We start from the raw sequence: 57671 nt of genomic DNA, 5'->3' as shown, positions 1-57671 counted from the left end.
TCCCACTACGCTGCGAAGAAGCGCCAGGCTCGGGAAACCCGAAATGCCCTGACGAATCATCACATCGTTCCAATCAATTCCTTTACTGCCGGAAGGGATTGGTGCGGTAGGAAGTATCACGATCACCCTGATACCCTGCTGCTGCAGACGCAGCTTGAGCCTCATGGCCGCCGATTCACCCGTGCAGGATCTGTCCTTGTCGGCCCAGACCAGTACCGTGTGAACCCCTGCTGGCGGAGTAAAGCCTTCAAGCAGTGTTGCATTGACCGTGCTCCAGGTAGCAATACCTGTTGCGCGGTACGCCGAGAGCGCTGTTTCCAGCCCTTCGGCAACACCAAGCACTCCATCAACCGGAGTACCCATCTGGATCGCCGCGCCTCTGATCGATTTCCCCTCGGGGACCGGCATCATCTTGCGCGGACTCTCCACATCGGCCTTGCTACCCGTACTGCTCAGGTAGGTTCGGTGAAGGGTCAGGATCTCACCCTTGTTGTCTACGATGGCGCAGATAAGCGCTGGAAACTTCCCTATCTCAGCGTTGATTTCCCGCTCTTCCCCGGTCTCCATATCCACTTCCGTCACGGTTTCCCGGTACGGGAGTGCGGGATGAAAGCGTACGCAGTCATTGTCCAGCCAGTCAGCGCCCCCTCGCGGCAGCACCTTGCGTCCCTGCAAATACAACCGAGCAGGTTCGGCCATGGCTGAGGTCAACGGCAACGACTCACGCCAGTGACGTTCGACGTTCAGGCTGTTGTAGTCTGACCTCGACGCAGACACGGGCTTACTCTTCACCAGTGAAAGCCTGGGTTTTTCCGGCTCGATAATGATGGCCGGTGCTACCGGTGGAGCTTTCATAGGTTCAGGTTCAGGTTCTGGCTGAGATTCATGCTCAATCACCTCGTACCCAAAGCGCTCAGCCGGATCAGCCTCGCAGCTGACTTCCTCTGCCTGTTTTGCCTTGAGTGCCTCGGCACGCGCCTTCAGATCAATGGGACCACGACGACCGGGTTTAACCAGTCGAGCCCACTCATCATTGCTCGCCTCTTTAACAGCCGCTTCACGAACCACCGCAGTTTCCTGCATGGCACGTGGAGCGCTGTGGTCCTCGACTGCCTTTTCCCGCGGACCGGACTGGACAGGACGAGGATGCCTCTCGGACGTCTCACGACGTTGATAACGCGGGGGTTCAGGATCAACCCTCAGGAACTCGGCAACCTCTACAAGCGCTTCCGGAAAACGCAGACCCCTGACAAAACACAGCAGGGTAATACCGCCTCCAAATGCACCGCAGGTGTTACAGATCGCACCGCCGCGGACGTTGAAGTCCTTGAACAGACGAAACCCATCACGGCCACCGTGGACCGGGCAAGGCACACCGCGACCGAGTCTGGAGATGGCGCGTTCCAGATCAGGCGCCAGGGCCCGCATGATGCCTATCCATCCATAAGCCGACGCCTGATCATTGACCTTTTCAAGGTCGTAGAACTTGCGTGACTCTCTTGCTGCATTACCGTTCATACGCTCACCTTTCAACGTTGGATTGTGTTGGCCCCAACCCGAAAGGGAGCCTTCCCCATAAGGGAGAAGCCCCCTTATGGGTGGGTAATTGACGTGGCTAACGAGCGGCCACGGATTGCACCTGCGCCTCGAACTCCATGAGGAGCCTTTCAGCACTGGCAAAGCAGATTTCGCCTGCGTTAAGCCTGCGAATCAGGTCGACCCTGTACATGCCGATCGCCCATTCCCTTGTCACGCTGAGGCGTTCGAGGGCACCACGAGAAATCCTGATGTAGCCGGCCATGATCAGGGATTCGAGCACCTGCTCTGGTGTGGCCCAGGTCATGTGCGCCTTCATCCCCTTGCTGTCGAAGTACTGCGCGCGATACATGCCAGGTGTTGATGGGTCAGGCATGATCACGGCGTAGCTGCGAAGCTTTGGATGTTCCAGCTCAAGGCCAAGCAGCTCACCGTTGGTCTCGGTCAGGATTGCTCGCCAGTGCCGGTTCATTTCGATGGCCTTGGGCATCAGATGCCGGATAAACCAGTCGTTGGAAGTGCCTTCTGCAAGGCCCTGTTGTAGCTGTACAAAGTGCGGATGGTCGCTTACGTGGTTCATGGCTCTTCTCCAAAAAGAAGGGGCACGAACCCCCAGGGGGCTGTGCCCCATGGGGTATAAGCGGTATCGCTACCGCACCAGTCGTTGAACACGAACCTTTAACGCTTCCGGATCACATCCGCTTTCCTGCGCGCAGACGGTGAAACAGAAGGGTGTCAGGTGATCGTCTTCAACCCACTCGATCCATTCGTCTCTGGTGGAATTACAGGTTTTCGTCGAAGCCAGTGCATGCAGGCCGTACTGAAGCATCCGCTGCCGGAGTAGGCTGATCTCTTCATCGGTCCAGACAATGCGACTCGGCTCCTCCGAGGAGGCGTCGAGTAGCTCTTCAAAAAACAGGAGATCCAGGCACAGCTGCAATTCATTGAAGCGTGCAAGGGCTCTTCTCATGGCGTGCTGCTCCAAATGAAGGGCAGCACGACCCCAGAGGGGCATGTCTGCCCCAAGGGGTTTAACAACATCACAGGAGGGCCAGACCGCAGCCCCCTGTGATACCGGATCACACGGCAACACCCGTCAATGCATCACTCATCAACTGGAATAGCGTGTGTTTAAGGTCATTTACGCTTTCGATCTGAATCGACGACGCAAACAGCCCGGCTACCTTTGCACCTTTGCCGACACCAATACCGATCATCTCGATACCGCTGCGCTGGCAGAGCTGCACGACGTGCTGGCAGGACCCGACGTTATTGGGCTCGCCATCCGTTACCACCAACACCATTTTCCGTCGCTCCCGGGTCTTGCTCAGCTCGAAAGCCGAGTACCAGATCGCTTCGGTCATGGGTGTCCCGCCATCCGGTGAGAAACTGAACCGGCCTGCATTACGGCTGACCTTTTGTCCATGCTTCACCACACTCCAGACGGGCTGACGGCTGTTTTTGCAGAAGAACGTAACCGCCGGGTTTACCCCGTTGATCTTCTCCAACCCCAGCGCCAGTGCCATGGCGGCATCACGAGCAACCTCATAGACGTGTTCACCGGAAGGCATGAGCTTGTCCATGGATGAACTCATGTCTACCAGTAGATGAACCGCCGTATCAGGATGCTTTCGTTCAGCGCTACGCCGAAAGATGCGCGTATCACCACTGACGAGCCGATGGAGCCGGTTCGTGTCCAGATGCCTGCCATGACGCCCCGTTACATACCCGTTGCGCTGGCTGGCCTGAACCAGGCCCATGAGTTGCGACTGAATCCGGCTGGAAGCTGCCGCCACCTGTCCAATCAACATCTGCCCGGACGCCTGATCATTCATCACCTCAAGCGCTGTGGGTACGTTGACAACAGGAGCAGTTTGATCAGCACCGGAGTTGAGGTCGGCCCGAAGGGCATCCATCTTGTCCTGCACATGATCGTCTGCCGATGCATTGAGGATTTGCTGGAGAACATTACTCCCTGCATTTCCACCACCTGTACCAGAAGTCCCGACAGCTCTGTTTCGGGCAGGCTTGGGTTCGTCCGGTTCCTTTGGCTTCTTCTGCTCCTTCTGGGCTTCCTCTTCAACCATCCTGAGGACTTCCCGTGAGAGCACCAACGCATCGGCCGTACTTTTCAGCTGCCCTGCTCGCCCCAACAACACCGCCAGACGAACCTGCACACCTTTCGGAATGACCTGTTCATAGACGGCTGTTGTGGCAACCAACGTGTCCTCGATAACGTGCTGCCCTACCACCTTGCATCGCAGGAAGTACAGGCAGTACGCCTCAAGTATCCTCGCAGGATGAATATCCTGTGTCGGGGTCTCGAAATGCCTCTGATCAACCATGTACGCGGCTACCGCATTAAGCGTTCTGGCTGTGCCCGGATAGAGCTTTATCATCTCGCGCTCAATCCGGCAGTCCTCAAAGATGTTGAGCATCGCTCCCAGAAAAGCTGAGCAAGTCCCGGCATCTCTAACGTCATCAAAGTTAGTCATCCTGACGTGCGCGGCTTCATGTGCAAGGTAGCCCCAGAGAGCATCCCCAAACCTGTCGCCTTGTACGTTAGGTACCACAATGGTCTGGCCATCAGTCATCGCCTGCTGGCCACCCACGATTACCTTCACACCAAACTTCTCGCCATACGCAGCCGCCACGATGGGTAGTGCCGCGAAAATGCTCTGGGAAGCCTTGCTGAAAGCACTTGCAGTCATGTCACACCTCATTTTTTGAAAAAAGGAGGACAGACCATCCCCAGTAGCGGGAATGGCCCGCCATGGGGGGGAAAGAAACAGCTACTAGAGGTAGTAGTTGTCCTCAAGCTCGGGCATTTCGAACGCCGGAGCATTCGAAGGCTGAGCCTGTGTTACCGGTTGTGCCACATCCTTGACCGATGACTCGGAAAGAGGTGATGCAACCGTAGGTGAAACAACCGCGGAATCTGCCGGAGCAGGTGCCGCAGGCTTCTTCACAGCCCTGTCAAAGAACGAATCCATATCATGGAGAAGCTCGTCCAGATCAAAGCTCTGTTGAACAGGCTTGCCTTGTCCAGGCACCAAAGGAGCCGATGCCGGGGATTCAACTGCCGTAGGTACTGCTTCCGGCAGGATCTCAAGGATCTCAAGCGCGTAATCCTCAGCGACAAGCAGGGACGGGGTCTCTGCATGCTGACGAGGATCAAAGAAGGCAAATACCACATCCTTGAGTGCCAGCTCGCATACCTGACCCTTGGCGTCATGCTGAACATAAAGCTCAGCATCGAACGGTTGGGACCAGAGGATTTCACGCGAGCCGAGACGTCCAGTCCTTACTCGTGCACGAGTTCCATTGACGATTGAGGGAAATGTTCCTTGAGCTACCGTGGGCAGCTGTAGAGGAATATCAACGTCAAAGGAGTCGTCAGGCTGAGCAGCAATATTGCCGTCTGCAAAGTCCTTCATCTTCGCCTGATCACACAGGATCGTGACGACCGAATGGATCTGAAAGAAGAATGGTGCACCGATGGGGCCTTGATCAGCGTGCTGATCGTAGCCATCAACGGTTTCCCTGAGCAGTCTTACAACAGGCTCGAAAGCCCGGTTCAGAAAGCTCAAACCATCCACCTTGTCAGCCAGGCATTCCAGGCGCTTGCGGGTACGGACACTGATCTCAGCCTTACCACGAAGGTACTTCTGATAAAACTCGTCCGCTTCCGTTTCGATTTCCCGAAACAGTTGACCTGCAAGGCCCTTGGTCTGGTCTGCCAGACGCTTCTCAGCGTTTGGCTCGCCGGACACCGGCTGGATATGAAACACCTGATAATCGAACTTCAGACGTTTCTCTACGCTATTGCGGTCCAAGACGCCGTTACGAATAGCCTCTTCGTAGCCGACATTGTTCGCAATCCAGTTCTGGATAGAACTATCGTAGTTGCCCAAAAAAGCCTGCTTTTCCTGCTCGAACGTGATTCGAGCCGTCTCAAGCTTGCCCAGTATTTCCGAAAGTTTGCTGCGAGGAACGGCCCATCCGGTCAGGAAAGGAAGTCCATAGCCCTCCAGCATCCGGCGTGTCGCACCGCGAAGCGAGCGAAACACCTTGAGCGATGCCGGATCGCAGATCGTCTTGTTACCCAGCTGAGCCACACGGTCAGGGGGTAGCTCGCCGCCTTCACCCAACTTGATATCCTTGTCTTCCAGGCGAACCTGTCCGCTCCAGATATCGTAGTCAGCGTTCACAACGACCAGCTCTTGCAGTAATGCCTTGTCAACTGTCATGGATATATCCTCGGAAAACCGCAGACATATCCAGCCCATACGGGACAGATATGCCCCGGTAGGGTGGTTGAAGGTGTCGCTAAAAGGTCTTGCTAAAGGGTGTCGCTAATCTTGCATCGTTAGGAGGTATGCAGCCTCTTTTCGCTCCACAGGGGAGAGAAATCTTCTTTCCGCAGCGCCCTTGTCAGGACGCTCTGGAAAGGCGAGCAAAGCTCGCCTACTGCACTAGTTCAGGTAAAAGGACTCCGGCTCAGCCGAGGCGTGTTCAAGAGGGGCCAATACCGACGCTTCCACAACATTCTTGGGCGCTAGCTCCTCACGAACCGTGACTCGAACGCGATCCGAGGTCTTTTTCCGGTACTTCTCGAAATCCACCATCTGTTGTACAGCGGGATTGGCATCGATCGCCTTCTTGTAGTCGATCTGGCCCTGAACCTTGAAGCGGGTGATCTGAACACCGGCATAGTCGGCCTTCATGAAGTCACTCATCATCTCGGTCAGCTGCTTCAAGTGCTTGTCCTGCTGGGCTTCAAGGTTTTTGATCTGCTCCTTCAAGCCAGCAATACGTGCTTCAAACAGCCTGTAATGCTCCGACTCGTAGATCCAGCGGGAGGCTTCCTCACCTAACGGCAGATAGAAGTCCTTTTCCGGATCCTTGGGCGGTTCATTACGCAGGCTTACGTCCTGCCAGAAGCCTTGAGCCTCGGTCATGAGCTGCGCGAGCAGGTCACGGTCAAGGGGGATCTCAAAGATCTGCAGCGGATCATTGCCGTGCCAGAAGACCAGCCAACCGCGGCGGGACCCTGTACACAGCATCTGGTGCTGCACCTGACAGTAGTAGAGCTGGTACGCCTCCGATTCGGTACCGAGCCGGCAGACCTCCTCCCACGTCTTGTCGGAAGGACACTTGAGCTCGACCGGCTCGCCAGCATTGTTAAGACCGTCCAGGGACGCCCGTAACAGCGCGTTCCTGTCCGACTCGACACATACCGGCAACAGCATGTCCCCGGTATGGTCCTCAAAGGCCTTTCGGGCATCGTCCTCGTGTTTGATGCCATAGCGCACCAGAGGATTACCGGAAAGGTCCACTTCTTCACAGTACCCAACCTTCTCGGCCCACAAACGCCAGCGGGTCTTGTAGGGGCTGCGTCCCAGAAGAATGCAGGCGTCGGTTGCGGTAATACCGCTCTTACGCCAGTTAAGCCATTCATCAGAGCCTTGCGACAGATTGATGATGTTGTAGCCCATCTGCTCTACCTCTTTTTAGTGATACGAAAAAAAGGGGGAGCACCCCATAGGGGAATACTCCCCCAATGGGTGGGTTTACTTATTCAAGGATCACGGGATATAGGCGCCTTCGGCGTCTTCCAGTGAGTCCTTGATGTCAGCGAAGAGCCCGGCAAATTCCGAGTCCTGCTCTGACGTTTCATGAGCCGTCTGATCTATCCCAGACTCAGCCTCGTGGGCATCGTCAAAGGATTCATCGGACTGCGTGGTCTGTACACCTGAGGTCACATCCTCGGCAGACACGGGGTCGGCCTCGGGTATGGCTTCGGTTGCACTGCATAGCTCAGCCTCACGCAGGCGGTTGATGGCGTATTCACGCTCAGCCCCTGAGAAACGCTTCCCTAGCCACTCATAAGCGCTCTGCCAGGCATTTACCGGCTTGGCGCGCTCGATCAGGCGATCGACCACAATCCCGATATCCAAGCACCGTCCCGTGGAAAGGGCAGGACCGGTAGAGGCCTTGGCTTCTTCATCAACGACGCGATACCCCTTGTTGCTGATATCGATTTCGCTGATGCGCTCGGCCTCGTCCTGATCAAAGATCCCGACAAACCCAAACGCCAGCCGCGCACACTGGATCATCGCCTTGTGGCGCAAGAAGCGCTTGGGGTGAGTCTGCCAGGGTCCGTCTACTGCATAGTTCTTGCCCTGCGGCTTGAACGGTTCGCGATAGACTTCATCCAGATACTCACGAACAATCGTGGGGCGTTCCTTACCTTTACGGTACATCACGCACTCGATCCACTCATGAGCATCCACCTTTGCACCTAGAGGACGAACCATCGCCTTGGAATAATTGAACTCCATACCCTGATAATCAGTGTGTGAGTTCACGATCCGAGACCATCCATCTACACCCACGACCGGAACAATGCCATTGCTCTTGTCAGGGAATGCGTAGATCTCTCTGGTGAAGGGGTTAAGCTGGTACTGCTCGGCCACAATCAATAGAGCCATCATCTGCTCTTCGGTTGGGGCTGAACCGTCACGCTGCTTGAAGGCCGTGGCTTTCAAGGTAGTCATCAACTTCGCTTCATTGACGCCATATCGTTCAGCTACTCGGGTAAGCAACTTCTTGCTTTTGGCTTCGGACAGGTTTTCAACGTTTTGAAGTGTTTGTGTTGCCATTTCAGTGCTCTCCATACAAAAAAGACAGAGGCACTGCCCCTGACAAGGGAGTACCCCTGCCGGGAATCGCCAGTAACGGCGATGGTTAAGTCACGCTATTAAACAAACGCTAACCAGAACAGATATCGAAATACCGTCATGGTGTAAGACCCAGTCTCATCGCATCTCTGACGAAGCCTGCATGTAATACATCAGAGAAAAGCTGGCTTAAGTATTCGCTGAGATAGCGTACGTCCGTCTCCAGCTTCCGTTCTGTATCCTTGGCTTCAAGGATCAGATTTACAGAAACACCCGCTTTCTCAAGATCACCTACAGCCTTGATCAGCATCAGCAGAGGACGGTAACTGGACACGGTGATGCCTATATCGCCGTTACCGGTCAAGGTATCTGTGTAGATACCGCCCCAACTCCAGTCACCTGTAGCCAGGTTATGGTCATAGCCGCGAGGTGCCAGCAAAATACATTCTTCAAACCACTCCCCTTCGTACAACGCATAGGGGACAGTAGGATGTGGAATGTCCAATAGCCTGTGCGACTCATTAAACGAATCAACCAGAGTACTGCTTATCTGAGGGAGGCAATCCGGGGATAGTGCATGCCGGAACCACCATTCGATATCGCGGAGCTCAAGTGATAATTCGTTTGCCGCTTTGCTACTGCCTTCAACATTACTCATAAGTACTCTTCCTCACATATCAAAGAAGGGAGTACCCACCCAAAGGGGTAAGTACCCCTGTTGGGAATCGCCTATGACGGCGATGGTTATAAGTAGAAGTCCTCTCCAGCCAGACTTTCGAGCTGAGCGGCCCATACCGATTTATCCAGACCCAGGGTCATGGCATCGGCAATGAATCCATCCAGCACAGCAGGATCAGGACAGTTCTGATCTATGAACTGAGTCAGGGCCATGTAGCTTGCCTCGATCACTTCAAAGTCAGCGGTAGCACTGAGCAAAACCTCCAGCAGATAGCCTGCCTGCTTTACATCCCGCACGGCTTTCAGCAGGAGTAGAAGCGGACGATAGACGCCATCCTCCAGATAGATTTCACCTGAACCATTCAAGCTCTCAGGGCAGAAGTTGTTATCTCTAGCCCCAGGGCTACCCAGCCTTGCCCGTGTAATGCAGGCCTTTTCAAGATCATCCCGGTACAGCAGATGAGACTCATGGGGCCTTGCGATACCCAGTAACTCCAGGGAGTCCATAAACGAGTCGCAGAAGAGCTGTGCGACAACGGGTACGTCATGTTGTGGGACGGACGTTCCAAGCATCCAGTTGACATTGCATGAGCGTTCGGAGGTTGCATTCACCACAGGGGTATCCTCCTTAGGCCCATTCGCTGCCAAAGACATCTGATGCTAATTGGATGATCGCCGTTGCTTCCTCGGGCTTGGCACGACGCAGGAGCGCCATTTCAAGACCGTACTTCAAAGCAGTGGGATGTCCCTTGAACATGCAGGTAAGCGTGGCCCAGCGCTTTAATGTCCGGGTGGACATCGTGACGCTGATACTGCCGCCCTGACCGTCTTCGCCCTTGAACAACTGGCGAACATGCTGGGCTACGTTGATCATGCCGTTGCGCAGGATGGCCGGAAGCTTTGGAAAGGCAGCCTCAAGAATGAGGGCATCCACGGCTTCGTCATAATCCACGACAGCAACACGATAACGGTCCATTGACGCGATGTTTTGCATGGAGATGCCCTGATACAGACCCGAGGCGTCACCTTGCCCAACAGAGTTACCCGTCGCCACCACCCTGAACATCGGATGAGGCTTGATGATCTCGCCGGCGTTCTGAGCGATCACCAGAGGGCGACCTTCCAGAATGTCGTTAAGACCTGATAACTCCGAAGGGTCCATCATGTCGATTTCATTGATCAGGAGCACATGCCCATGCTTCATGGCCAGAGCCAGAGGCCCGTGCATGAACTGCATGGTCGGTGCTGCGCCAGGTGTCGCGCTCACAAGAGCGTGATGCCCGATCAGATCAGACAGCTCCATACGACCGTGAGCTGTTACCTGCTGAACCGGCCAGTTAAGCCGACCGAGTACCTCGGTTATACCACTGGTCTTGCCGGAGCCCGTAGGCCCGGTGACGTAGTAGGCATCGCCATCAGGTTGGTGCAGAAATGCCCGAAACTCGGTTACGAATTCCTTGCGGAACACATAGGACGAGTTGATCTCGGGGATAAAAGGGTTGGAGGTATCTGCAAAGCCCATGATCGTCGCGGTGTCAGATACAGCGATGTTGAACGTGGACGCCAGCGGAAACTTAACCAGACCGTTGTTTGTTGCCTGCATGGTGAGACTCCAGAAAACGGGCACACCAGCTCCTTGGGGAGTCAGGTGACGCCCCGAGGGGTTGAAGGGAAACGCTAAAGGGTGGTGCTAAAAGGGATTTCTAATCTTGCATCGTTGGGAGGTATGCAGCCTCTTCTTTACTCACGGGGAGTAAAAAACCGGATCACGCAAAGGCACTGGAGGCCAGTACGCTTGGGGGATCAGGTTAGCCGATGCTGGAAAGCCGCTGGGGACTTGGAGGGGTATCGTCTGATCCGTCACCCCGGGGGGATGAACAGATCAGAGCGATACCGGAGGAGACATTACACAGAGATCAAAAGACCCCGGCGCAAGTAGGTAGGCTTCTCGTAGTGGTCCCAAACCATGCTCTCTTCAGAGAAGCAGGGGGTTGCGACCGCTTCCACAACATCAGCCGGAGCTGGCGCCGCAGGAGCCTTTACCTTACGAGTAAGCAGATGCTGGATCAAAGCCCAACTTCTTTTACCAATAACACATGCCAGTTTACGACTGAGCTTACCCAGCCGTCCCACTCCGAGGACGATACCTTGTTCAAGTGTCTGGGTCAGCCATACGCAGTACTTGATAAGCAAGTAAGCAATGGCAAGCCCAACACCACAAAGAACAATAATAACGGCCGCGAACAATGAGAGTTCAAGTAGTGCAAACATGGTGAGTTCCTTCAGTGAAGGGGGTACTCACCAGTGTCTGGGAGTGGTCCCCCAGATTGGGAATATTGCTAAGGCTTAAAGTGGTAGCAGCCACTATCAGTTCGCAGAGCGAGTGATGGGTTAAACATAGCGCACTTTTTTGCAGGCCATAGTCGTACTGCCTACCCGCGCGGGCACAAATGCAAAAAAAACGAAAATATTTTGGGCATTTTCAAGGTAGAGCGGCTTTTTAAACGTGGAGGTACTCCAGTTCGATACAGTCGAGAACAGACAACCGCTGAGTGTGGGTACGACAAAAAACAGGCATAAAAAAACCGCCCAGAGGGCGGTTTTGGGTACTGCGTATTAACCCAGGAAGTACAGCGCTACAATAGCCAGTACGGATGTAGTTCCAACCGAGCCAACCGCAGCAGCGATGTCTTGCCAGGTGATCCGGGAAGCCTTTTCGTAGCGGGCATTGCTCTCGGACTCTTCCTTTCTGAGCTCTCTTTCCAGCTCTTCCTGCATCTCGGAAATGCTCTTCATGAGTCGAGCCTCAATCAGTAGAAGGCAAAAAAAAGCCCCTAGAAGGGGCTTTTTGTTTGAAGCATCAAGAATGCCGTTCGCGAAGCGCCTTGCGGGCTTCTGACTCGGAACGTTTCTGGCACCACAGGGCGTACAGACCGGTCCCACCCATGGTGATAAACACAAATGTGTAAATTAATAATCCGGCAGCAGTCTGGCTCATCAGTTAGTCCTCTACTGTCATGGCGATGCCTATAAACCATAGGCCCGTACCTATCAAGGTAGCGCACATGGACAGGCCAGTCGAGGGGCTAACGAATACACTGATCAGACCAGCAGCTACTGCCGTCGTACCAACCTTGCGAAGATCTTCGGCAAGTGCCTTGTATTTAACCTTTTTCATGCGAGTGTCGCTCCATAATCTCAGAGCGCACTTTTCCCCGGACGGGGCAGTGACGCCCCGAGGGGTTATTAAAAGAACAGCTAAAGGATGTTGCTAATTTTGCATCGTTAGGAGGTATGCAGCCTCTTTTCGCTCCACAAGGGAGTGAAACCGATCAACCAAAGGCACGGAGCGACAACTCAGACCCAGGGTACTTGGCGGATCGGTTTCAAGAGGGAAAGGCAAACCCATACGCGTGAGAAAAAGCGCGGGCTGGTGAAGCGATAACGTTGAGCGCAAGGCTCACGTGGTACAGCTTTAAAGATGCTGAGGCTTAACGTGGTAGCTGCCACGTGAAAGCAAGAGTAGCGTATTTTTCAGCGTTGAACAGTCGTAGTGCCTACCCGCGCGGGCACCAAAACAAACAAAGTTAAAAAGCGCTAGCAGGTACAGTCGAGGGTGTGCAGGACAGTGAGCGTCAGCACGGCTGTGCCGGTGAGCGGCCCAATGACCATTGCAATCTCCTTCCAGCTTAATGCAGAAGCCCTTTCGCACTGCTCGAGGAATTCAGCATGGTGCTTTGCTTCTTGTTCACGCATCTGGGCCAGATACATTTCAGACTCTTCTACGGTTCTCATAGCTGAGGCTCCAGATTGGAATGGCTTGCATCAAAGCACTTCAAAATCCTATTGATGCAAGCGTGGCAAGGCGCGATCAAGCGGACTTGCATCCAGAGGTTTCAGGGGTACGGTAGCAGTGAAATCAATGGCCTACCGCTTCAAGAGGACTTCCCTATGCAAGATCCAGCAATTCCAATTCCAGGCAGCTGGCCCACCACTGTTGAGGCAGCTGTCAAACAGCTGCTGACCATGCTCAGTGAAGAATCCAAGGCCACCGTTCGCGAACTGCCAGAAGAAGAGCTGATCCATTGCCACTATGGGTTGGGCATGGCCATCCGCAACGAATTTGGCCTCTGGAAGGGAAACGAGAAGCTGCTCAAGGCTGCCTGCCCAGAGGGAGGGCACCCTGACGATGCATCGATGGTCATCATCCAGGCGCTATGGCTGGCCTTGCACGACAAGCGTCTATTGCACTGATCTGCCAGCAGGTAGACGCTCAATAGACATCTGTCAAGAAAAATGCCTGCAAAAAAAATGCTCCAATCCGGCTACTGCCTACCCGCGCGGGTAGGGAGTACGCCCGTGGGTGGTGTGAAGAATGTAGTACGGTCAACCCTGCATTCACCACTAACGGGGCTCCCCCATGAACGACATGACATTACCTCCACCAGACGATCCCAAAAAGCCCGGCAAAGCCATAAATCTAACCCGGTCTTCGGTTACTCCAAGCAGCTATTCACGGCCCGTAATGCGCAAGACCTTCCCGCTGGCGTCAGATCAGGCGCAAAAGGTCTGCGAACGCACCTTTAGCCGTACAGCCTATTCGATGTTCTCTATTGAAGTGATCCTGCAGATCATTGGAGAAGAGAAGTCGGTCGACAAGGCGCGCGAAAGTATTGGCAAGCTCATCAGGAACACCGAAGACCAGATCGATAAACAGATTGCCCAGATTACAGAGGTAAACAAGGAACACGATCTGGACGAGAACTCCGCTTACTCGAATCCAGCCACCTATAACGTCGACATAACCAGTCCTCTGGCTATGCAGTATGCCAAGGTGCTGCTCAAGTTTGACCACATGGTCAAGATGATCGACGACCTGTGGATGAATGGTTATCTGGAGTCCCGTCAGCGCTCCAAAGCCCTGCATGACTGGCGCAACAGTATCTCGCGCCTCTCCAGCCGCATAATCAGCATTGAGAAACAGGCTCGCATTGCAGCGCATCGCAGGGGCAAGCAGGAAGAGGTCGACCAGACAGCACCAACCCGAGTTGACGAAAATGATGTCGCTGCCTCGCTTAACGAAGCGATGAACCCTCAGGACAGCATCGAGGACGCCGATGCACTACCTCAAGTTGAGGATCAGCCCGAGCCGAGCGATAAACGAAAGCCCAAGGGCAAGTCTGATTCTGAGGACGATCTGACAGAGCCGGTGCCGGTTTAGGCGAGATCAATGAAGAGTGTCTATATTGAGCGGCTTAGGTCGCTCTTTTTTTGCGCCAGACTTGCTCACAGGACATCTACTGGTAGTTTCAAGGGAACGGGGGAGAACAGCCATGAACACATTAAAGATTGCATCTGTACTGCTGACCGCGGCCATCATGACCGGATGCGCCAGCACTTCTTCAGAACCCACCGGCAGTTATGCCAGGCAGGTAGCAACCGCAGGCGGACTACGGCTTGAGGATCAGAAGGTACCCAAGGCCCAGTACGACGCAGCGTTGAGTTCTGTAACCGACGCCGGCCTCAATACAAGCGTGCTTGCCTCTTCTCATGGCTTCAACATGAATGGCGGGGCAGCGTTGGGCGTGGGCCTTGCAGCCTGGTTGTTTAGCCCTCAAGCGCCAGAGCAGAAGGATGCGGTGATAGCGTTCGCGCCGATGAGTCTCGGGAGTAAAGATCAGGCCTCGGATAAGTTCGCGAAAATGGTAGGTGAGGCTTACAAGAAAGCCTTTGAAGAGATGAATAGTTTTGATGTTTCAGACGTTGTGAAAGAGGACTCGTTGGGTAGTAGGTATAAAGTTGCTGGTGTGGGACCAGGATGCACAGAATCTCAAACCAAGCCTAACGTGAGATGCTTATTCGGTGCTGAAGTTGAAAAGCCTATTATTCGGCGAGCTCCTGAGTCACTACTTGGGAGCAATTCTGACGTATATCTCTTCAGAGCTCAGGAGAAGGTTCTAAGAGACTATTCACGTAATGCAGAAGACTTTAATAAGCAAACCTTCCTGCGTAACGTAAGTAAGCATCTTCCCGACTGGGCATATGTATATGCCGCACCGGTGCGTAAGGTCTCACCACCCATGATCTTCCATAAAGGGGAAGTGCATTACTTCGTCGTGCCTGACGCTTAAATGAGGCTCAGTCCATGACAGCGAAGTCACCAGAAAAGGATGAGCTTCAGGAAGCGATCGAGGCGCTGGCCAGACTGCGAGTCAGAGGGCCGGCGCTGCTCAAGATCGAGCCGCAAACCGTATCCCTCGATCCTCATGATCCAGACTTGCAAAAGAACCTGATTGCACACCTCGGCACAAAGGCCAGACGGCTGATCAATTTTACCGTTGGCCAGTGCTATACCGAGCATGGCTTTCCGGTCTTTGTCGCCGCCAACCATCGAAAGTGCGTATTTGGCCGCAAGTCCCTCGCGCCTGATCAGATAATCTCGGTCGAAGTCATCGAGACGCTGACCGAAGAAGACAGGCAGCTGTTTCCTTGGGGCGAGCTTCAGAGCAGGACGCTGTTCATGGTGGCGGTCAAATTGGTCACCGCCTACCGCCCTGCCCTGTACCTGTACCTGAACCTCAACAAGCCGATCTCAAGGGATACAGGCATGTATCAGGATGCACTAGCCAGAGCCCAAGCTCTATGCGCTGCCATCCAGAGGTTCAAGGAATCAAAAGGGATTTAACGGGTACAAATAGAAAGGGGACCTTCACCAGGTCCCCTTTTTTATACCGCTACTTGTTCCGTTTAATTCTGCAGCCCTCCTGGTGCAGCCATCGCATCCGTTGCTCGCTTGGCCGCGCCCTTGAGGTCTACCTCATTGGTAGCCCGGACAGTACGGTCCACGCTGTTTTCACGCAGCTGGTCGGTGTTCAGGAGACTGCCCTGCCCTGTGAGCGTTTCCAGCGTGACGTTTTCGGTAGTCGGATAGAGGTTGTGCAGGTTCAGGAGATTGACCCACTCGGTAAGGTCAATCGTGTCCCAGTTGAGCTGGCCAATCTCGTCGATTGTAAGCCCACCACACTCCGGCTCCTCAGCGTCGCCCCAGTTCTTGCCGAGTTGAGGTCTGGCCTGCTCCTGAATGATGCGGGACAGCGGTGAGTTGAAGCAGCAATACGACTCGCGCTCTTCGATACAGAGTCCCGCTACCTTTGTCTTGCAGTACTTGCCGACCTTGTGGCAGTTGCCCAGCTCACGCTGCGCATTGAGTTCAAACTCCTCCTGCTCGCACTCCCAGATCATCTCAATAATAACCATCGCAATGACGTAGTAGGTATATACGGTCATTAGGAAGCCAAGAGCGCTCGATGCGCCCTCGACTACCGTTTCCCCTGTAGTTCTTTCCATTACTTTCTTTGTAGCTCCGCTGGCCGCGGCTCCTGCCGCCCCGGCACCTCCCTGCTCAGCAGCTGTGCCCATGGCATTGAAGAAAAGCTTATTTAATTGATCTGCTATCTCCTGTTTAACCGTATCAATGGCCTTGTCCTTGAGCCCAATAATCCCTTCATAAAAGGATGTGAACGGCTTGGTGATGGGCTGGAAGGTGTTGACCACGGGATTACGCAAGGTGGCATAGCTGCTCTGGATGGTGCCCAATGCACTTCCACTATCGATGCTCATGATTGCTGAATCGATCTTGGGTACCGCCAGGACCAGTGCCAGATAATCGCCTACCGAGACGTTGGTTGGCTGCTCGCAGCAGTCCACCGAGCCACCGATGGCTTTCTTGCATTCACCCGGTTCGGCCTTGAAGATCTCACACTCAACGTTGGTCGTGGCATCGGCCTCGGCGCACGCCAGATCCTCGCCCATGAATTGCGCCGCCTGAAGCAGCGATGCTGCCTTGTCGAAGTCCTGACTCACCTCCCGCGTGATGCCGATACACTCCGCTCCCATGCAGCTCACCGAACGCTGGCATGACTCAGGATGATCAATGCACCCCGGAAACGCCTCGGCCAGATCCACCTTGAGTTTGCAGGCGATATTGGATGTTGCCGCCCCACAGTCATAGGTCTCGGTAAAGCGAATGCACTCGCCGGTCTCGGTGGCCTCACTGCACACCGACTTCACCAGCCCGCACTGGGGATTGTCAGCCAGAGGCGTACAGGTGTCCTCGTAGCCGTCGATGGATTTACTGGCATCGATTGTGGCAGTCATGCTGCGGCACATGGGCGAGATACCTGAAAGCCCGGTGCTTGGGAAATCACTCTCGCACACCCTGACGCCGTTCTGGGTCATACATCCCGCGCCATCCAGCGCGGGCATCTCTGTGCAGCTGTAGGAGACATCGCTGTAGTACTTGGTCGCCTCCTTGGTACGCGCCAGACAATCAGCCGGGTCCCAGCCATTGTCCTTTACCGCCTTGGTCGAGTCATAGTTGAGCCGGATACGCCCGTAGCCCTCACCTGCACCTGTGACCGAGACACGGATCTTGAAGCGCACCGTGGCGCCCGCCTTGACGTTCTTGAACAGGCTGGTGACGTCAACCAGAGGGTTGGCGGTCCAGCTGGTGTTCAACTCACAGGCACCAGCCGTCTCGGGTGGAAAGTTATTGTTGGGTCCCTGCCAGATGAGCTTTTCCTGACCGGCAGGCCCTACCCAGACCTGCATGTAGTCATCCCACTTGGCATATTCGAACTGGGCGCTGATTACGGCCTCGGGATTGATCACCGTGACTTCGGTGAATTGCTCATAGATCTTGCAGTTGCCCGTCCAGTAGTCATTTCCTACCTCGCCAATCCACAGCTGCATGCAGCCCGGACCACAGGAGTTAAGGTTGGCGGGGCCTGCATGGTGCTCGATCACGCCCACGGTATAGTCATGGTCCGCCTCGCACTGACCGTTGGGCATGTTGGGCCGGGTGCACTGCTGGAACTTGTTGGTGCTGGCGGTCGGGTCAGTGCCGTCATCGCAGTCGGGAAACAGTCCATCCGCGCTATCGGTGGCCGTATACAACTGGTTGGTCTGCTTCATCATGGGATCGTTGGTGAGATCCATCTTGCCCACCGCCCGTGCGCCCTGAACCACCTCAAAGGCCTGCCCCTGCAAGGACACCTCACCGCTGTCCTGCTCGGACCTGAGCGTACTCAGGGCTTCGGTGCCCGCCGAGTTCATCGCATCGCCGTCGTTGTACAGCTGCTGAAGATCCGTAGGGTCCGCCGCATGGGGGAAGTACTTGTTGACCTCATCACCCGTACCGCCCGGAAACAGCTCATTGACGTTAAGGGAGGTGTTGGCGCCCGGCAGTGTGAGCGTGCCATCCTCGCTGTAGGTAGCCAGGTCAGAAGGATTAGGCGTGATCTCTTTGCCAAATTCCTGAGCGGCCTTTCCGACCGCTGCCATGTCAGCCGCCTGCGCATGCTTCTGGTCAATTGGCATCCACAGCATCAGGCCGATCATGGCCAGCGCCGTCGTTCGATAGAGGAGCCCTGTTCTGTTCATTGTCTACCACTCCCCTATTGAGTCATGCAGCAGTCTTTCCAGCGCCAGATCGTGTAGATCGGGTCCTGTCCCTCGGCTGGAATGGTTCTGGCCTGCCCCCAGATCAGCGTGGACTCGCCGATCTTGTGGCCCTTCTTGGTTTCGGGCAGTGGATGCAGGATGGAAAGCTTGTACTGGCTCTTGGGAAGCGTTGGCGTGATCTCACCGCCACACATGGCGCCATCGCCCATGGTCCCGTAAGCAAGACCGCGACGATGAAGCGCTGCCAGCACACGCGCGCTCAGCAGCGAGCTGCCCTTGATCACGCCCCGATTGCCCGGCACGCTGCCGACCAGCGGGTACAACGTGCCCCAGCTGCCCGCACACCAGAACATGCTTTCAATGGGGTTGCCGGTAGCAGACGCCACGGCATCAGCGCTACAGGCAGTAGCCGCAACCGGATTGGCCACCGCAGCCGCTTCAGGGTTGGCAAAGAAAGCCAGCTCGGCGTTGTTCCAGGTCGGGTCCAGCTCGGACATGTACATCACGTCCAGGTCCATGTAGCCGTCGTTCTGGCACCATCCCGAGGTAAAGAGATCCAGAATCACCAGCAGCGGAAAGGCGTAGTAGTGGTAGTGCATGAACATGCCGTCCTGCTTGCCGCCACTGCCATAGCCATGCGTGCCCTGAAAGGTGCGGTCAAAGGGAAAGCGCACGCCGTTAAGTACCGATGAGCAGCCCGGTACCCGCTGGAATTCCACCAGACGTGCCGGCTCCCACATACCCGAGCTGATACCCGGACGCGGCACGTTGTTGGTATCCCAGCACATGCAGGCCGACTTCTTGCTGGCGCCCTCCGGCACACCGCTGGTTTCGCCTGAGATAGAGACGCCCGCTACCCGCAGGGGAAAGAGGCAATCCCAGCAGATATCCGTAATCAGCTTGGGGCCAATCACATCACCGCTGTAGCAGCCCACCGCTGCAGTAGCCGTAGAAGGCAGTGCGCCCCAACCAATGGCCAGGGCAGTCCACATTAATAGCGCTCTCCAAAAGGACGTCTTCATAGCGCACTCCCGTCCTTGGCTGTCAGCTCCTTGACCACAAACACCTTGCCGTCACTGGTCACGATGCTGGGGGTATGCTCGATCTCGAAGCGCTCGATGATCTCCTTGGTCACCAGGTACACCGGCGCTTCAAAGCGGTTGGAGAGGTCTGTATAGCCTTTCCAGCCCTGCTCCTTGTCCATCTGGGTGGCCAGATAGGTCAGCTGCCTGATGTTTGGCTGTTTGGCCAGTTCAGGAAGAACACGGTCAAGGATCTTCATCTGGCCCGGTACCGATGGATCAAAGATCACCAGCGCCTGCGTAAAGGGCACCTGATCCAGTGGGTTGAGTACCGTACCGGCTTTCATCAGGACCTTGCCGTCTGCGCCAGTCAGATCCTGCAGCACGGTCACGCTGGGATCGATGGTGCGGGTACGCGAGTGTGAGGCAGGCGGAATGTAGTTGAACTGCTGCTTTTGCCAGAACCGTCCGACGGCAGCCTGCTTTTTGGCTTCCCAGTCCACCGAGGCCACGCGCTCCTGCATCATCTCGATCAGGTCCTGCTCGGCTATCTCCATGACCGGGCCCCGGCGGCCCTGATCTCCGGTCTGGCCATCGGCAACCTGCTTTTCCAGCCACTCGGGTGAACTCAAGCCTTCTACCCGCGCCAGCACCTTTCGATCTACAAATTCGTTATGGGCGGGATCGTCCATGGCAATGATGGTTGGGACTTCAACTACCTTGAAGTCGCGGTAAAGGGTGGGATCGATCACGAGGTTGGGCAGCGGGTCGTATTCAGCAATGAGATGCTGGTAGTGCTTCATCCCTTCGTCGAGCTTCATGCCTTCCGGTACGCCACGAAATACCAGCACCACGTCCTGACGCTCGGAGGCCATCTCGAAGACCTCCTTGAGCGCCGCCTTGCCCAGGGAGAGCGAGACAAACAAGAGCATGGAGTGATGGGCATAGGTCTCGTTCTTGCGCGCTTCCATTTTGGCCGCCCGTAGCGTGGGATCGGTTTCCTCCATTGAGCGCACCAGCTCGGTGGCCTCGCCCATGGCCCTATCCATGCTGGGATTGGCCATGGACTTCAAATCGATTGATGCCCCGGCATCCTGCTTGATGGCCTCTCCCTGCTCCACAATGGCCTGATCCTCAGCAGTCAGCGCCGTACTGCCCAGATGGGTACTGCCCACCACAGTGCTCTTCTCGGTGTCCTGCCGGGGCGTCAGGAAGGTGCGAAGGTCGCGGCCCTGCTCGATTTCCGGTGGCATGTTTGCAAGATCCGGAAGGTCAGCACCAGAGGCGGCCTGAGTCGCCCCCAGTACCAGTGAAAGAGCCAGCATGGCCCTAGAAAAGGGGATATGAGCGTCCAATGATCTGCTCCTTGGTCACGGTGCCCCAGTAGCGGGAGTCAAAGGAAAGCGGGGCATCCCCCATGAACCAGTAGGCGTTGGGACCCAGGGTGCCCTTGCCGATAAAGGACGAGCGCGAGCGCCCGAGCTTGTCGGCATGAACAAGGCCCACGGCCACGATCTCGCCGTTGACCTTTACCTGCTCCTTGAGGTTGATCTCGACTTGATCCGACGGCACGCCACGCAGGTACTTCACCAGTCGATGCTCGGGGGTGTAGATGCCCGGAATGACCTTGGGGTGAAAGGCGTAGAGCTTGCCCTTCTCCATGCTCTTGTCGCCGCGATCGATCAGGTAAAAGCTGTAGCCCTTGATGCTGATGACCTGTTGCGGGTCATAGGCAAAGGTAAAGCGGGAAAAGAACATGGCCCCGCTGCCCACGATCAGCGCCGTGGTCAGGGCCATCTTGACGGTGAAGCGGCCCCAGGACTCCTTCTTGTTGACGATACGATCAAACCTTCTCATGGAGGTCCCCTCCCGATATGTCAGTGGAGGACTGCCCAAGGACCGCACCATCCCGTACATCCTGTACAGGGCTGTTATCTGCCTCACTCCTGAGCCTGAAGGTAATCTTGCAGTTGGCCAGAATGATCTGGGCTAGCTGCTCACGCATGGCAGCGTCGTTTCGGTAACTCATGGCTGAGTCCTCGCAGGGGCTGACAGGGGATTAAGTGCAGGAACGCCAGCGGAGGAACCACTGGCGGATGGGCCAGACGCCGTTAGCTGCTCTACAGGCAGATACAGATCATCAGGAGCGGTTAGGACCGCTCGGGCATCCAGCACCGTGACGCCCTGCGCCTTGAGTTCAAGCACGCGCCGGTTGGTGTTGGCCATGATCTGTGCCACCTGTTCGGCAGATGCCCCTTCCCGGCTGTAGCGCTGCGCCAGCGCCACAAAGTCCACCACCACGAGCGAAGGCTGGCTGGTCTCCAGCGCCACGACCCGCTTGAAAAGAATGCCGCAGATAATGAACAGGCCGATCACGGCCACCAGCATGAGCATCTGCAAGGTCGTCATCGAGCTTTGCTCAAGGGGAACATGGCTTGAAGGTTTGGCCGACGAACCTGTACCTTCCGGCGCTGTAGAAGGTGATTTATCTGCTACAGGTTGCTCTCTGTGAGAAGGCTGCACAGGACTATCCGCAATCGGGTGTGCTATTGACTGGCTCATGGAGTGACCTCCTCTTCAGCGGTGGCGGTGGCTGGCGTGGACTCAGGATTCTCGGGTTGGGCTGGAGATTCAGTGGCCTCTGGAAGCGACAGGGGAACCAGTCGCGGTGAGGGGTCACTCTTGGAGCTGGCCGAGCGACTCTTGCGAAGCTTGCGCTCATGGGATTGGGCCTGCTCAATCACCTCATCGTCTGCCCGCGTGTCCAGCTCGCCCCGGTCCCGCAACACGGCATAAATGGCATCAGATACACCCAGTCCCATGGCCCGATAACGATCGATCTGGCCGACGTCATTGGGATCGGTGGAGTACAGGAGCTTCTGGAAGGGGCCTACGAATAGCCGACCGACCCCGATACCTGCCTTGCTGCGGATAAAGATCTCGGAATACACCCCCGTGACGGTGTGCACGGTCTTGAGCAGACTAAAGCCACCATCGGAAAGCGTCAGTCGACCTGAGCGCTTGATCGACTCGATTGTTTCGTTGGTCTGTCCCAGCAGGAACATGAACGCACTGTTCTCGGCGATAGCCCGCCCGACAGGGTTCTCGTACAGGTCATTGACGGACTGCGTAGCGATCAGCATCGAGCCCTGATACTTACGGAACTTGCGGTAGGCATGCTCCATAAATTTGGAAATATCACCCTCCTTGAGCAGGTCCCAGGCCTCGTCGATGAATACGATTTTCTTGACGTTACGATCACCGTGATACACCGACTGCTGGATCTGGTAGATCAGCTGGAGCAGAACGATCTGGCGCAGGTGTGTACGACCCTGCAATTCATCCAGTTCAAGCACCGTGAACTGGTTGGTAAAGCGCATGTTGTTCTTGCCGTGGAAGTACTTGCCGTAACTGCCGTCCTTGGTAAACACATACAGCTGGCTACCCACATCCTTTACCCGCTGATCATGATGAGCAAGGCAGGCCTCGGCAATGTCGTCCACCAGCATCGCATTGCCCTTCTGCCTCCAGATGCCTGCCATCAGCCGGCGCGTCTCAGCGATCTGAAATTCCTCAAGGTTGCCCTTGGGCGAAGCCATGGCCATGACCTGAGCGACCAGGGCATCCTCATCATCGAAATAGTCCACCACGATATCGAAGGGGTTCAGGCATATCGTCGAGGACTCGCCAAACTGGACGTAGGAGCCCTCCAGCGTCTCGCAGAGCTTTTCATAGGATTTACCCGCATCGATCACCCAGACCTGTGCGCCCTCGCTCATGTAGGCGGTCAGCAGTTCGTTGGCAAAAAACGACTTGCCTGAACCGGATTCCGCCGCAATGACTCCGTTCTTGTTGGTTTCCGAGTCGTGCAGGGACAGTGACATGAACTGGCCGTTGCGCGAGACCAGACCCACATGAGGGGTGCCGGTGCCCTTCCACTCCCCAAAGAGCGGCAGGAGAACAGTGGCGTGCTCGGAGGTCAGCGTCTTGTAGCGGTTCAGCTCAATAACCGCCTTGTGATCAGCACCAAAAGGCAGGGAATTGATCAGCATGGGCAGCTGGATGTACTTGTCCTGCTTCATGATGAATTTGCTTTCCGCCCATATGTCCTGCATGGCGGCGGCCGCAGACTCGACGCGCTTGAGCGTGGGTGCGAAGATCACGGCGCAGTAGTTCATCCTGAGTCCGCGATTACCCGCCGACATGGATCTTTCCAGCGTGTCGAAACTCTCCTTTTTCTCTCCCAGTACCGGCACGATCTTGAGCAGCGGCCCAAAGGCCTGGTTCACCGTCAGGGTGCGCTTGCGATCCAGACTCTTCTTCTGCTTTTGCGCGTTGGGGTAATACACGTTGCAGCAGATGGCGTAGTTTTCCTTGATCGACTGCCCCTGCCCGCTCAGATCCCCTACGTAGCCGATAGCATCGCCAAAAAAGAAATAGTTGGGCAGTCGCTTGGCCGACAGGACCTTGGCATAGGTGTCACCCAGGCGTAGATGGGTTTTCTTGACCTCGACATCGGTCTCGTAATCAAAGACCTGCTCGTTGATAGGCGAGGTCTCATCCCAGCTATCCTCACCCAACCGCCAGCCGGAACGCTCACCCCAGTTGAGCAGGGTGTTCAGGATGCGCTTGAGTTGGTCGGCGTTCATCTTGCGAGGCCCGAAGCCGATGGTATTTAGCGATGACTCAAGCTTCTCGCCTGCGGTAAACAGCTCTTCCAGCTCCTTTGTACTGGGCAGACGTTCCCTGATCGGGATCTTTAGCGTGATGACCAGCTTCTGGTCATGGATAACGCCGTTGTTAAAGACGCCCTTGTTGCCGCGTGCGATAAGCGGCTCACGGGTATGCTGGCGGAAAAACTCGACGCGGCTGTTGATGATTTCCGAATGCAGGGGATGGGTGAACTTGTCCCGGAGGCGCTTCATGCTGTTGAGCGGGGCCTGCACCTCCGGTGAGAGGAACATCATGAATGAGATGATGGTGTCGTTGGGAAAGGGCTGGTTGAGCATGTTGTTAATGGACGCCTGCTGGCGCTCATCTACACCCGGCAGCGGCCGGCACATAAAGCCAACCCCAATGGTGCCGTCGTTATTGAAGAAGTATTCCTTTTCCTCGTCATAGGCGATCACGGGTGAGAGCTGGGAGGCCCTGACCTCGCGCGGGATAATGCCCTCGGCATGCTCTTCTCTACAGCTGATGAACTCCATTACTGATCCCCCTTGCCACTAAGCCATGCTTCGAAGTTTTTCGGGCGCCCACGCGAAACCCGGCCGTCATCGCTGATGAGGTACGGAATACCGTCCACCCCGAGCAGGTTGGCGGTCACCAGGGACTTGGCGTATTTCTCTTCGGGGCACTTGTTGAGCGTTTCGAGCTCCTCGATCGTGCCGTTCAGGAGGGCATCGAGCTGCTGACGCTCATCCCTTGCACAGGCCAGGCGCTTGATCAGGCGATTGGACTCATCGCCCAGTGCGGGGACCGGCACAAACACAAAGGTGTATTCGCTGGTGTACTGGTTGGCTTCATTAGCCAGCGCATGGCAGTAAGAGCACTGAGGGTCGGTAAAGAACACCACCTCCTTTGCGCCATGGCCCATGCGTATGGAAAGCAGGTCATCAATCTTGACGCCCATCTTCGAGAGCAGAATGCGCGAGGAGGACTCCTGCGCCTGAGCAATGGTGTCGATGTGGCTTTGCAGCCAGGTGTCGTACACCTCACCCCTGAAAACGTACCGCCCATTGCCACTGATGAAGTAGAGCTTGCCCTCGGACTGGAGCACCTTCATGCCATCAACCGGAAGGCTGGCCTGCCCGGTAATGGTCTTTGCTGCCTGTTCGATGGTTTGGGGAGTGATAGGCTTGGCCGCCAGGGCCGATTCGGCTAAGCCGAGGCCTGCCACCAGCGCGAGCGCAAGCTTAAGATTTGGATAAGACATGCAGACCTCGGAATATTATCTGAGAGATCTACAAGGTTACGTCCAAGAGGGACCGAGCTATGGCCGTACTGCCTACCCGCGCGGGTAGGCAGTACGGGAAAAAGGGTTAAAAAGTCAAAAAAACTTGAGTGTAAAAGACTTGGATCATGCCCGCAGAAGCCAAATCAACGATCGGAGTCATAGGTTGCAGTCCCCTCGCCTACCTCGATCCACTGCTCCTCGGGCATACCGGGTTTGCAGATCGACAGGCTGACCGTCTGGCCATCAGTCGGCTCGCTCGGAAGGATTGCGGCATGTCGAAACGGCGTGTAATCCGGCGGACGCATATAGGAGTTGGCACTTCGGTGAAATTCCCAGATGCCATGCTTGCCAGCATTGCCAACCGATTTTTCAAGCGTGTAAGTCACACCACTTTGCAGACGGACAATAAGCATTGGCGCATTCCTGAAAAGAGAGAGTGTACCGAGTTAGGCCGCGTTCAGGGGGACTAATCAGCGTATTTGGTTATAGCAAAAGGCTTACACGACGACAGGAAAAGCAGCTCTTTCTCCAGCAGCGGCAGATCACTAATCTATGCGCATTGGATGGAGCGCAGAACGCGCTCAGTCAGGTCAAGGACGATGACCAGGCCAGGATGGCAGCTTGATATGGATATCGAGTACGGTCAGCAAAAACCCGCTTCGGCGGGTTTTTTGTTGGCTGTAAAAAAGTAGGGCCAGCTTTTATTCAATAGAGAAGCGGGGCAAGCCTTAGATATACAACCTAGACCGGTGGCAACTTCGCTGCTGTTGAACAAATTAATTCAAGACTCAAGCTCAAGTATCACCGCTTGATGCCGATGTTTTGTAATAGGAAAAGATTGCCATTGATGGATGGCCGCTTTGATCAGGCTCCCGGAGGGCGGCGATACTAAAACCGAATTGATCAGCGCATTCAAGACAAGCCTATTCGTCGTAATAACTTATCCAAAAATAGCTATCATATTGACATCATAGAATTTGCTCTTTATACAGCACCTCTTCTACCACAGCAAGGATGATGAACGTGACTAAACGCCCATTTCTCGTATCTTTAGCCACTTTGGCAGCTGCGCTTACTGCTGGCCAAACTACTGCTGCTATCCAGCCGACCGCAACGGTTGAGGTTTCTAAAACTGATGCTAATCCCTTGCAAACTCAGCAGGACGGCAGCGAGCAGATCACTGCTTCCTCAGGCGAAAATCTTTTTAGCTTTGTCTTAAAACATGGTGAGGATGGCCAAATGATGGCTTACCACACATCCCATTCGTCTCACTCGTCTCACTCTTCTCACAGCTCTCACTACTCGAGCCGCTAATGAATAACGTCGTACTTACCTTCGACCAGAGGCTGTACGACGCCGAGGTGATTCAAAAGGCAGCATACCGAGGTCAATACGCCTTCACCCTAGATATCAAAGTCCAGGGTGAAGAGCTTATTTGCACTCTACTTGCCAATATCACCACGCCGTCAGAAACCTTTACTAGCGCAGTCGAGGAATTTAGAAAAGATGTTCTCGATTATCAACTGCGTAAGAAACTGCAGGATCAGACAGCTGCAGTGCGTAATGTCATTTTGGGTGTTGCTTTTTCGCAAAGTGGGTTGACTTAAGTGAGCAAATTTCAGAGTTTGGAAGCCTTCGGTCAAGGTGAAGAGTACGAACTGCTTCCCTTCAAATTTGATCGGTTCGACGACAATCAGTACATCCTCACCAATATGGCTGGGGAGTATCTTCTAATTGACTCGAATGTCATTCCCGCTCTGATTAAGCGCGAGCTCAGCCCCGAACATCCGAGCTTCAGCTCATTGCGCTCAAGGCATTTCCTGCGCTATCCCCAGGAGAAAGCACCTCTTGAGTTGTTAGCACTCAAGGTCAGGACCAAATACTCAAGGCTGCCATCTTTCACAAATCTGCACATCTTCGTTGTGACCCTCAGATGCGATCATAGCTGTCCCTATTGCCAGGTTTCACGGCAAATGGAGGGTGCTGGCAGTTTTGACATGACAAGAGAAATGGCAGACAAGTCGCTAGACTTTGTGTTTCGGTCGCCCAACCCGGCTATCAAGATTGAATTTCAAGGTGGCGAGCCGTTACTCAACTTTGAAATGGTTAAGTACGTTGTGCTTGAAGCAAAGAAGCGCAACGAAACTCAAAAGCGGGACCTGCAATTTGTGATAGCAACTACGCTGTCGCTTCTGACAGACGAAATATTGGCATTCTGTAAAGAGCATTCGATCCTGCTTTCATCTTCGTTAGATGGCCCCCGCGAACTACATAATGCCAACCGGCCACGCAAAGGCCGAGATAGCCATGAGCGCTTTGAGTCTGGTTTAAATAGAGCACGAGAGACACTAGGGTATGACCAAGTCTCAGCCCTAATGACCACGACTGATAAAAGTCTTCCCAATGTAAAGGCGATTATCGATGAGTATTTGCGCCTTGGGTTTACCGGAATATTCCTCCGCTCGTTATCGCCCTATGGATTCGCGATTAAAACCAATAAATTTCATCGTTACGATACTGAACGTTGGCTCGATTTCTATCGGGAAGGTTTGCAATACATTCTTGAATTGAACAAGTCAGGAGTAAGGTTCGTTGAACATTATTCCGCCACAGTTCTTAAGAAAATTCTCACCTGTGAAGACCCTGGCTACGTTGACCTAATGAACCCGGCTGGAGCTGGCATAGCAGCTATCGTCTTTAATTACGACGGAGCTGTGTATGCTTCGGACGAAAGCCGGATGCTAGCTGAAATGGGCGATGAAACCTTCAAGCTAGGAAACGTGCTGACTAACAGCTATGAAGAGGTCATGCTCTCCGATCAGTTGCTGGATGCACTGGAGGGCTCTTTCACCTTAAGCGCTCCAATGTGTTCTGAATGTGCTTATGAGCCTTTCTGTGGCGCTGACCCCGTCTTCCATCATGCCATGAGCAAGGATGTTCTAGGCCGTAAATCAGAGTCCTCATTCTGCAAGCGAAACATGTCAATCTTCAAACACTTAATAGAATTGATGAGAGCTGACAAGCAGACTAAAAATATCTTTCTTGGGTGGGCCAACGGATGTTGAAGTTAGGCGGGAAACTAGGCCTTATACCTACAGTAGAGGCGAGTAGCAGTACGCAAATATTTCGCTTGTCTACCAACTCTAATCTACCCGGCGTGCTTCGCCAGCAGCGCGCATTTCTCATTAGAAAGCCGGGCCAAATACCACTGGGGTTTGCACATTACTTTATTTTGCAAGAGCAGGCCCAGCTAAGCGAAGCAGCACCAGCAGCCTATCCGCTTACAACATTGCCTGATGATTACTTCTACCTAAATAACGATGACATAGTTGCGTTATCACAAGATAGAAGAAGCATAAGAGTATTGTTCCGTAATGAATCTAACCACAACTCCATCTTGCTGACGGAGCAGTGCAATCACTATTGCCTTATGTGCTCTCAGCCACCCAAGAGCGCAGATGACTCTTGGCTTATAGATGAAGTGGAACAGGTTATCCCCTTGATCCCTCAGGAAACTAGGGAAATTGGCTTTACGGGTGGTGAGCCTACTTTGCGAGGTGATCGATTTCTCAAGATCATCTCGATGATGAAGTCCTACTTACCTAGAACTGCGGTACATATCTTATCAAACGGTAGGACGTTTGCTAGTCAGGAGTTTACTCGTAAATACGCGTCGATTAACCATCACGACATTATGATCGGTATCCCCCTATATTCTGATGATGCTCAACTACACGATTACATTGTGCAAGCCAAAGGAGCATTTGACGAAACCCTAAGAGGCATATTGAATCTCAAGCAATATGGACAGCGTGTTGAGATTCGAGTGGTACTACATCAGCAGTCCATAAAACGCTTGCCGGAACTGTGTGAGTTTATAGGACGTAATTTGCTTTTTGCTGATCATGTAGCGTTGATGGGCCTCGAAATGATGGGGTTTACTCGGGCCAATTTGGATGCATTATGGATTGATCCAGAGGAGTACCGAGATATTCTGAGCGAGGCTGTAAGTATTTTAGCTCATTACCGGATGAATGTTTCTGTTTACAATCATCAGCTATGCCTGATCAATGATGATGTTATCCCTTTTTACCGCAAGTCTATTAGCGACTGGAAGAACGAGTACGCACCTGAGTGTACCCAATGCTCGAAACGTGAAGAGTGTGGAGGATTTTTCTCCTCAGGAATAAAGCATGGGTATAGTCAATCGCTTAAACCTTTTAAGTAAACACCGGGTTGAATAATATCTCAATTATAACTACAAGTTGCTTAGTTATATCAACGTAACTTTTTTAAGAGCTAAGTGAAAAAAACACGATAATCTGGAGATAGGAGCTGGCGTTAAAAGTGATGCTCTTACCTTTGAGGGGTGGATTTTAAATGAAAAAACTTCTATTTCTGTTTGCAATGCTTTCTTCCAACGCGATGGCGTGGGATGGGTATGACAGGGAGGCGGATAGTTACGTCGAGATTGAGAGCGGAAATTTAGTTCGCGCTGGGGAGTCAATCGAGTTGTATGACCACCAGAAAGGCCAATATCATAGCGTCGACGTCGAATCGATTAACAGCTACGGAGGTTCGACTGAAATAGAAGTTTATGACTGGGACACAACAGAATATAGAACCCTAGAGATGGACTGACAAAAGCTGGGCTTAGCTCCTGCCTGGACGATTAATTCATCACCCGTTTACTGAATTGCTATTAAATCAGTGCTCTGGATCGCCTGCAGTAGGTGGCAACTGCATTTATTCTCATCCTTGACTAATTTCTGATACCTTGTGTCAGCCAAGCATTACCAGGTGGGTCATCTCTTGTTACGAGAACTATCACCGGCCTTTCTAGTAAGTATAGCTCACTAACCTTTATCCTCGCTTGGCTCGAATTCGCCAGACCCAATACCACACTCGTCTTTTAGTTTGTTTTGCACAGCTTTATCTTTAACGTTTGAGATATCGCTGCATTGATAGTCAGCAACCGGCTCATTCTCATCCTTGCAACCTGCTACCCCGATAACAAGTGCTAGGGTACATATCGATGTATATAGTCGTTTCATAAATGCCGCTCCATGTTATGCAGGATCAGGTGAGCCATAAACTCACTTCGCAATCCCTTGCTTGAAAAGGAGTGGCGTTTTTAAGCACTCAGCGCCCCTCAGCAACCCGTTTGCGCAGGTAAAAGCCGGTCTGTGCCACACCTCACATTTAAGCTGGTGCTATAGCAAAAGGCTTACACGCCATAAGGAAAAGCGACTCTTTGCGCTGCGGCTCCAGACTACTAGTCTATACGTATTGGATGGAGCGCAGGACGCGCTCAGTCAGGTCAAGGATGATGACCAAGCCAGGATGGCAGCTTGATATGGATATTGAGCATGGTCAGCAAAAACCCGCTTCGGCGGGTTTTTTGTTTCTTAAATAAAAGCCAAGCTGTAGGCTCTGCCAACTACTGGGCTGGCCGATAGCTGACATATTCAAATGCCCAAGATGCTTCGCATAATACTTGTAGATATTTTATGGTAAGTAGCCAAAATAGTTTTGTGATCGATCCCAAGCACGCCAATTATCAAATTCAATTTCTTTTCTTAGAGTTTCCGTGAGAAGCATAAAAAATCTATCTGAGTTTTCAGAGTTTCCAGTGAAGCAACTTGATGTAAATTGATGACAATTGTTAGAAAAAACACAATAATTATATTGCGAATAGAGCATGCTTGATGCCATTCGTGATGCTTCTACGCTACCAGTAGGCTTTTCGCCTCGACATGAAACATATATTGTTTGAGCAGGGTTAAGTCCCCCTAATCTTCTTATAAACTTATTAGCAGAGACTTTCTCAATTAGTCCACTACCATCAAGATGTATTATCTCACCATTGCCCACATAGATTCCTGTATGTTCTACAACTGAACCCAAGTCACAATAGACAACACATCCTGCCTGCGGCGTTACTGTATCTCTGATATAGTTATCTATTATGCTCTCGGCTGCACTTTTAGCAGCATGTGCAAAAATGAAGTTTAACATTACCGGTCCTTGCTACCTTTTAGTCTAAGAGTTTGATGAAAAGCTTATTGCTAAAGCAGTCCTTCAAGAAATCGGCAGCGCAGACAAATTCTTTATTTCTACTAAGCGTTTTTACCGTTTCGGCCACTATCAAATCAAGCGGTCATTTTGATATGTGACATAAAGCGCATACCCAACCTTGGCAGATCCATCTACATACAAGCAGCGCAGTGTCGTCGAGCAGATGTTAAGCAGGCTAAGGGAAAGGTCCGATAGACGAGCTGACTACGAGCTACGAAACCATGGTAACGCTGTGCTGCATCTTCGGCTAAACACGTCACTACTTTTTTAAAAAACCTAATAAAGGACATTATCAGGCGTAAGTATAAGTTTTTCTTGGTATTAACGAATCCTTCTCCAAGCGATGCATATAAGTGATTTTTTCTAGAGGACTGATATATGTATTTGGAAGAATTATCTACGCTGTAGAATTGAAGCCCCTGCGCTACGAGCAAGCTCATCGAGCGAGACGCCATTTAATCCTGACGCATACAGGAGTACTTCGGCATCCGAGGCCGACATTCCTTCAGCAACCCGATGCACCTCACAGGCCACCTCGTACTCCCACTGCTCCGCAATATGAGAGGTACCGGCTCGCTTTTCGATGGCGTGATACAGGTCGAACGCATCAATATAGCGGCCCGCCACAAAGACTGGCACCTGCCCCGCCAGTACCCGCAGCCGTATCGAATCCAGCCCGCGAAGACGCGCCAGAAAGAAGGCGCTCCAGGTCTGAAGGTTCAAGTGATACTGGGCCAGCCAGATCTGATCAGAAAGGTGTAATGCAGTAGCGGTTTGCATAGACGTGTCCTCGCGCATCTCAAGGGGTGTACTACCAACGTCTCACGGGTTTTCAGGGATGCAAGTGCAAGTGGTCAAAAAGAGCCACAAACAAAAAGCGGTAGCTTTTAGAGCTACCGCTTAAAGGAGAGGGCGTTGAAGGGAGGGTTAGAACAGGCTCAGTCCGTTGGAGATGAACTGCATGGTGGCCGGCATGGCCGCGATATGCGAGAGGGTGGAGCCCATGATCGATTCCACGACCGTAGGCGCGTTGTACAGGCCCATGCCCATGGCAAGGCCCACGGCAAAGGTCATCAGCGACTGGCGAACAACACCAACGCACGCACCGACCAGAATGATACCGATGGCAATGATCCGGCCCAGCGTTCCCTGCGTCCAGTCCACCAGCGTTTGCCACACATCCTCAAACTCGGCACCGCCTGTACCGGCCATGGCCGCTTCCGGTACAACCATCATTGCGCCCATCGCACCCATGACCGCTGCGGTGGTCAGTGCTCGCCCTGATACCTTGCTGCGTACCTGAGTGGCCTTGGCTTTCAATGCGCTTACTACATCAACCAGCTGGAAGTTCTTGGTCATTGCAATCGCTCCGTACGTTTAGTTTCGTTCGAGATCCCCGGTTTTTGTTCGGTACCGTGACTGCTGGTACTGTTGGTACTGCTGGTGTTGCTCCCACTGCTTACCGGCGAGAGTGCCTTGAGCCTCGGGGCGGCTGTCGGCGCCTCTTCGCCAATAACCCATCTACGCGGCTGAATCTCCGTGTAGATATATCCACTCACCACCAGATCACCGGTGTCGTCCTCCCAGGGTGCGAGCCAGACCCGCATGACCTGCGCGGGGGTTCGTACCGGAACCGGCTGATCCGGCAGACGCGGTGACACAAAGGTGCTCACCACGTCCTGCGGGTTCTCGCTGCGGCCGGAGAGTTTTTGCTCCCGGCTTTCTGCGTGCCCCTCATGTTTGCCTTCCCTGCCCTCCCCTGACGGGTCCATGGGCAAGGGCACATTTCCATCATCGGTGGCGCTGTAGATATCGCGACTCGACTTGCACAACGCATCGCCCGGCATACCCGGACAGCTGTAGTCGTTCTCGCCTACCTGCATCCATGAGCAACCGCTCAGGACCGCCGTCATCACCGCAACTGGAACGAATGCTAACTTGATCATTTCGGTACCTATCGTCGTAGTGCCTACCCGCGCGGGCACTTGAGTGAAATTTCTTTAGGAATTTTGGCTGTTTTAAGGCCTTTCCCGATAAACGGTACTAGCGACGCTCACGTGGGTTCCGCTTCTTGACCTGCGAGAACTTGAGCTCCGCCCCTTTGCTCAGCACCAGCTCGATCTGGCGTCCGGCATCCACCTCGATGACCGGAAAGATGTTTTCCGCCATATCGATGTAGAACTGGGCGATGCGCTCAAGCGCACTCGACGCGCCACTGGCCGCCGCCCCTTGAACCATGTCGGGGGAATAGTTCTGTTGGTACTGCTTGGTCGAGCCGACGTTTCCGGTTTGCAGTACCGGGATGGGGCTGACGTTAAAGGCTTCGGCTGCGCCAGAGGCCACACCGGCCAGCAGCGAGCGCGCCACGATCGAGCCCTGCTTGGAGACCAGACGGCCACGAATACCGGCCTTGCCATCCTCGCCCACCGCATAGGCATCCAGCGCCGCTTCCACCACCTGCCCATCGTTGCGTACGCAAGAGATCCGTTCACCGCGAAGATAAGCGCGCTCGGATGACAGATCACCAAAGCCGCTGATAATGGCGTGGCAGTCCACGATGTCGGCCTTGAACCGGTTGGGCAGGATGGCGTCGTACTGTACCCGTACGATGGCGGGGAACGGATCGCGCCGTGCACCCTGTGAGGTCGGTGCGTCCATGCCATTGATCAGCGCTACCGTCACGATCGAGGCAGGCGGCAGATACACCGTCTCCTCATCCGCCGCCTTGGGCTTGGCCGTTTCGTCCTCCTTTTCCTGATAGGTCCTGATCTGCATGGGTGCAGGTGCCTTCTGGCGCTCGCCTCGGCCTGAGCTGCGAATCTCCGGCCCCTGCCCATCCGGTCCGGTGGCTACGGCCGGATTGCGACTAAAGGCTTCACGGACAGGATTAGGGTCGGCCTTGCTGCGCTCGGGCACATAGCGTTCGCGGCTGGTGCTTTTTCTGGACTCCTGACCTGAAGATTCCCCCGGAGCCTGCGCAAAGTAGTTGGGGCCAGCACCGCCAACGCCACTACTGCGAAGCTCATCCACCTGTGACTGAAGCCCACCCACGGCAGACTTGATCTTTTCATCAATCAGGCCGGGGCGGTTGCTGGCTTCCATTTCGCGCGAGAGCACGTCCAGCTTGCGCGACAGGTCGTCCTTGTCCTTGTCAAACTTCTGCAGCTGCGCCACCAGCGAGTCGAGGGTGATGTCCTTGAGGTTCTGGTCGGTAAGTCCTGTGGTGACAGGCTTGTCCGGCACGGTGTTCTTGGGGGTGCGCTCGCCTTCCCCGGCAAAGATGGAAATGACGCCGCACATGGCCAGAATGCCCCCGCCCACCATGATCCAGCGTCTGTGTCGGGGATTGAAGTTCTCCCAGCGCGTCCGGGCTGTATCTATCATGCTCATGCTACTGACCTCCCGAGAGCAGTGACGGACGTGGCGTGGTGCGGGCACGCTCGGGTGCGTTGCGCATGATCACGAACACTTCGGTGCGTTCCTGCGGGGTAAGGATGTTGCGTGGATAGGCCGCGACGGCCGCCACATCCCAGTTGCCACAGGCCGCTTCCTTGAACTCGACCGGCTGTGAGGAGGTGTTCTTGGCTACCCCGATAAAGACCTTGAGGTTATGCCCGAGCATCTGCTGGCCACGGGAGAAGTCGAAGGCCAGTCCATTCTGTACGCAGCGCGGCAGGTCATAGGTGTTGTTTCCCACCGGCTTCATGGAATAACCACTAGGCGTCTGCCCCAGGGCCAGGTCGCGCATGACGTCCTTGATCGTGGCGACATAGGGCTGGCTGGTCTCCCACTTCTCGGCTTCTTCACTGGCCTGCGGCAGGCGCATGCCGGAAAGCCCCCCCTCATCCAGCTCAAAGGAGACCTCACGCGCCGGGATGGTTTGCGGAATCAGCGTAATGGACAGGGCAACGCCGGGATTGCCCTTGTCGTTGATAAACAGGGTCACCGGGGCTTCATCCGAGGAGGCCACATAGACGATATTGTTAAGAATCTCGGTCGTGGCACTGGAGGTGGTCTTGACCTCGGGTTTGCCAAAAGGCGTCACTATCCGGTTGAGCTGATAGCGGGCAATGGGCACCAGCACGTTTTCACCGGACTTGAGCCGAATATGCGAGGCATGGTTGAGCTCCATGCTGGCGGGATTGGTAGGGGTCTGGCCGCTACGCGCCTGCGACAGGGTAATCGGGCGTGGCACGCCTTCGGTCATTACGCTGCGACTGACCGAGGGAATCTCGGGGGTTGTGCTTCGAACCGAGGACGGATGCACCGGCGCCTGTACGGAAATGGCCGGGCCGCCCCCCTCGGCGTGGTTGGCCGGAATAACCGGAATATCGATACCGGCTGCCTGCGTCTGCTGCATGCTGCCCAGGGCAAGGGCCAGCGCTGTCATGAAAGGGATGGGTTTCACAGGTGGCTCCTCTATTTACCGGCTTTGCTGGCGCGCTCAGCCGCACGCTCGGCGGCCTTGCTCTGCTTTTCCAGCACATCAAGCGTGTGGGGACGGTCGGCGTAGGTCGTCATGAACGTGACGACAGGCATATAGCTGTCGATCTTGATCCTGAACTCATAGGTACGCCGGTCACGGCGCGTCTCGCCGTTGGGGCTGATCACCGAACTGTTACCAAACACAAAGACCTTGCCGGACGCGCGCTCGAACACCACGTTGCGTGGCTCGAAGGTCATGCTGATGCGGTCCTTTCTGATGATCTCGGCCTGAGACTGGATCGCTTCCATGGCTTCCTGAAAGATCCGGGGCGACAGCAGCGGCTCAAGGCGCTCACGCACAAACTGCACGTTGCCGGGGGTGATGTTGCCCATCAGCAGCGAGAGAAACATGCCCCACGCCTCGTGATAGGACTGTCCGGCCTCGTCAGCGGTAACAAAGGCCTCCTCCTTGAGGGTGTAGGGCTGAAGGATCACGACCGGCTTCTTGAACAGGAGCATTCCCAGCGTGAGCGCCAGACAGGCAACCAGCCCCACAACGGCGTAGCGGGAGTACTTGTTTTCCAGCAGCGCCCAGTTCCACTTGTTCAGCATGTGTCCCATTTTCATGGCAGCCACCGACGCGCGTAGGGGTTCGGCAAGGTGGTAGAGCGAGATGGCAGGATGCCCAGCCAGTAGCCCACATGGATGAGGTAGCCATCGGCATGACCATCCTTGTACTTCTGGTAGAGAAACGTCACGGCATAACCAATTGCGCCGCACAGGAGTGCCTTGCCGATGGCCATGCCAAAGAGCAGACCGCCCCCTATCGGAACCAGCTCATCAAGACTCCAGATCAGAACATGAAGCGGATCATCACAACGCGTGGGGATGTTTATGGCTTTCACAGGTAGAGCCCTCAGTCTGTTACCAGGTCAGGGCTTATTGTGAACGGGGATGAAGGGCCTCTATGCCCGTACTGCCTACCCGCGCGGGTAGGCAGTACGGGAAAAAGGGTCAAATAATTTCAACTGGAGGCAGAAAAAGAGGTGTTAACCGATCAAATCTGCTTTTGCAGGTTGCCGACAAACACACCCATCATCACGCAGACAAACATCATCACAATCGGCAGGATCGCCGGGTTGATGGCAATGGGGCTGATAAAGGCAATCAGCACCGCCTGCGCGGCAACCGAGGCACTGAGCATGCCGTAGCGGTTCCACACCGGAGAGGCATAATCGTAGTTGGTCTGCTTGACCCTGCGCCGCATGAACCCGTCCCAGATGGCCGGGATCAGCAGCAGCGCCATATAAGGTAGCCAGATCGACAACAGCGCCAGCCGCGCACAGATCTGGTAGACCATGTGCATCAGCGCATCGAGCCGGTCCTCCATCCACGAGAAGAGAAAATCGCCCATGCGCTCCATGCCCCGACTGCGAGCGGCTTCCTCTTCACTGGGTATCATCAGGCGATGCAGCGCCGGATAGACGCCGGTTTCAAACACGGCGCCCTTGTACCAGTTCATGGCCTTGGTGTTGACGTAGGCCTGCGATTCCTCGCCCAGGTGACTGCGCACCATGGCCGACTCCTCCCGAATCACCCGTTCGGTCCAGTCGCCCGGAATAAAGACCGTAACCAGCAACAGCTCAATAGCGACGAGGAAGAGTGTCAGCCACAATGGCGTCTTCATATTTGGTACCCGTCAGTATGTCGAGATAGCGATCATGCAGGAGGCTGATCAGCAGACGCCGTGCCTTGGTAATTTCAGCTTGTGTAAGCGGCGTGGCGGTCAGCGGGTCATCGGCATTAAGCACTTCACAGGCAGTCCTGTCAGAAAGCAGGTTCCACGAATGACCGGACCTGTCCGAAAGGGTCACGCCCAGGAGTTTTACGGTAGTGGATATGATCGTATTGACGATGACTGCAAGGCGATAATAATTATTAAGTTTGCCATCGCCGTTTACATTAAGTACGGCGGCGGTATATTCGGTCATGGTTTTATCTACAACCGACCAGATGACCGGGCGGTTCTGGTGCAGGATTCCCTCGCCAATATGGTTATAGACATTTTCCAAGTAAGCGTTGATGCGTTCCCAGTCAATATCAAGTAATTCCCAGTAATGAATATGCTTATTCAGTGAAGTAATAGCCCTGAATCTTCGATTGAATCCTAGTGGCATGACTACAAGATTTACTTCCGGATTTAATGTGTAATAATTGGAGTTCATCACGTTTTCGTCCAGCATCACTTGGTTAGATTTCAATAAAGGCGAGGAAGAGTACCGGTCACAATAGGGTTTTCGTAGTTAGTATCTGTCAATATTCCGCGATAGCGCTCATGAAGCAGATTGAGCAAGTGACGGCGTGCCTCGATTATCTGGTCGGGGGTCAGAGGCGTAGTGGTGAGCTGGTCATCCGTATTCAAAACTTCGCAGGCTGTCTTTTCTGAAAGCAGATTCCAGGAGTGTCCTGAGTTATCCGAGAGGGTAATATTTAGTAATTTAACAGTACTGGATATAATAGTATTAATAATAATTGCAAAGCGGTAAAAATCATCAAGCTTACCGTCGCCATGCTTGTTAGCTATCGCTTCGGCGTACTCGCTCATTGTTTTATCAGTAACAGACCATATGACAGGGCGGTTCTGGTGAAGAATGCCTTCACCAACATGCTGGTAAATGCTTTCCAGATAAGGGATGGTGCATGGCCAGTCTATTTCCAGAAGTCCCCAGTGGTGCAAATGCTTATTAAGCGAGCGAATTGCCCTGAATCTTCGCCGGAATCCATGTTTTAAAACTAACAGATTAACTTCTGGGTTTAAGGTGTAATAATTGGAAGTATTCATATTCTTGTCCAGGGCTCAACTAATGTAAGATCGGGATTCTTCCCTTGATAATCTTCCCGCCAGATAACTTCGCAAAATATTCCAGATTCGGTAGCATGGCTAATAATTGATAATTAACCAGTGGCACCAACTCTTCCATAAGTCGTTCGCCCTGTCCTCCACCATGAAGCAGCGGATCTTCTCCTCCCGAATTCATGTTTTGTGAACGTACTACATATTTGATACGGGTTTCGGGGATATCCTTTACAAACTGTTCCTGTGTTTCAGCATCTTTTAAGCGCAGGGCAATGGTATTGTTAACATTACCCAGTACTTGTTGCGCCTTGTGTTCACTGCCAAGTCGCGCACAGAAATCCGCATAGGTTTGGGTGGCTACATATAATGTCAATTTGGCTCCCCGGCCCTTGTTCAACAGCATGATAAAGGGCTCATTGATAACTTCGGCCGCCTCATCGACAAATACATTTACTGGACGGTTATCCACCCCAAAGTTATAGCGATCACCGGCAACAGCGGTCAGGTCCGAAAGTAGAATAGAACCAATGGCTGACGCAACCATGTTATCAGTAAGAGAATCCAGCCCAATATAGGTAATTGCGCCCTCATTTATTAATAAGGCGCTATCGGTTATAGGCCTGTCATCGGTAGGGTCTTCAGGGTCAGGCGAAAGAAGTGCGCCTAGATCGCCCGAGGTCAGCATGTTGAGAATGGGCAGGAGCGTTGCGACCATCTTGCCAAAGTGCGCCCGGTCATGTTTGTACATATTGAGCAGGCCTTCCAATTCTGAACTGGCCCGTACAGGTTGAATAACCTGAATATAAAAGGTGTAGGCAATGGGGGCTCTTGTACCGGGTGCTGTTGACGTCAGCCATTTATCGTTAGCCGCGCAAATCATGCTTTCCCAACTCTCACCCAAAACCTGCCGTGCATAGGCTGATACAGCGGCAACGACCAGCGCGTCCACGCCGCCTTCAAGGTACCGGCGCAACAGCTTGAGCGTAGGGCGCTTGTCGATGAGGTACAGGCCCTGACAGACGTTGTTCAGCGCCTGCCAGCCAAAGCTCTTGAACGGGTCCGAACCGGTCTCGGAAGGAATCAGGGCGGCGATGCGTGAGGCAATCTCGGTGACGCGGGTAAAGTTCTGCAGCGGGTTGATGCGCATGCATTCATCCGGAAAGGCCGGGTGAAAGCTGTAGAAAGGCCGTCCCACAAATGCCGCTGCGCGACGGGCATTCTCGCGCATCTCCTTGTCACCCTTCGGGTCAATGATCAGCACGGCCTCACCGCGCAGCGCTTTCTGGCTGATAAGGATGTCAAACAGGCGGGTCTTGCCCGCGCCGGTCGTGCCCTTGATCAGGACGTGCCCTTCGGTGTGAGGAATCGGCTGAGTAATCACGATCTCACGCGGCTCAAGCCCATGAATCCATGGCGCACCCATCTGCATCTCATCCCTGCCCTCAATACCCTTGCTGGCGCGGGGATTGACGATCTCGGACAGATTGCGCTTGAGGATCTCGTATACCAGCTGGCAGTGTCGGTTCTCCCAGTAAAAGCCCTTGCCCAGCCATAACTGATCAGGATTTTTTCGGATGGCCTTGTTCAGCTGCTCAAGGGTGATGAATTCAAGCTTTTTGCCGTGCAGGTTGCGCTTGACGTAGTGCAGGCGGATCGCCGCTGGCAGGCGACTGATGGCCATGATCGAGCAGATGCCACTCATCCAGTACACCGGCTCGGGCGGCATGTCGGTGACCTGATTGACCAGGTAGGCGACAGAGGACGCGGCGACCCAGCCCATACAGGCCATGAACTCGTAATTGGGGCGAAACGGCATCTCATAATGATCTTTCATCATGATGCTCCGTCCTGTTGGCTGGCATAAATCAGATTGCCATCCCGTTTTAACCCGATCGCCTTGACCCGTGCGGATTTGAGCATCAATCGCTGCAGATCACGACGTTTGATATTGGCATAGTCAAAGCCAATGAGATCCAGACACTCAATCCCAACGGCGTTACCCATTTTTGTCTTATGAACAGTGCCGGGAATCCATCGTCCATACCCCTGCCTGATCATTTGCGCCAACTGTTCAAGGCACTGCTCAGCAGTCACACCCGTTACGAATTTAACATCAAGGTCTACGCCGTTTACTTCGGAAGCCTGGTCATCTGAACAGTCAGCTTCAACTGTTGTAGGTATCCATTCCTGCGTAGGGGCAGCGCTGAGCCCAACTGCGCCAGCTTTGGTAATAGCCGCTACGGTGTGCAGGTATTTCGGCGGTATAGACTGAACACGCTCAAGGGTGACGCATACAGGCTCTGGTGTAGCACCAAGTCTTAGGTCGGCCAGCTTGTTAGCCTCGACATAGCGTTCAAGATGCAGGTCAGGTGCCTTGACCTCAAACGGCTTGAAATCGTCTATTGAGGCAGGCAAACGTGCGTCACTGTGTTGTTTTTCTTCCGCTCGGGTGCGTCGTTGTTTCCCCTTGGGTCTGGCGGGGGAAACCAGTGCCTGATGACCAGCGTTCTGGCGCCCAAGCGTTATTTCAGGTTCAGAGGCGATACGTTCGTTTGCCTTGAAGACAATATGAGGATGGTCCTCTGATACGGCAAAAGGCATATCCATGACTTCAAAGCAGGCATCATCGGCATGCACGGCCGGTGCGATGGGAGCAAGCTCCTCATCAGCAAAGCTCAGCAGGTCAGGCATTAGCGGCAAACTTTCCCCCTCAAGGCCCGATCCCCTGCCAGGATCTTCATTCCTTGACTTCTTGCCTGCACGCTTTTTCCTGCGACTACTCTCAGGTTCCAGAAGATGGATGACGGGTTTCTCGTCCGAGCGGTGCTCCTGCGCCTGTAGAACCGCCATATCCTCTTCATAGGCATCAAGGGGTGGCCCTTCTTCGGTCGATCCGATAGCCATACCAAAGAAATCAGCTCCAATATCCATACCGATAGGGCTTTCCGAGACAGCTGCAGGCTCTGGCGAGCCCTCCTCTTCTGTCATTGCCTTTACAGGCTGCCCTGCGACACGTGGCCCCTGCGTGACATGCTCAAGCAGGGCATCAAATTCTGTAGTAGCCAGGGGTGATGTAGCCGTATTCCCTGTATCTGCCTCAGTACCCTGACCGTTTTCCTCTGCTGCGTTAGCCTTCCCCTTTTTTCTTCTTTTGGGAGCGTCCTTGTCAGTACTTTCAGGTATCAGTCCCGTTGCTGCGTTCGTACTGTCTGTCTCTTTATCAGGGGTAGCGGCAGGCGTGATGATGCTTGGGGTTTTGGCCGGTATCTTCTCTCTCTCGGGCTCATTGCCAATCACACCCTCTATCGCGGCCGGCAGCCCCATGGGAAAGAAGAGGTCCGCCTCCTGAATCTTGAGCAGTGCAAGCTCCCCCTGGAGCGTAGGGCCGGTCACGTCTTTAAACACGGGCTTGATGGCCCAGTACCGATAGGTCGTTACCGGCTCCCCGGGCCCACCTGCAACTTCACGAGGTACAGCTACCCCACAGTGAATCAGCATGTCTGCCTGTACTGCCGGCTCCTTTGGAATGGCCTGAATGCCGTCATCACTCAGACGAGTCAGTACATCGCGTGAAGCCGCCTTCCAGTTGATGAACAGGCCTTCCTTGAACACATACACAATCGCGCCGGGCTCATTGATCTTCCAGCGGCCCGACTTGATCATCCGTCGAGTCCCTTCCACCAGGTAGCGCTCAACGGAGGGCATGAACGCCTGTGAGCCATCGCCTCCGCCGTTGAGCTTCAAGTCCAGTGTGACGCTGGCCTGATCCGCCTTGAGGACCACGTGGGCAATCTTGGACTGCACCGCGTAGCCACCAATGGCTTCGTCGATCTGGTCCAGCATTTCCATGGTGTTGTCGGGCGTCAGAAAGGCGCGCGTCTGTTTGGGAATCAGGAGGCGCGCAATCCCCGGTCCATGAAAGGCATGGCGGTTATGAATACGATCCTCCCGCCATGAAACGAAATAGCGCTGGATCTTGTTGTCCCGCGCCCAGGGCACCAGTCGATACCCATGCTCGTAGAGTGCAAAGTTCCAGAGCAGGCCCGTGTCACTGGTGATCTTCATGTCGCACACCGGCTTGCCGACATCGTGCAGCAGGCCGGCAAGGGCGGTTGCCACACGCCAGACCTTTTCCCGGTTGCGTCGCTCACGAGGCGTGGCGTCCGCGTCATAGATAACCGCACCACTCATGCGCGCCGCGTGAAAGGCGACCTCAAGGCCATGCCGCAACAGGCCGCCGCGTCCCTTGTGGTGATGGTGCTGGGAAGCTGGCAGGAGATGGACAAATTCGGCGTAGCGCACCAGGACCGGATCGATAATGGCTCTGAATTCATGTTCAGAAAGCCCCAGCGACTGCTTCAGGCGGGCAATCTGGGTGCGATGCCCTGCCAGCAGCCTGCGCGGCTCGATGATCTCGCAGCCTTCGGGAAAAGGTGGATAGCGCGTACCGGGATCGGCCTCGAAGTCGGGCAGATAGATGTTCTCGACAAAATACAGCGGGGCACTGGAGCCATCGGCCGGATTTCTCTTCTGCCTTCCTAAAAGACCACGCAAAAAACTGAACATAACGACCTGCGACCCCAGTCAATCGATCATGAAAGCTATCGTCGCAGATTTTTTTACTATCAATCGGCGTACTGCCTACCCGCGCGGGTAGGCAGTACGCCGATGGGGTACATATTTTTGCTCGTAGACTGTTTCCACCTCACAACGGAGCAGTTTCACATGCAGGCATATTCCAAACCCGACGGCACTGTTCACCTTGTTTTAAAGAATCAGGCCGAAATCGACGCAGTCTGGGCAATCGCCAGTTCCATCGGCGGAACCACTCAAACCCTACGCGCCATTTTTTGCGACAGCGCAAGCACTGACGAGCCCCGGCTGCTTGATGTGTTGCTGCCCTACATATCGAAGGTCACCTCCGAGTTTCCCAATACCCAACCCCACGACGCCGGCGCCCTGCTGGAAAGCGTCTATGGGCAGTGCATAGAGGGCACCCTCTTTTTCAGGACGCTAGGCAAGCAAGAGGAGTGGACGGATGAGGACGAATAAATCCTTTGTCTCTCTTGCAGTGCTCTCCCTTGCCCTGTCCGGCTGCATGGGTCTGCAAGCCAGGCTGCACCCGCTGCCTGAGATACCGGACGAGCCCTCGCGCGAATGGGTAGAGATGAACCTGCCCGAGTTTAAACGCATCGCTGAGCAATACCCGACCGAGGAAAACCAGGCCGCGCTTAATCGGCTGGAGATGTACGCGGCCTACTACAAGGAGCTGACCTTACGCGCCTCGCGGGTGGACCGCTCGCTGTCACTGGCATGGATCAATACGGGCCGCGCCGGTGCCGCCATGCGCCAACCTGCCTACGTCCACTCGCTGGGCGGTGACTTCAACACCGAGACCCGCAATGGCGCTGCGCTCGATCCACGGCGCGGCATCGTCTACGACCCCACCCGCGTCCGGACGCCAGCCGTACCCATGGTGCCGGTGGTACACACCCAGACCTTTGCGGCACGTCCAGACCGGGCGCGTGGCTACTCCATCTACGAGACCTCCCGCTGGGTACGTTACTGCGACAACGGCAAGGGCATGGATGAAGCCGACTGGCAGTTTGTGACCGATGAAGGCCAGCAGCTGGGCATTCCGGACTACCTCACCGGACGGTGCCGCGCGCCCACCTATGACTACAACAGCTATCTGGCGGCATGGCGGGGCTTTTGTAGCCGATCAGACCTCTCGGCGCCGACCCGCGCCATCGTGAAAAGCAGTGTGCGGCCCAAATCCATTGGCGGCTGCGCGGCCCTGAACATCCACTGATCCTGACGGAGCCGGACCATGACAACACCTACTGATGAAACAGTACTTCCCGAGATCAAGGCAGAGCGCGAACCTGAACAGGAGAAGAAACAAAAGTCGCCGAAAAGGATGACGCTTCTGGCCGTGGCCATCCTCTGCGGACTGGGCATCTCCTATGTAGCCACCCACAAGGGCAAGCCGGAACATTCGATCCCACAGACGCCCGTCAGCAGTGATGTGCCGATGTCACAGGACACCGATCCGGCATTAAAGAGAGAGGCAGCTCAGCTGGATACCGGAGCCTCACATACCTCCCTCGCTATCGACCCGGACGCCGACTTTGAAGAGGATGAATTCTCAGGCGAGCCTCCACCCCAGCCCATCCAGGCGCCTGAGCACAAGATTACCCGCGAGGGTGTAGAGACGGTTCCGCCTACCACGGAGCCTGTTGAAGAGGAGATGACCGCTGGCGCATCGCCTGAAACCACTCCAACCCCTGCCTCAGAGGATAAGACGCCTCCAGCCAGCACAAGCCCAACAGGTCAGGATGAGGTATCACCGCCCGAGAAAGACCTCGCAAGCTTTGGCTACAGCATCAAGCCCAGTCAGGTAGGCACACCTCCAGAAGCTGAGGATGCACACCAGAAGCGACTGGCAGCACTGGCGCAGACCCCGGCCTACCAGAACATGGTTACAGCGGTGGGCATACGGGTGGGCCAGAACTGGAAAGCACCCGAGGACTACGAAAAGCATGGTGCACAGGTCCGGGTAAAAGTGGGACCAGACGGAGTTCTAACCGGGTTCGAAGTCATCCGCTCTTCCCATAACGACGCCTACAACAAATCCGTCATCAGCGCTGCCGTCGAGGCCTCGCCCTTTATCGAGATCAAGACCCTGCCCGCAGCCGATCGGGATGTCGTCACCGAATTCACCCTGAACTTTGGTCGCAGGATTTCGGATGCCGAGCACAACGCGGCCAACGAGTCGGCTTCGCCTGAGGATCTGCCCGAGCAGGCTCAGGCTGAGGACGTCTCAAGCGGGCCATTGGCCGCTGCACCCATGGCGGCACGTCAGGTACAGGACCCGCTCAAGGCCATGTTTGAAACCAGCCATGCGATGACCGGAGGCCAGTGATGGACGCCGTGCAGGTAGATGAAGATTCCTATAGAGACCTTCTGGTCATGCTCTCCGAAGCCGCCAACGCGCAGAGCCCGCTGGATGCGGTATGCCTGATTACGGTCATGCTGCAGGACATCCAGCAGAACCACCGCCTCCCACAGCTGGAAACGGTAGTCAGGGACTGGAAGCTGCTCTATGCCCTGCACAAGGAAAGGCCCCAGCCCAGGGAGACGCGCTCATGATTCCTCAGCTGGTGGCGCTGGGCGTCATCGTCGCGCTGCTCTACTCAACCAATGTGCTGTTTTTCAACAAGGACGATATTCCCGAGGGGAACGCACCCGAGTCCAGCCAGCAAAGCCCGGGCGGACGAGACATTGCCCAGGCCTTCAACCTGGTCAATCAGGAGCTGCTGGGCAAGCTCAAGGATGGCAGTGGCATCCATGTCACGGATTTTACCGGTCCGGAAAAGGAAGAGGCCGAGGAGAAGCGCCGCCACGCCGATGTCGAGGAAGTACGCTCCGTCGCCGCCGAGATTGCCGAGGAGATCGGGCTTAACTGGCGCATCAGCGACGAGCTGTACGCCCAGAACTACGCCATCGTGGCCATTACCTTAAAGGACAGCGGCAAGGTCGCGGCGGTCGAGACGCTCTACTCCACCGAAAACCGTTTCTTTGATAACAGCCTGCGTCGTGCCATCCGCAAGGGCGAACCCTATCGCCAGTTCAAGGACATGACGACGCGCCAGCGCGAGCAGCTCACCGAGATCGTGCTGCACTTTGGCGCAGGCAAGCCTCCCACTGAACGCCAACTGGCCTCGATCAGACGATCAAGGGGTGATTTATGAGTGTGGACGTATATCTGGCCGAAAAGCCCAGCCAAGGCCGCGCGCTGGCTGCGGTACTTGGCTGTGACAGGACCGGCAAGGGCTGTATGCACAATGGCAAAGGCACCTTTGTGACGTGGTGCATTGGTCATCTCCTGCAGGCGCTAAAGCCCGATGATTATTCCGAAGCGTGGAAAGGCTGGACGCTGGATCACCTGCCCATGGTGCCCGGCGAGTGGAAGCACCAGCCCAACAACAAGACCCGCGATCAGCTCAGGATTGTTTCTGAACTCCTGAAAAAAGCCTCCTCCGTTTACATCTCAACTGACTTTGACCGGGAAGGCGAAGCCATTGCCCGTAATGTCATCCGTTACGCCGGTTATCAGGGTCCGCTGTACAGGGTGTGCATCAAGGCCCTGAACCCCAAGGGACTGCGCAAGGCACTGGATGCCATCGTGCCGGGCAAGGACACCATCAACCTCTACCACTCCGCCGTGTGCCGTGAGCGCTCTGACTGGCTGGTTGGCATGAACGGCACCCGCCTGTTTACCCTCATTGCCCGTGGCGCAGGCTTTCAGGAAACCCTGCATGTGGGCCGCGTGGTCTGTCCCATGATCAATCTGGTCGTGACCCGTAATCAGGCCATTGCCAACTTTGTTCCCAGAGACTACTGGGACCTGTGGGCCGACGTCGCCGTACAGCGTGGCCAGTTCCGGGCGAAGTGGGTACCGCCCGAGGAATGTACCGATGAAGTTGGGCGCTGCATAAACAAGACACTCGCCGAACAGGTTGCCGCCCAACTGACCGGCACGGCTGCCGTGATCGAGAAGGCCGAGACGACCCCCTCTAAAGAGAGTGCGCCGTTACCCTTTCACCTGAACAGCCTTCAGCAGTACGGCAACGTGCGCTTTGGCTACACCGCCGACGAAGTACTTGCCGCGGCTCAGTCCCTGTACGAGAACCATCAGGCTATCTCCTACCCCCGTACCGAATGCCGGTACCTGCCGGAAAACATGCACGCCGAAGCGCCGGAGGTCATGCAGGCATTGATGCTCAGCGACCAGAGCATTTCCGGTTTGATTGCTGGCGCTGACCTCAAGCGCAAGGGTCGATGCTTTAACGACAAGCAGCTCGAAGGCAAGAGCCATGAGGCGATTATTCCGACTGCTGAAAAGATAAACCTTGGCGCCTTGAGTGAAATCGAGCGCAACCTCTACGACGCCATCCGCCGCTTCTACATCGCCCAGTTCTACGAACACCATGAATTCAACCGCACGGTGATCCATGTCCGGGCCGGTAAGCACGAGTTCATTGCCAAGGGACGCCAGCCGACTCGACAAGGCTGGAAGATCCTGTTTCCGGACACTGAAGCCTTTAGCGAAGCCGATAGCAATGAAGAGGATGACGCGGAGGAGCAGAGCACCGCGTTTCCCCCAGTCAACCAGGGCGAGCCGGCCATCATCAGCGGGCCGGAAGTCACCAGCAAGCACACCCGGCATCCGCCCTACTTCACCGAAGCCACCCTGCTCTCGGCCATGGAGCACATCAGCCGCTACGTCACCGAAGAACAGTTCCGCCGCATCCTCAAGGAGACCTCGGGGCTGGGTACACCGGCCACACGCGCCAGCATCATCAAGACGGCAGTAGATCGCGGCTACCTGATCCGCAAGAAGCGCCAGCTGCACGCCAGCGACAAGGCGGTAGCGCTGATGAAGGCCCTGCCGCCTGCTCTGAAATCACCCGGGCTTACGGCCGCGTGGGAACAGGAGCTGGAGCGGGTTGCACGCGGTGAAGTCAGTCAGGATGAGTTCATGCGCAAGATCACCGATTGGGTCTCGCGCATTGTTCACGGTTTTAAAGCCAGCCTTGCGGCCACTGAGGGACAGGGCAGCACCCAGGCGGCAGCGCTCAAGCAGACCTTTAGCGAAGCGCGGGGCACGCTCCATAAATGCTTCGCCTGCGGGGCCGAGCTGCGCCGGGTAAAGGGCCAGAAGGGCTTTTTCTGGGGCTGTACCAACCGCGACACCTGCAACAAGACCTTTCCCGACCAGAAGGGCCTGCCGCAAAAACCCATCAGTGATGAAGACCGCCCACTGTGCGGCGACTGCGGGCGCCCGATGACCCTTCGCATGGGCAGGAAAGGGGATGCCAAACGCGCCAGCCGGTTCTGGGGCTGTTCTGGCTATCCCGAGTGCCGCGCCATTGCGCCCTATACCAAACCCAAAAAAGATCCACTGGAGGCATGACGATGAGTTGGTTTAAACGCAACCGAAGTAGTGATGTACCGCCCTATTCCCCGGACGACTCCATCGAGGTCCTGCAGGAGCGCCAGCGCCTCATGCAGATCCACACCTTTGACAAGTGGGTGTCGGGCACCGTCAAGCAGAGCCGCGCCCGGCACCGCTGGACCCTGATCTTCAAGGGTATGCTGCTCCTGATCGTCCTGCTCAGCGCCTTTAACACCTGGTACTTCCTGCGCCTGTTTGATGAGGCCTCGGAAGTCAACGAAGGGGCCAGCCATGTTGGCGTAGTGGATGTGATGGGACCGATCGATGCCCAGCAACCGGCCAATGCCGATCGCATCAACAAGGGCCTGCGTCAGGCCATGGAAAACCCCAACACCGTGGCGGTGGCCATCCGCATCAACAGCCCCGGCGGCAGTCCGGTCCAATCCAAGCGCGTCTATGACGAGATCCGCTATGAAAGCCAGCGCCATCCGGAAAAGCCCATCTTTGCCGTGATCGAGGACATTGGCGCAAGCGGCGCGTACTACATTGCCTCGGCCACCAGGGGGATCTATGCCTCTCCCACGGCCATTGTGGGCTCGATTGGCGTGATCAGTACCGGCTTTGGCTTTGACAAGACCATCAAGCTCTTTGATGTCGAGCGCCGCGTGTATACCGCCGGCACCAGCAAGTCGATGCTGGACCCGTTCTCGCCCGCCAGGGATGAGCAGGTCCAGTACTGGAAAACCGTGCTGGGCGCGACTCACCAGCGGTTTATCGCAGACGTAAAGCAGGGCCGTGGAGACAGGCTAAAACCCACCGAGGGTATGTTTGAGGGGCTGGTTTGGGAAGCCGGTACGGCCAAGAACATCGGCATCATTGATGATCAGCTGACCCTTGAGCAGCTGGTGCGCCAGCTGGTACCGGACGATGACGGCAAGCTGAAAATGAAAAACTACACTCCGCGCCTGAGCCCGTTTGCTGACTTCAAGAAGGGGATCTCGCTGAGTTTTCAGGAGGCGCTGGGGCTAGGTACGTCTGAAGGCTACAGCTCACCTGTAAGAGCCATGCTTCCCTAAGCAATAAGCCCCTGTAAGCGCTGATGCGTACAGGGGCCACCCCACCAGGAAAACCGTCATGACACAGTTACTTGCTCTCTTGGGTGTGACCGCCGCTGTGCTGGCCCTGACCGGCCTTGCCAAGCATTTCCTGATTGCCAGTCCCAGACTGCCCACATGGCCCGCCTATGCCTTTACCGGCATGGTGGGCTCACCCATACGCGAAACCGCCCGCGCCGTTGTCTGCCTGTGCATGGGCTTCAAGCTCACCCGTATAGCGCTGTACAAGCGCAGTGATGTAGACGGTACGCTTGGCCATGTCGACTACACCTTCTTCCCAGGGCCGCTCAGCTATATGGGGCGAGCTTTGGAAGGACTGGCACCCTGCGCCGTGGGCTGCGTGCTGTTGTGCCTGCTGACGGGTATTGCCTATGACATTCCTACTCCCCCGCAAGACGTCATGGGAATCCTCTACTGGATACCTTCGGCCATACAGGAAATCCTCTGGAGCCTGTGGACCGAGGCGGACAGCGATCCCTTGAGCCTGCTCATTATCACTGCTCTGTTCCTTGTATCTCTTCATGCGGTACCTACGCTGACAGATCTCCACCGGCTGAGCTATGGGCTGATTACCTTTACCCCTATTGCCGTGTTTATTGGCGCCCTGCTCTGGTTCATCCGCTCGGCTCATTTTCCCTATATCGAGGGGCTGTTTATCCAGGTCGAGCGCTGGCTAGTCCCGTGGACCTTTGAGGCCGTGCAGTGGATTGCAGTGAGCAGCCTGATGCTATGTGTAGCGGCTGTACTATCCGCGATGCTGTTTGTAGTGATCCCCACCCTTGCCGTCGCGCTCTGGCACAAGCTCACCCGCAAGCCAGTTGCCAACCCCGAGGCCGTTGAACCATGAGAGCCGCTCTGGTCCTGCTGGCGCTAACCTTCTCGGGAGTGACATGGGCTGCCCCGGAAACCTATTACGATGCCAAGCACTTCCTGCGTAACGACATCTATGGGGATCAGAATGCTGGCGAGAAGGCCTCGGGTGATCTCTACTGCGGCTGCCAGTGGGAATGGGTAGGCCGTAGTGGCGGCGTCATGGATCATGAATCCTGCGGCTACCAGACCCGCGCCCTGCCCGATCGCGCCATTCGCCTTGAGTGGGAGCACATCCAGAGCGTCTGGTCCTTTGGCCATCAGCTCCAGTGCTGGCGCGAGGGCGGCTCAGGCGCCTGCCGGGCTGATCCCCTGTTTAACCGGATCGATGCGGACCTGCACAACCTGGCGCCCGCCATTGGAGAGGCCAATGCCGACCGAGGCAGCTATCTGTACGGTGAACTGCCGGGCACGGCCAGCCGTTACGGGCGCTGTGATCTCAGGATCGATCCTGCGCTGCGCACGGTTGAGCCGCGGGACACGGTAAAGGGCCTGATTGCTCGAACGCATTTTTACATGAGTGACCGCTACGGCATTACCCTCTCACGGCTTCAGCAAAAGCTGTTCATGGATTGGGACAAGCGCTTTCCGGTCAGTGAATGGGAAAAGGAGCGAGACAACCGTATAGCGAAGGTCATGGGGCACCATAACCCCTTTGTGACCGGGCAGGCCAGCTGGACGCTGGATCGAAAGCCAGGGCTTGCCGGCATCATCCGACGCGACAAGACGGTCAAGGAACTCTTCCCCGACCTGCAGGAGGCCTCTGCCTCGAATGATGTTGAAAAAGAGGAAATCGAAGCGTTTGACCCGACCCGCACAGAGGGCATGGTGTATGCCTCACGCCGGACCGGAACGTACTTTATACCAACGCTCTGCCCTTCATACCATTCGATTCCGGCACGTATTCGGGTGGCATATCGCACCGAGCGTGAGGCACAGTCTGATGGATACAGGAGGGATGTGGAGTGCCGGTAGAACAGCGCTTGAAGTGTAGTCGTTAGGTGTAGCGAATAAGTGGTGTGGTCGTTTAAGTCCTTCTGCTTATTCATCGCTACACCCAGACGATAGCTGCTCGTTGTTACCGCTGGGGTACACTCTAATGACTACATAAAAATAGCTATCTTTACCTTCCTCTCAGGTTTGCATATGGCGAGATCGCTTGAGCATCAGGAGAGCTAAACCAGCAATCCAAACGACCGAAGCCCCATAATTTATACGCTGAAATAAGCCGAAATAATGGCCAGCCTCTAACGCTTTTCCCATAAGTAGCAAGGTAATTAGAGCAGCCAGCGAACAAACTATGGAGAAAACGCTAAAAGGCGACGACTGCAATAGTCGGCGGCCGAGATAGCCCCATGCAGCGCTGGCCAGAAATAGCGATGCGAACATAACTAGGCCGCTGTAATTGTGAATCGTCTGGCTGGTACTTGGATTCTCAAGACTGCAGCCTACATCGCATGAGAAATAGCCTGTAGAAAAACTGGCTATGCCGTGTATGGCAATGAGCAGCCCAGTAAATACAGCCAGCTTCGACTCTCGAAAGGACTTGCTGACGGCTATACCGAAAATGATGAAGAGGCAACCAAGGGGGTAGTTGTTTATCAGCGGTGAAAGCACATGTGTAGGAGCCCCTTGGGCTCCTAACTCACTCATTGCCTGGTTGGTTTGGCTGTAATCTGGATACAGCAGACCTGCAATCATTACTCCTACGAAAAGCCAGAAGGGAATTATGAGTCCGGCACAGTAAGCACTTTTATAGCGGAAGTAAGACAACGTCGAAGTCCTGTTCGGTAATGGTTTGCTTTTCTCAACCTTCGGCTTGAAGCCGCTCTGAAGAGACCGCTAGAAAACATAGCCCAAAATGCGAGGGTTTGTTTTTAACCATCGCTGTTGTCCTAAAACTACATCCGAAAGCGTGCTGGAGCTGTCCTGCATCGCTGTAGTCGCTGGGGTATACTCCAGCGACTACACATCAATTGACCTGCATTGCATCTAAATCTGTTCAGTAAGATCTCATTGCCGATTAAGCCGAAGAGTTGCATAAAGTATAGAGAGCAGCTAATCCAGAGGGACTCGGTTATAATCTGACTCAACCGATTAGGCGATAGGGGTGTCTTATCCTCTTTTCGGTTACCCCTGGATAATGCTGATCTCATGCCGTTAGCCGTACGACTGCTAATCAATTCTAGATAACCGTAGTCTATAAACCTGCCTTTCGAGCAGCCCTGGAAGCAGTATCAAGACGCTGGCTGAAGCGAAGCTGCTCATCTGTATTGAACTGGCTTGTAAAAAGCTCAGCTACTGTCTGCTCATAGATGCTCCACATGCGTTTGCGAAGTGCTCGGCCTTTTTCGGTAATGGTCGCATAGGCCGCACGCCTGTCCTCGGGAGAGCGATAACGTTTGACCAGGCCATCCTCAACCAGGCGGTCCACAATTCGAGTCAAGTTATACCGCTCGATAGCCAACGCATCGGCCAGTTCATGCATCCGCCTCGTACCGTCGATACCTGACTCAATCCCCCAAAGCACATCGTACCAGGCATAGACCGGTAAGCCCTGCGTCTTAAGACGTCGCTCAATTTCTTTTAGCATCAACCTATGAGCACGGATAAAGGAGAACCATAAATCGGGCTGCTCCTCAGGAGAATTTGGCATATCAACTATGGATTGCATTTGCAATCGCTCCCTAGGTCTATAATAATCAGGATAGTTGCATCTGCAACTCTTAAAGAGAAGTGTAATACGTTTTGCGCCTGTAAACCCTGGAAGTCGCAGCTATCCATATGCCTAAGGTCTATCTTTTTGAAACAGAACACCTGGGATGCCATACATAGCCAGAGACTCCTCCAACAAACAAAGAGAGGCATTGTGTCCGAAACCATTCGTATACCGGATATAGGGGCAGGAGAGGCGGAACTCACTGAGATACTGGTCAACGTGGGCGACACTGTAGAGTCAGATAGCAGCCTAGTAGTACTCGAATCTGATAAGGCCAGTATGGAAATCCCATCACCTAGTGCCGGTCGCGTTCTTGTCATGCATGTTAAACCAGGTGACCGAGTCAAAACTGGTGATCTGCTACTGGATATAGAACGCTATGACGCTTCTTCTGATAAGAACAGGTCTCTAGCAGAGCAGCCAGCTGAAACCGAACTACACGAGACGGCCGGCGAAAGCACCGAAGAGATCAAGGTGCCCGACATCGGCTCGACCGGTAGCGCCAATGTGATCGAAGTGCTAGTCAAGGCAGGTGACTCGGTAGAAGCGGACCAGTCGCTGATTACCCTGGAGTCCGACAAGGCCAGCATGGAAATCCCGGCGCCCAAGGCGGGCGTGGTGGAAAGCGTTTCCATCAAGGTAGGTGATCAGGCCAAAACTGGCGATCTGATTCTGACCTTGAAGGTTCAAGGCGCAGCACCGAAGAAAAAGGCTGAGAAGCCTGCACCGGCTCAGCAAAATGCAGCTCCTGCACAAAAGCAGGCGAGCCCAAGCCCAGCGCCGGCCAAGGCACCGCAAGCGCCCACGCCCACCGGCCAGCCTGGCAAGAAAGTGCATGCTGGCCCGGCTGTACGGATGCTGGCACGCGAGTTTGGCGTCGAGCTGAGCGAAGTGACGCCAACTGGTCCGAAAGGACGTATTCTCAAGGAAGACGTCCAGTCGTACGTAAAGGATCAGCTGCAAAAGAGCAAATCTGCTCCGGCCGCAGCGGCAGCTACCGGTGGCGCCGGAATTCCTCCGGTTCCGACCGTGGACTTCAGCAAGTTTGGCGAAATCGAAGAAGTTCCGATGACACGCCTGATGCAGGTAGGTGCTGCCAATCTGCATCGCAGCTGGCTGAACGTGCCTCACGTAACGCAGTTCGATCAGTCTGATGTCACTGATCTTGTAGCCTTCCGTGTGGGTCAGAAGGCTGTGGCAGAAAAAGCGGGCGTCAAGCTGACCATCCTGCCGTTCCTGCTCAAGGCCTGCGCCCATGTGCTCAAGGAATTGCCGGACTTCAATGCCTCGCTCGCACCGAGTGGCAAGGCCATTATCCGCAAGAAATACGTGCACATTGGCTTTGCCGTGGACACGCCGGATGGGCTGCTGGTACCTGTCATTCGCAACGTCGATCAGAAGAGTCTTCTGCAGCTGGCTGCCGAAGCCGCTCAACTGGCTGAGAAAGCACGCAACAAGAAGCTTTCCGGCGACGACATGCAAGGGGCCTGCTTCACGATCTCCAGCCTCGGCCACATTGGCGGCACCGGCTTTACGCCGATCGTCAACGCACCGGAGGTGGCAATCCTGGGAGTATCCAAGGCCACCATGCAGCCGGTATGGGACGGCAAGGCCTTCCAGCCGCGCCTGATGCTGCCGCTTTCGCTCTCCTATGATCACCGCGTGATCAATGGCGCTGCTGCGGCCCGCTTCACCAAGCGACTGGGCGATCTGCTAGCTGAGATTCGCGGCCTACTGTTATAGCCAGATTTGCCACACGGGACCTTTTTACCACCTCAAACCAGGTAACCCAAATCATTTACTGCTGGATACCAGGGAATGAATTGCAAATGCAATCGATGGTAGCACTCATATGAATTGCACATTTGTTAAGCGGATAACGCATAGAGGAAATAGGCCATGAATCAACATATAACCCTGCCTGATCTAGATCCTGAAGAAACGCAAGAGTGGTTGGATGCACTGGAATCTGTGCTCTCGCTAGAGGGTCGCGAGCGGGCACATTATCTTATTGATCAGCTTATTGATTATGATCAGGCCCAGCATGGCGACTTGCATGGTAAGGTAACAACACCGTATATCAATACTATTTCAACTGACCGGCAAAAACCTTATCCCGGCGATCTTGGTATAGAGCGTCGCCTCAACGCCTATATTCGCTGGAATGCCATGGCAATGGTGTTACGGGCAGGTAAGCATTCTGGGGTAGGCGGACACATTGCAACGTACGCCTCGGCGGCCGTACTGTATGACATTGGTTTTGATCATTTCTTTCGAGGGCGTACCCATACGTTTGATGGGGACCTGGTTTTTATTCAAGGTCACTCGGCACCGGGAATTTATGCTCGTGCTTATCTTGAAGGGCGTATCAGCGAAGCCCAATTGGACAACTTCAGGCGAGAGGCTGGCCGACAGGGCTTGTCGTCTTACCCTCATCCACGGCTTATGCCTGAATTCTGGCAGTTCCCAACCGTCTCGATGGGGCTCGGCCCATTAATGGCTGCATACCAGGCCCGCTTTATGCGCTATCTGGAATACCGTGGTCTTAAGAATCATCAGGATCGAAAGGTTTGGGCTTTCCTAGGCGATGGGGAAATGGATCAGCCTGAATCAGTGGCTGCGATTGCGCTGGGTGGGCGCGAGAGACTCGACAACCTGATCTTTGTGGTGAATTGCAACCTACAACGGCTTGATGGGCCAGTACGCGGTAATAGCAAGGTTATTCAAGAGTTAGAAAGCTCGTTCCGAGCGGCAGGCTGGAATGTTATCAAGGTAATTTGGGGAAGTGGCTGGGACGCTCTTCTCAAAAAGGATAGAAGCGGGCTGCTTCAGAAGCGGATGATGGAATGTGTAGACGGTGAATACCAGACCTACAAGAGCCAGAGCGGCGCCTATGTCCGTGAGCATTTCTTTGGGAAGTATCCCGAACTGCTTGATCTGGTTGCTGAAATGTCCGACGACGAAATCTGGAAGCTCTCACGTGGCGGCCATGATCCACAAAAGGTTTATGCGGCTTACTCTGCGGCGGCTCAGCACAAGGGACAGCCAACCGTTATCCTGGCAAAAACTGTCAAAGGATTTGGTCTGGGTGATGCAGGCGAAGGGCAGAATGTTAATCATCAACTCAAGAAAATAAGTGCTGACGCCGTCCGTGCCTTTCGTGATCGATTCATGCTTCCGGTCAGTGATGAGCAGTTGGAAGAAATACCTTACCTCAAACCTGCTCAAGGCAGTGTTGAAGCCAATTATTTAGCCGAGCGACGCGCAAGACTGGGTGGCTATATTCCAGCTCGCCTCGTAAGCGCTGAGCCGCTCGAGGTTCCTGGGTTAGAGGCTTTTTCGTCACTGCTGAAAGAAAGCGGCGAGCGTAGCTATTCGACAACGATGGCGTTTGTCCGAATCCTCCAAATCCTTCTAAAAGATTCCAGGCTTAGTAAACTCATCGTTCCAATCGTACCTGACGAGTCCCGAACATTTGGCATGGAAGGCCTGTTCCGTCAGATTGGAATCCATTCCTTTATAGGCCAGCTCTACACTCCGCAGGATGCCAACCAGCTGAGCTATTACAAGGAGACCAAGGATGGCCAGATCCTTCAGGAAGGAATTAATGAGTCAGGAGCTATCTCGTCATGGATCGCTGCGGGAACGGCCTATGCCAACCATAACCTGATGACCATTCCCTTTTATATCTTTTATTCAATGTTTGGCCTGCAACGTGTAGGTGATCTCGCCTGGGCGGCCGCCGATGCTAGAACCCGAGGTTTCCTGCTTGGGGCAACTGCGGGACGCACGACTCTGATGGGTGAAGGTCTCCAGCATGACGATGGACATAGTCACATCCTGTCGTCTGTTATTCCTTCCTGTGTTTCCTACGATCCTACGTTTGCTTATGAACTTGCTGTAATCATCCAGGACGGCATGCGCCGTATGTATGTCGAGCAGGAAGATATCTATTACTACATCACCCTGATGAACGAAAACTATACTCATCCTGCTCTACCAGAAGGTGCTGTAGAGGGAGTAATTAAGGGCATGTATTTGCTTCGCTCAGAAACTCAGGCCCAGGGACCTCATGTGCAAATGGCAGGAAGCGGCACGATTCTTCTTGAGGTGATTGCCGCCGCGGACCTGCTCAAGCAAGATTTTGGGGTGACTAGTGATATCTGGAGCGCAACAAGTTTGACCGAGCTGCGTCGTGATGGGTTGGAAGTCGAGCGCTGGAATATGCTTAATCCCGAGAACTCACCTCGGACAAGTTATGTCGCTCAATGTCTACACGGCCGAGTCGGGCCAATGGTAATCGCCACGG

At 54.7% G+C, this 57671-nt stretch carries 58 protein-coding genes and 1 pseudogene (2 of these 59 running past the window's edge); 20 read left to right on the top strand and 39 right to left on the bottom strand.

Annotation, left to right across the window (positions count from 1 at the left end; genetic code table 11):
- From EAW52_RS26300 to EAW52_RS24860, 14 genes and pseudogenes are all read right to left on the bottom strand, one after another.
- A protein-coding gene (locus EAW52_RS26300; RefSeq protein ID WP_218567911.1) for a toprim domain-containing protein crosses the window boundary here: on the bottom strand, positions 1–1518 show its 5' portion. It extends 6 nt beyond the left edge of the window; the window shows 1518 of its 1524 coding nt (coding positions 1–1518); its start codon is at positions 1516–1518; the stop codon falls past the left edge of the window.
- A 97-nt stretch (positions 1519–1615) separates the two neighbouring features.
- Positions 1616–2116 (bottom strand): hypothetical protein, encoded by a 501-nt coding sequence (locus EAW52_RS24915; protein ID WP_122044528.1) that lies wholly within the window; start codon positions 2114–2116, stop codon positions 1616–1618.
- A 69-nt stretch (positions 2117–2185) separates the two neighbouring features.
- Positions 2186–2506, bottom strand: a complete 321-nt coding sequence (locus EAW52_RS24910) for a hypothetical protein (protein ID WP_122044527.1) — start codon at positions 2504–2506, stop codon at positions 2186–2188.
- Positions 2507–2615: 109 nt separating this feature from the next.
- The gene (locus EAW52_RS24905; protein ID WP_122044526.1) at positions 2616–4247 is read right to left on the bottom strand and encodes a VWA domain-containing protein; all 1632 of its coding nucleotides are present in this window, start codon (positions 4245–4247) and stop codon (positions 2616–2618) included.
- 84 nt (positions 4248–4331) lie between these two features.
- Positions 4332–5786, bottom strand: coding sequence for a DUF3150 domain-containing protein (locus tag EAW52_RS24900; protein WP_162997728.1), 1455 nt, complete (start codon positions 5784–5786; stop codon positions 4332–4334).
- A 225-nt stretch (positions 5787–6011) separates the two neighbouring features.
- The gene (locus EAW52_RS24895; RefSeq protein ID WP_122044524.1) at positions 6012–7034 is read right to left on the bottom strand and encodes a YqaJ viral recombinase family protein; all 1023 of its coding nucleotides are present in this window, start codon (positions 7032–7034) and stop codon (positions 6012–6014) included.
- A 321-nt stretch (positions 7035–7355) separates the two neighbouring features.
- Positions 7356–8201, bottom strand: a pseudogene (gene bet, locus EAW52_RS24890) (phage recombination protein Bet); the annotation flags it as partial.
- 136 nt (positions 8202–8337) lie between these two features.
- Positions 8338–8877: a hypothetical protein gene (locus EAW52_RS24885; RefSeq protein ID WP_122044522.1), complete on the bottom strand. Its 540-nt coding sequence runs from the start codon at positions 8875–8877 to the stop codon at positions 8338–8340.
- Positions 8878–8963: 86 nt separating this feature from the next.
- A complete protein-coding gene (locus EAW52_RS24880) occupies positions 8964–9509 on the bottom strand; it encodes a hypothetical protein (protein ID WP_162997727.1) in 546 nt (181 codons plus the stop codon).
- Positions 9510–9525: 16 nt separating this feature from the next.
- Positions 9526–10500, bottom strand: coding sequence for an AAA family ATPase (locus EAW52_RS24875; RefSeq protein WP_122044520.1), 975 nt, complete (start codon positions 10498–10500; stop codon positions 9526–9528).
- Positions 10501–10802: 302 nt separating this feature from the next.
- Complete coding sequence (locus EAW52_RS24870; RefSeq protein ID WP_122044519.1) at positions 10803–11168, bottom strand: hypothetical protein; 366 nt, start codon at positions 11166–11168, stop codon at positions 10803–10805.
- Between the two features lie 345 nt (positions 11169–11513).
- The gene (locus EAW52_RS24865) at positions 11514–11693 is read right to left on the bottom strand and encodes a hypothetical protein (protein WP_122044518.1); all 180 of its coding nucleotides are present in this window, start codon (positions 11691–11693) and stop codon (positions 11514–11516) included.
- Between the two features lie 205 nt (positions 11694–11898).
- Entirely contained in the window at positions 11899–12075 is a 177-nt protein-coding gene (locus EAW52_RS26115; RefSeq protein WP_162997726.1) for a hypothetical protein, read from the bottom strand.
- A gap of 419 nt (positions 12076–12494) precedes the next feature.
- Positions 12495–12692, bottom strand: a complete 198-nt coding sequence (locus tag EAW52_RS24860; RefSeq protein WP_122044517.1) for a hypothetical protein — start codon at positions 12690–12692, stop codon at positions 12495–12497.
- 156 nt (positions 12693–12848) lie between these two features.
- On the opposite strand from EAW52_RS24860, the gene EAW52_RS24855 reads away from it, so the two are divergent.
- The 4 genes from EAW52_RS24855 (at position 12849) to EAW52_RS24840 (ending at position 15582) form a co-directional block, all read left to right on the top strand.
- Positions 12849–13151 (top strand): DUF6794 domain-containing protein, encoded by a 303-nt coding sequence (locus EAW52_RS24855; RefSeq protein ID WP_122044516.1) that lies wholly within the window; start codon positions 12849–12851, stop codon positions 13149–13151.
- Positions 13152–13317: 166 nt separating this feature from the next.
- On the top strand, positions 13318–14118 hold the full coding sequence (locus EAW52_RS24850) for a hypothetical protein (RefSeq protein ID WP_256680686.1): 801 nt from the start codon (positions 13318–13320) through the stop codon (positions 14116–14118).
- Between the two features lie 112 nt (positions 14119–14230).
- Positions 14231–15028: a hypothetical protein gene (locus tag EAW52_RS24845; RefSeq protein ID WP_122044514.1), complete on the top strand. Its 798-nt coding sequence runs from the start codon at positions 14231–14233 to the stop codon at positions 15026–15028.
- A gap of 14 nt (positions 15029–15042) precedes the next feature.
- Positions 15043–15582, top strand: coding sequence for a hypothetical protein (locus EAW52_RS24840; protein WP_122044513.1), 540 nt, complete (start codon positions 15043–15045; stop codon positions 15580–15582).
- A 62-nt stretch (positions 15583–15644) separates the two neighbouring features.
- Here the strand turns inward: EAW52_RS24840 and traN are convergent, their stop codons facing one another.
- The 9 genes from traN to EAW52_RS24800 all read right to left on the bottom strand — a co-directional run bounded on the left by traN (position 15645) and on the right by EAW52_RS24800 (position 25750).
- Positions 15645–18338, bottom strand: coding sequence for a conjugal transfer mating pair stabilization protein TraN (gene traN, locus EAW52_RS24835; RefSeq protein ID WP_122044512.1), 2694 nt, complete (start codon positions 18336–18338; stop codon positions 15645–15647).
- Between the two features lie 14 nt (positions 18339–18352).
- Complete coding sequence (locus EAW52_RS24830; RefSeq protein WP_244294498.1) at positions 18353–19381, bottom strand: TraU family protein; 1029 nt, start codon at positions 19379–19381, stop codon at positions 18353–18355.
- On the bottom strand, positions 19378–20736 hold the full coding sequence (locus EAW52_RS24825) for a TrbC family F-type conjugative pilus assembly protein (protein ID WP_162997725.1): 1359 nt from the start codon (positions 20734–20736) through the stop codon (positions 19378–19380). The genes EAW52_RS24830 and EAW52_RS24825 overlap by 4 nt, the downstream gene beginning before the upstream one ends.
- The gene (locus tag EAW52_RS24820) at positions 20711–21238 is read right to left on the bottom strand and encodes a S26 family signal peptidase (RefSeq protein WP_010799372.1); all 528 of its coding nucleotides are present in this window, start codon (positions 21236–21238) and stop codon (positions 20711–20713) included. Before EAW52_RS24820 ends, EAW52_RS24825 begins: the two co-directional genes overlap by 26 nt.
- A complete protein-coding gene (locus EAW52_RS26110; RefSeq protein ID WP_162997724.1) occupies positions 21225–21410 on the bottom strand; it encodes a hypothetical protein in 186 nt (61 codons plus the stop codon). The genes EAW52_RS24820 and EAW52_RS26110 overlap by 14 nt, the downstream gene beginning before the upstream one ends.
- Complete coding sequence (locus EAW52_RS24815) at positions 21407–21943, bottom strand: hypothetical protein (RefSeq protein WP_162997723.1); 537 nt, start codon at positions 21941–21943, stop codon at positions 21407–21409. The genes EAW52_RS26110 and EAW52_RS24815 overlap by 4 nt, the downstream gene beginning before the upstream one ends.
- A complete protein-coding gene (traC, locus tag EAW52_RS24810) occupies positions 21940–24588 on the bottom strand; it encodes a type IV secretion system protein TraC (protein ID WP_122044508.1) in 2649 nt (882 codons plus the stop codon). Before traC ends, EAW52_RS24815 begins: the two co-directional genes overlap by 4 nt.
- Positions 24588–25316, bottom strand: a complete 729-nt coding sequence (locus tag EAW52_RS24805) for a DsbC family protein (protein ID WP_122044507.1) — start codon at positions 25314–25316, stop codon at positions 24588–24590. The genes traC and EAW52_RS24805 overlap by 1 nt, the downstream gene beginning before the upstream one ends.
- Positions 25317–25480: 164 nt before the next feature.
- Positions 25481–25750: a hypothetical protein gene (locus tag EAW52_RS24800; protein WP_122044506.1), complete on the bottom strand. Its 270-nt coding sequence runs from the start codon at positions 25748–25750 to the stop codon at positions 25481–25483.
- Positions 25751–26360: 610 nt separating this feature from the next.
- On the opposite strand from EAW52_RS24800, the gene hxsA2 reads away from it, so the two are divergent.
- The 5 genes from hxsA2 (at position 26361) to EAW52_RS24775 (ending at position 29978) form a co-directional block, all read left to right on the top strand.
- Entirely contained in the window at positions 26361–26651 is a 291-nt protein-coding gene (gene hxsA2 / locus EAW52_RS24795; protein ID WP_122044915.1) for a His-Xaa-Ser repeat protein HxsA2, read from the top strand.
- Positions 26651–26944 (top strand): His-Xaa-Ser system protein HxsD, encoded by a 294-nt coding sequence (gene hxsD, locus EAW52_RS24790; RefSeq protein ID WP_122044505.1) that lies wholly within the window; start codon positions 26651–26653, stop codon positions 26942–26944. The genes hxsA2 and hxsD overlap by 1 nt, the downstream gene beginning before the upstream one ends.
- Complete coding sequence (gene hxsB / locus EAW52_RS24785; protein WP_122044504.1) at positions 26945–28402, top strand: His-Xaa-Ser system radical SAM maturase HxsB; 1458 nt, start codon at positions 26945–26947, stop codon at positions 28400–28402.
- On the top strand, positions 28396–29565 hold the full coding sequence (gene hxsC / locus EAW52_RS24780; RefSeq protein ID WP_122044503.1) for a His-Xaa-Ser system radical SAM maturase HxsC: 1170 nt from the start codon (positions 28396–28398) through the stop codon (positions 29563–29565). Before hxsB ends, hxsC begins: the two co-directional genes overlap by 7 nt.
- A 152-nt stretch (positions 29566–29717) precedes the next feature.
- Complete coding sequence (locus EAW52_RS24775) at positions 29718–29978, top strand: DUF5334 family protein (protein ID WP_122044502.1); 261 nt, start codon at positions 29718–29720, stop codon at positions 29976–29978.
- A 215-nt stretch (positions 29979–30193) separates the two neighbouring features.
- Here the strand turns inward: EAW52_RS24775 and trbK are convergent, their stop codons facing one another.
- From trbK to mobH, 14 genes are all read right to left on the bottom strand, one after another.
- Positions 30194–30391, bottom strand: coding sequence for an entry exclusion lipoprotein TrbK (trbK, locus tag EAW52_RS27045; RefSeq protein WP_122044501.1), 198 nt, complete (start codon positions 30389–30391; stop codon positions 30194–30196).
- Between the two features lie 454 nt (positions 30392–30845).
- Positions 30846–31355, bottom strand: a complete 510-nt coding sequence (locus EAW52_RS24765) for a lecithin retinol acyltransferase family protein (protein WP_122044500.1) — start codon at positions 31353–31355, stop codon at positions 30846–30848.
- A gap of 453 nt (positions 31356–31808) precedes the next feature.
- Entirely contained in the window at positions 31809–32195 is a 387-nt protein-coding gene (locus EAW52_RS24760) for a hypothetical protein (RefSeq protein WP_122044499.1), read from the bottom strand.
- Positions 32196–32342: 147 nt separating this feature from the next.
- Positions 32343–32774: a TraA family conjugative transfer protein gene (gene traA / locus EAW52_RS24755; protein WP_218567910.1), complete on the bottom strand. Its 432-nt coding sequence runs from the start codon at positions 32772–32774 to the stop codon at positions 32343–32345.
- Positions 32771–33361, bottom strand: a complete 591-nt coding sequence (gene traV, locus EAW52_RS24750; RefSeq protein WP_122044498.1) for a type IV conjugative transfer system lipoprotein TraV — start codon at positions 33359–33361, stop codon at positions 32771–32773. The genes traA and traV overlap by 4 nt, the downstream gene beginning before the upstream one ends.
- Before the next feature lie 97 nt (positions 33362–33458).
- Positions 33459–34805: a TrbI/VirB10 family protein gene (locus EAW52_RS24745; RefSeq protein WP_218567909.1), complete on the bottom strand. Its 1347-nt coding sequence runs from the start codon at positions 34803–34805 to the stop codon at positions 33459–33461.
- 1 nt (position 34806) lies between these two features.
- Positions 34807–35823, bottom strand: coding sequence for a type-F conjugative transfer system secretin TraK (locus tag EAW52_RS24740; RefSeq protein WP_162997722.1), 1017 nt, complete (start codon positions 35821–35823; stop codon positions 34807–34809).
- An 11-nt stretch (positions 35824–35834) separates the two neighbouring features.
- Positions 35835–36467, bottom strand: coding sequence for a TraE/TraK family type IV conjugative transfer system protein (locus EAW52_RS24735; protein WP_122044496.1), 633 nt, complete (start codon positions 36465–36467; stop codon positions 35835–35837).
- Positions 36464–36745, bottom strand: coding sequence for a type IV conjugative transfer system protein TraL (gene traL, locus EAW52_RS24730; protein ID WP_162997721.1), 282 nt, complete (start codon positions 36743–36745; stop codon positions 36464–36466). Before traL ends, EAW52_RS24735 begins: the two co-directional genes overlap by 4 nt.
- A 152-nt stretch (positions 36746–36897) precedes the next feature.
- Positions 36898–37527: a DUF4400 domain-containing protein gene (locus tag EAW52_RS24725; RefSeq protein WP_122044494.1), complete on the bottom strand. Its 630-nt coding sequence runs from the start codon at positions 37525–37527 to the stop codon at positions 36898–36900.
- The gene (locus EAW52_RS24720; RefSeq protein WP_256680864.1) at positions 37484–38065 is read right to left on the bottom strand and encodes a hypothetical protein; all 582 of its coding nucleotides are present in this window, start codon (positions 38063–38065) and stop codon (positions 37484–37486) included. The genes EAW52_RS24725 and EAW52_RS24720 overlap by 44 nt, the downstream gene beginning before the upstream one ends.
- 32 nt (positions 38066–38097) lie before the next feature.
- Positions 38098–38682 carry a hypothetical protein gene (locus EAW52_RS24715; RefSeq protein ID WP_122044493.1) on the bottom strand — a complete coding sequence of 195 codons (585 nt, stop codon included), beginning with the start codon at positions 38680–38682 and terminating at the stop codon, positions 38098–38100.
- 19 nt (positions 38683–38701) lie between these two features.
- Positions 38702–40534: a conjugative transfer system coupling protein TraD gene (gene traD / locus EAW52_RS24710; RefSeq protein ID WP_122044492.1), complete on the bottom strand. Its 1833-nt coding sequence runs from the start codon at positions 40532–40534 to the stop codon at positions 38702–38704.
- The gene (gene mobH, locus EAW52_RS24705; RefSeq protein ID WP_122044491.1) at positions 40531–43263 is read right to left on the bottom strand and encodes a MobH family relaxase; all 2733 of its coding nucleotides are present in this window, start codon (positions 43261–43263) and stop codon (positions 40531–40533) included. Before mobH ends, traD begins: the two co-directional genes overlap by 4 nt.
- A 159-nt stretch (positions 43264–43422) precedes the next feature.
- Here mobH and EAW52_RS24700 point away from each other — a divergent pair, with 159 nt between their 5' ends.
- The 9 genes from EAW52_RS24700 to EAW52_RS24665 are packed head-to-tail and all read left to right on the top strand — an operon-like array spanning position 43423 to position 51618.
- Positions 43423–43749: a hypothetical protein gene (locus EAW52_RS24700; protein ID WP_125890158.1), complete on the top strand. Its 327-nt coding sequence runs from the start codon at positions 43423–43425 to the stop codon at positions 43747–43749.
- Positions 43736–44509 (top strand): hypothetical protein, encoded by a 774-nt coding sequence (locus EAW52_RS24695; RefSeq protein WP_122044489.1) that lies wholly within the window; start codon positions 43736–43738, stop codon positions 44507–44509. The genes EAW52_RS24700 and EAW52_RS24695 overlap by 14 nt, the downstream gene beginning before the upstream one ends.
- Positions 44510–44527: 18 nt before the next feature.
- The gene (locus EAW52_RS24690) at positions 44528–45622 is read left to right on the top strand and encodes a TonB C-terminal domain-containing protein (protein WP_122044488.1); all 1095 of its coding nucleotides are present in this window, start codon (positions 44528–44530) and stop codon (positions 45620–45622) included.
- Positions 45622–45849, top strand: a complete 228-nt coding sequence (locus EAW52_RS26105) for a hypothetical protein (RefSeq protein ID WP_019364582.1) — start codon at positions 45622–45624, stop codon at positions 45847–45849. The genes EAW52_RS24690 and EAW52_RS26105 overlap by 1 nt, the downstream gene beginning before the upstream one ends.
- Positions 45846–46451, top strand: coding sequence for a TonB C-terminal domain-containing protein (locus EAW52_RS24685; protein WP_162997720.1), 606 nt, complete (start codon positions 45846–45848; stop codon positions 46449–46451). The genes EAW52_RS26105 and EAW52_RS24685 overlap by 4 nt, the downstream gene beginning before the upstream one ends.
- Positions 46448–48676, top strand: a complete 2229-nt coding sequence (locus EAW52_RS24680) for a DNA topoisomerase 3 (RefSeq protein WP_122044486.1) — start codon at positions 46448–46450, stop codon at positions 48674–48676. Before EAW52_RS24685 ends, EAW52_RS24680 begins: the two co-directional genes overlap by 4 nt.
- A gap of 2 nt (positions 48677–48678) precedes the next feature.
- Positions 48679–49734 (top strand): S49 family peptidase, encoded by a 1056-nt coding sequence (locus tag EAW52_RS24675; protein ID WP_162997719.1) that lies wholly within the window; start codon positions 48679–48681, stop codon positions 49732–49734.
- 58 nt (positions 49735–49792) lie between these two features.
- Positions 49793–50620, top strand: a complete 828-nt coding sequence (locus EAW52_RS24670) for a hypothetical protein (protein WP_122044484.1) — start codon at positions 49793–49795, stop codon at positions 50618–50620.
- Positions 50617–51618 carry an endonuclease gene (locus tag EAW52_RS24665; protein WP_122044483.1) on the top strand — a complete coding sequence of 334 codons (1002 nt, stop codon included), beginning with the start codon at positions 50617–50619 and terminating at the stop codon, positions 51616–51618. The genes EAW52_RS24670 and EAW52_RS24665 overlap by 4 nt, the downstream gene beginning before the upstream one ends.
- A 159-nt stretch (positions 51619–51777) precedes the next feature.
- On the opposite strand, the gene EAW52_RS24660 is transcribed toward EAW52_RS24665, so the two are convergent.
- Positions 51778–52416 carry a DUF998 domain-containing protein gene (locus EAW52_RS24660; protein WP_122044482.1) on the bottom strand — a complete coding sequence of 213 codons (639 nt, stop codon included), beginning with the start codon at positions 52414–52416 and terminating at the stop codon, positions 51778–51780.
- A 427-nt stretch (positions 52417–52843) separates the two neighbouring features.
- Complete coding sequence (locus EAW52_RS24655; RefSeq protein WP_256680685.1) at positions 52844–53317, bottom strand: MarR family winged helix-turn-helix transcriptional regulator; 474 nt, start codon at positions 53315–53317, stop codon at positions 52844–52846.
- A 195-nt stretch (positions 53318–53512) separates the two neighbouring features.
- Between EAW52_RS24655 and aceF the strand changes: the two genes are divergently transcribed.
- Both aceF and aceE read left to right on the top strand, forming a co-directional pair.
- A complete protein-coding gene (gene aceF / locus EAW52_RS24650; RefSeq protein WP_122044481.1) occupies positions 53513–55105 on the top strand; it encodes a dihydrolipoyllysine-residue acetyltransferase in 1593 nt (530 codons plus the stop codon).
- 156 nt (positions 55106–55261) lie between these two features.
- On the top strand, positions 55262–57671 hold the 5' portion of the coding sequence (gene aceE / locus EAW52_RS24645) for a pyruvate dehydrogenase (acetyl-transferring), homodimeric type (RefSeq protein WP_122044480.1). 281 nt of this gene lie beyond the right edge of the window; the window shows 2410 of its 2691 coding nt (coding positions 1–2410); its start codon is at positions 55262–55264; the stop codon falls past the right edge of the window.

It is taken from the genome of Pseudomonas sp. LTJR-52, assembly GCF_003691465.1.
Lineage (GTDB): Bacteria > Pseudomonadota > Gammaproteobacteria > Pseudomonadales > Pseudomonadaceae > Chryseomonas > Chryseomonas luteola.
Note: the sequence above shows the minus strand (reverse complement) of the source record. Positions and strands in the feature narration are given on the sequence as shown.

Bases quoted from the DNA above. Each gene is read 5' to 3' on its own strand.
- EAW52_RS24915 (WP_122044528.1), bottom strand. From the start codon at position 2,116: ATGAACCACGTAAGCGACCATCCGCACTTTGTACAGCTACAACAGGGC.
- EAW52_RS24910 (WP_122044527.1), bottom strand. From the start codon at position 2,506: ATGAGAAGAGCCCTTGCACGCTTCAATGAATTGCAGCTGTGCCTGGAT.
- EAW52_RS24905 (WP_122044526.1), bottom strand. From the start codon at position 4,247: ATGACTGCAAGTGCTTTCAGCAAGGCTTCCCAGAGCATTTTCGCGGCA.
- EAW52_RS24900 (WP_162997728.1), bottom strand. From the start codon at position 5,786: ATGACAGTTGACAAGGCATTACTGCAAGAGCTGGTCGTTGTGAACGCT.
- EAW52_RS24895 (WP_122044524.1), bottom strand. From the start codon at position 7,034: ATGGGCTACAACATCATCAATCTGTCGCAAGGCTCTGATGAATGGCTT.
- EAW52_RS24885 (WP_122044522.1), bottom strand. From the start codon at position 8,877: ATGAGTAATGTTGAAGGCAGTAGCAAAGCGGCAAACGAATTATCACTT.
- EAW52_RS24875 (WP_122044520.1), bottom strand. From the start codon at position 10,500: ATGCAGGCAACAAACAACGGTCTGGTTAAGTTTCCGCTGGCGTCCACG.
- EAW52_RS24870 (WP_122044519.1), bottom strand. From the start codon at position 11,168: ATGTTTGCACTACTTGAACTCTCATTGTTCGCGGCCGTTATTATTGTT.
- EAW52_RS24865 (WP_122044518.1), bottom strand. From the start codon at position 11,693: ATGAAGAGCATTTCCGAGATGCAGGAAGAGCTGGAAAGAGAGCTCAGA.
- EAW52_RS26115 (WP_162997726.1), bottom strand. From the start codon at position 12,075: ATGAAAAAGGTTAAATACAAGGCACTTGCCGAAGATCTTCGCAAGGTT.
- EAW52_RS24860 (WP_122044517.1), bottom strand. From the start codon at position 12,692: ATGAGAACCGTAGAAGAGTCTGAAATGTATCTGGCCCAGATGCGTGAA.
- EAW52_RS24855 (WP_122044516.1), top strand. From the start codon at position 12,849: ATGCAAGATCCAGCAATTCCAATTCCAGGCAGCTGGCCCACCACTGTT.
- EAW52_RS24850 (WP_256680686.1), top strand. From the start codon at position 13,318: ATGAACGACATGACATTACCTCCACCAGACGATCCCAAAAAGCCCGGC.
- EAW52_RS24845 (WP_122044514.1), top strand. From the start codon at position 14,231: ATGAACACATTAAAGATTGCATCTGTACTGCTGACCGCGGCCATCATG.
- EAW52_RS24840 (WP_122044513.1), top strand. From the start codon at position 15,043: ATGACAGCGAAGTCACCAGAAAAGGATGAGCTTCAGGAAGCGATCGAG.
- traN (WP_122044512.1), bottom strand. From the start codon at position 18,338: ATGAACAGAACAGGGCTCCTCTATCGAACGACGGCGCTGGCCATGATC.
- EAW52_RS24830 (WP_244294498.1), bottom strand. From the start codon at position 19,381: ATGAAGACGTCCTTTTGGAGAGCGCTATTAATGTGGACTGCCCTGGCC.
- EAW52_RS24820 (WP_010799372.1), bottom strand. From the start codon at position 21,238: ATGAGAAGGTTTGATCGTATCGTCAACAAGAAGGAGTCCTGGGGCCGC.
- EAW52_RS26110 (WP_162997724.1), bottom strand. From the start codon at position 21,410: ATGAGTTACCGAAACGACGCTGCCATGCGTGAGCAGCTAGCCCAGATC.
- EAW52_RS24815 (WP_162997723.1), bottom strand. From the start codon at position 21,943: ATGAGCCAGTCAATAGCACACCCGATTGCGGATAGTCCTGTGCAGCCT.
- traC (WP_122044508.1), bottom strand. From the start codon at position 24,588: ATGGAGTTCATCAGCTGTAGAGAAGAGCATGCCGAGGGCATTATCCCG.
- EAW52_RS24805 (WP_122044507.1), bottom strand. From the start codon at position 25,316: ATGTCTTATCCAAATCTTAAGCTTGCGCTCGCGCTGGTGGCAGGCCTC.
- EAW52_RS24800 (WP_122044506.1), bottom strand. From the start codon at position 25,750: ATGCTTATTGTCCGTCTGCAAAGTGGTGTGACTTACACGCTTGAAAAA.
- hxsD (WP_122044505.1), top strand. From the start codon at position 26,651: ATGAATAACGTCGTACTTACCTTCGACCAGAGGCTGTACGACGCCGAG.
- hxsC (WP_122044503.1), top strand. From the start codon at position 28,396: ATGTTGAAGTTAGGCGGGAAACTAGGCCTTATACCTACAGTAGAGGCG.
- EAW52_RS24775 (WP_122044502.1), top strand. From the start codon at position 29,718: ATGAAAAAACTTCTATTTCTGTTTGCAATGCTTTCTTCCAACGCGATG.
- trbK (WP_122044501.1), bottom strand. From the start codon at position 30,391: ATGAAACGACTATATACATCGATATGTACCCTAGCACTTGTTATCGGG.
- EAW52_RS24765 (WP_122044500.1), bottom strand. From the start codon at position 31,355: ATGTTAAACTTCATTTTTGCACATGCTGCTAAAAGTGCAGCCGAGAGC.
- EAW52_RS24760 (WP_122044499.1), bottom strand. From the start codon at position 32,195: ATGCAAACCGCTACTGCATTACACCTTTCTGATCAGATCTGGCTGGCC.
- traA (WP_218567910.1), bottom strand. From the start codon at position 32,774: ATGACCAAGAACTTCCAGCTGGTTGATGTAGTAAGCGCATTGAAAGCC.
- traV (WP_122044498.1), bottom strand. From the start codon at position 33,361: ATGATCAAGTTAGCATTCGTTCCAGTTGCGGTGATGACGGCGGTCCTG.
- EAW52_RS24745 (WP_218567909.1), bottom strand. From the start codon at position 34,805: ATGAGCATGATAGATACAGCCCGGACGCGCTGGGAGAACTTCAATCCC.
- EAW52_RS24735 (WP_122044496.1), bottom strand. From the start codon at position 36,467: ATGAAAATGGGACACATGCTGAACAAGTGGAACTGGGCGCTGCTGGAA.
- EAW52_RS24725 (WP_122044494.1), bottom strand. From the start codon at position 37,527: ATGAAGACGCCATTGTGGCTGACACTCTTCCTCGTCGCTATTGAGCTG.
- EAW52_RS24720 (WP_256680864.1), bottom strand. From the start codon at position 38,065: ATGAACTCCAATTATTACACATTAAATCCGGAAGTAAATCTTGTAGTC.
- EAW52_RS24715 (WP_122044493.1), bottom strand. From the start codon at position 38,682: ATGAATACTTCCAATTATTACACCTTAAACCCAGAAGTTAATCTGTTA.
- traD (WP_122044492.1), bottom strand. From the start codon at position 40,534: ATGATGAAAGATCATTATGAGATGCCGTTTCGCCCCAATTACGAGTTC.
- mobH (WP_122044491.1), bottom strand. From the start codon at position 43,263: ATGTTCAGTTTTTTGCGTGGTCTTTTAGGAAGGCAGAAGAGAAATCCG.
- EAW52_RS24700 (WP_125890158.1), top strand. From the start codon at position 43,423: ATGCAGGCATATTCCAAACCCGACGGCACTGTTCACCTTGTTTTAAAG.
- EAW52_RS24695 (WP_122044489.1), top strand. From the start codon at position 43,736: ATGAGGACGAATAAATCCTTTGTCTCTCTTGCAGTGCTCTCCCTTGCC.
- EAW52_RS24690 (WP_122044488.1), top strand. From the start codon at position 44,528: ATGACAACACCTACTGATGAAACAGTACTTCCCGAGATCAAGGCAGAG.
- EAW52_RS26105 (WP_019364582.1), top strand. From the start codon at position 45,622: ATGGACGCCGTGCAGGTAGATGAAGATTCCTATAGAGACCTTCTGGTC.
- EAW52_RS24685 (WP_162997720.1), top strand. From the start codon at position 45,846: ATGATTCCTCAGCTGGTGGCGCTGGGCGTCATCGTCGCGCTGCTCTAC.
- EAW52_RS24680 (WP_122044486.1), top strand. From the start codon at position 46,448: ATGAGTGTGGACGTATATCTGGCCGAAAAGCCCAGCCAAGGCCGCGCG.
- EAW52_RS24675 (WP_162997719.1), top strand. From the start codon at position 48,679: ATGAGTTGGTTTAAACGCAACCGAAGTAGTGATGTACCGCCCTATTCC.
- EAW52_RS24670 (WP_122044484.1), top strand. From the start codon at position 49,793: ATGACACAGTTACTTGCTCTCTTGGGTGTGACCGCCGCTGTGCTGGCC.
- EAW52_RS24665 (WP_122044483.1), top strand. From the start codon at position 50,617: ATGAGAGCCGCTCTGGTCCTGCTGGCGCTAACCTTCTCGGGAGTGACA.
- EAW52_RS24655 (WP_256680685.1), bottom strand. From the start codon at position 53,317: ATGCAATCCATAGTTGATATGCCAAATTCTCCTGAGGAGCAGCCCGAT.